51 protein-coding genes, 1 other RNA gene and 6 pseudogenes (1 of these 58 running past the window's edge) are annotated in these 54,825 nt (G+C 71.2%); 20 read left to right on the forward strand and 38 right to left on the reverse strand.

Translation table 11 applies throughout. The features are described from left to right. A protein-coding gene (locus RUMESO_RS18640; RefSeq protein ID WP_037282263.1) for an AI-2E family transporter crosses the window boundary here: on the reverse strand, positions 1-1,217 show its 5' portion. Its footprint begins 16 nt before the window's first position; 1,217 of the gene's 1,233 nt are visible here — the first part of the coding sequence; the start codon lies at positions 1,215-1,217; the stop codon falls past the left edge of the window. A 60-nt stretch (positions 1,218-1,277) separates the two neighbouring features. Continuing rightward, positions 1,278-1,904, reverse strand: coding sequence for a ribonuclease T2 family protein (locus RUMESO_RS18645; protein WP_037282265.1), 627 nt, complete (start codon positions 1,902-1,904; stop codon positions 1,278-1,280). Positions 1,905-2,033: 129 nt separating this feature from the next. On the opposite strand from RUMESO_RS18645, the gene RUMESO_RS18650 reads away from it, so the two are divergent. Beyond that, a complete protein-coding gene (locus tag RUMESO_RS18650) occupies positions 2,034-2,810 on the forward strand; it encodes a DUF1013 domain-containing protein (RefSeq protein WP_037282267.1) in 777 nt (258 codons plus the stop codon). Positions 2,811-2,864: 54 nt separating this feature from the next. Here the strand turns inward: RUMESO_RS18650 and recR are convergent. The 6 genes and pseudogenes from recR to ffs form a co-directional block, all read right to left on the reverse strand. Further along, positions 2,865-3,457 (reverse strand): annotated as a pseudogene (gene recR, locus RUMESO_RS24505) (recombination mediator RecR). Continuing rightward, positions 3,457-3,801: a YbaB/EbfC family nucleoid-associated protein gene (locus RUMESO_RS18655; protein WP_037282269.1), complete on the reverse strand. Its 345-nt coding sequence runs from the start codon at positions 3,799-3,801 to the stop codon at positions 3,457-3,459. The pseudogene recR and the gene RUMESO_RS18655 overlap by 1 nt, the downstream one beginning before the upstream one ends. A 61-nt stretch (positions 3,802-3,862) precedes the next feature. After that, on the reverse strand, positions 3,863-5,611 hold the full coding sequence (locus RUMESO_RS18660) for a DNA polymerase III subunit gamma/tau (protein ID WP_245639337.1): 1,749 nt from the start codon (positions 5,609-5,611) through the stop codon (positions 3,863-3,865). Positions 5,612-5,670: 59 nt separating this feature from the next. Continuing rightward, positions 5,671-6,747, reverse strand: a complete 1,077-nt coding sequence (locus tag RUMESO_RS18665; RefSeq protein WP_037282272.1) for a flavodoxin family protein — start codon at positions 6,745-6,747, stop codon at positions 5,671-5,673. Positions 6,748-6,804: 57 nt separating this feature from the next. Continuing rightward, the gene (rsgA, locus tag RUMESO_RS18670) at positions 6,805-7,833 is read right to left on the reverse strand and encodes a ribosome small subunit-dependent GTPase A (RefSeq protein WP_037282274.1); all 1,029 of its coding nucleotides are present in this window, start codon (positions 7,831-7,833) and stop codon (positions 6,805-6,807) included. Positions 7,834-7,975: 142 nt separating this feature from the next. Further along, positions 7,976-8,073: signal recognition particle sRNA small type (gene ffs, locus RUMESO_RS24510), an RNA gene on the reverse strand. Positions 8,074-8,171: 98 nt separating this feature from the next. On the opposite strand from ffs, the gene RUMESO_RS18675 reads away from it, so the two are divergent. After that, positions 8,172-9,545: a M24 family metallopeptidase gene (locus RUMESO_RS18675; RefSeq protein WP_037282276.1), complete on the forward strand. Its 1,374-nt coding sequence runs from the start codon at positions 8,172-8,174 to the stop codon at positions 9,543-9,545. Between the two features lie 169 nt (positions 9,546-9,714). On the opposite strand, the gene RUMESO_RS18680 is transcribed toward RUMESO_RS18675, so the two are convergent. Both RUMESO_RS18680 and RUMESO_RS18685 read right to left on the reverse strand, forming a co-directional pair. Continuing rightward, a complete protein-coding gene (locus tag RUMESO_RS18680; protein ID WP_037282277.1) occupies positions 9,715-9,972 on the reverse strand; it encodes a hypothetical protein in 258 nt (85 codons plus the stop codon). 198 nt (positions 9,973-10,170) lie between these two features. Next, the gene (locus RUMESO_RS18685) at positions 10,171-10,647 is read right to left on the reverse strand and encodes an Lrp/AsnC family transcriptional regulator (RefSeq protein ID WP_037282279.1); all 477 of its coding nucleotides are present in this window, start codon (positions 10,645-10,647) and stop codon (positions 10,171-10,173) included. A gap of 124 nt (positions 10,648-10,771) precedes the next feature. On the opposite strand from RUMESO_RS18685, the gene ald reads away from it, so the two are divergent. Then, on the forward strand, positions 10,772-11,890 hold the full coding sequence (ald, locus tag RUMESO_RS18690; RefSeq protein ID WP_037282281.1) for an alanine dehydrogenase: 1,119 nt from the start codon (positions 10,772-10,774) through the stop codon (positions 11,888-11,890). A 195-nt stretch (positions 11,891-12,085) separates the two neighbouring features. On the opposite strand, the gene mscL is transcribed toward ald, so the two are convergent. Next, complete coding sequence (gene mscL, locus RUMESO_RS18695; protein WP_037282283.1) at positions 12,086-12,568, reverse strand: large conductance mechanosensitive channel protein MscL; 483 nt, start codon at positions 12,566-12,568, stop codon at positions 12,086-12,088. Between the two features lie 129 nt (positions 12,569-12,697). On the opposite strand from mscL, the gene RUMESO_RS18700 reads away from it, so the two are divergent. After that, positions 12,698-13,393 (forward strand): glutathione S-transferase family protein, encoded by a 696-nt coding sequence (locus RUMESO_RS18700; protein WP_037282286.1) that lies wholly within the window; start codon positions 12,698-12,700, stop codon positions 13,391-13,393. A 119-nt stretch (positions 13,394-13,512) separates the two neighbouring features. Here the strand turns inward: RUMESO_RS18700 and pheT are convergent, their stop codons facing one another. From pheT to pheS, 6 genes and pseudogenes are all read right to left on the reverse strand, one after another. Continuing rightward, positions 13,513-15,909 carry a phenylalanine--tRNA ligase subunit beta gene (gene pheT, locus RUMESO_RS18705; RefSeq protein WP_037282289.1) on the reverse strand — a complete coding sequence of 799 codons (2,397 nt, stop codon included), beginning with the start codon at positions 15,907-15,909 and terminating at the stop codon, positions 13,513-13,515. 88 nt (positions 15,910-15,997) lie between these two features. Further along, positions 15,998-16,519: an anthrone oxygenase family protein gene (locus RUMESO_RS18710; protein ID WP_051521489.1), complete on the reverse strand. Its 522-nt coding sequence runs from the start codon at positions 16,517-16,519 to the stop codon at positions 15,998-16,000. A 66-nt stretch (positions 16,520-16,585) separates the two neighbouring features. Then, a complete protein-coding gene (locus RUMESO_RS25355; RefSeq protein WP_037282291.1) occupies positions 16,586-17,050 on the reverse strand; it encodes a hemerythrin domain-containing protein in 465 nt (154 codons plus the stop codon). A 109-nt stretch (positions 17,051-17,159) separates the two neighbouring features. Then, positions 17,160-17,491: pseudogene (locus tag RUMESO_RS18720) on the reverse strand (DUF167 family protein). 157 nt (positions 17,492-17,648) lie between these two features. Next, on the reverse strand, positions 17,649-17,885 hold the full coding sequence (locus RUMESO_RS18725) for a DUF6582 domain-containing protein (RefSeq protein WP_037282293.1): 237 nt from the start codon (positions 17,883-17,885) through the stop codon (positions 17,649-17,651). Positions 17,886-18,487: 602 nt separating this feature from the next. Continuing rightward, positions 18,488-19,578, reverse strand: a pseudogene (pheS, locus tag RUMESO_RS18730) (phenylalanine--tRNA ligase subunit alpha). 183 nt (positions 19,579-19,761) lie between these two features. Between pheS and RUMESO_RS18735 the strand changes: the two are divergent. Beyond that, positions 19,762-20,001, forward strand: a complete 240-nt coding sequence (locus RUMESO_RS18735) for a hypothetical protein (protein WP_156363022.1) — start codon at positions 19,762-19,764, stop codon at positions 19,999-20,001. Between the two features lie 57 nt (positions 20,002-20,058). On the opposite strand, the gene rplT is transcribed toward RUMESO_RS18735, so the two are convergent. The 3 genes from rplT to pyk form a co-directional block, all read right to left on the reverse strand. Next, on the reverse strand, positions 20,059-20,427 hold the full coding sequence (gene rplT / locus RUMESO_RS18740; RefSeq protein ID WP_037282297.1) for a 50S ribosomal protein L20: 369 nt from the start codon (positions 20,425-20,427) through the stop codon (positions 20,059-20,061). Between the two features lie 14 nt (positions 20,428-20,441). After that, on the reverse strand, positions 20,442-20,642 hold the full coding sequence (rpmI, locus tag RUMESO_RS18745) for a 50S ribosomal protein L35 (protein ID WP_037282300.1): 201 nt from the start codon (positions 20,640-20,642) through the stop codon (positions 20,442-20,444). Positions 20,643-20,749: 107 nt separating this feature from the next. Continuing rightward, on the reverse strand, positions 20,750-22,198 hold the full coding sequence (gene pyk / locus RUMESO_RS18750) for a pyruvate kinase (RefSeq protein WP_037282301.1): 1,449 nt from the start codon (positions 22,196-22,198) through the stop codon (positions 20,750-20,752). Between the two features lie 107 nt (positions 22,199-22,305). On the opposite strand from pyk, the pseudogene RUMESO_RS18755 reads away from it, so the two are divergent. Together RUMESO_RS18755 and RUMESO_RS18760 are read left to right on the forward strand one after the other, a co-directional pair. After that, a pseudogene (locus RUMESO_RS18755) lies at positions 22,306-23,083 on the forward strand (N-formylglutamate amidohydrolase). After that, entirely contained in the window at positions 23,076-23,393 is a 318-nt protein-coding gene (locus RUMESO_RS18760) for a DUF1244 domain-containing protein (protein WP_037282304.1), read from the forward strand. The pseudogene RUMESO_RS18755 and the gene RUMESO_RS18760 overlap by 8 nt, the downstream one beginning before the upstream one ends. A gap of 122 nt (positions 23,394-23,515) precedes the next feature. Here the strand turns inward: RUMESO_RS18760 and RUMESO_RS18765 are convergent, their stop codons facing one another. From RUMESO_RS18765 to arsC, 3 genes and pseudogenes are all read right to left on the reverse strand, one after another. Beyond that, on the reverse strand, positions 23,516-24,367 hold the full coding sequence (locus RUMESO_RS18765; RefSeq protein ID WP_037282307.1) for a D-amino-acid transaminase: 852 nt from the start codon (positions 24,365-24,367) through the stop codon (positions 23,516-23,518). A gap of 2 nt (positions 24,368-24,369) precedes the next feature. Continuing rightward, a pseudogene (gene dgcA / locus RUMESO_RS18770) lies at positions 24,370-25,336 on the reverse strand (N-acetyl-D-Glu racemase DgcA). A gap of 58 nt (positions 25,337-25,394) precedes the next feature. Next, the gene (gene arsC, locus RUMESO_RS18775; protein WP_037282309.1) at positions 25,395-25,799 is read right to left on the reverse strand and encodes an arsenate reductase (glutaredoxin); all 405 of its coding nucleotides are present in this window, start codon (positions 25,797-25,799) and stop codon (positions 25,395-25,397) included. A 99-nt stretch (positions 25,800-25,898) separates the two neighbouring features. On the opposite strand from arsC, the gene RUMESO_RS18780 reads away from it, so the two are divergent. Continuing rightward, positions 25,899-26,672: a uracil-DNA glycosylase gene (locus tag RUMESO_RS18780; protein WP_037282312.1), complete on the forward strand. Its 774-nt coding sequence runs from the start codon at positions 25,899-25,901 to the stop codon at positions 26,670-26,672. Positions 26,673-26,681: 9 nt separating this feature from the next. Further along, entirely contained in the window at positions 26,682-27,221 is a 540-nt protein-coding gene (gene moaB / locus RUMESO_RS18785; protein ID WP_037282315.1) for a molybdenum cofactor biosynthesis protein B, read from the forward strand. A gap of 239 nt (positions 27,222-27,460) precedes the next feature. On the opposite strand, the gene RUMESO_RS18790 is transcribed toward moaB, so the two are convergent. Continuing rightward, entirely contained in the window at positions 27,461-28,258 is a 798-nt protein-coding gene (locus RUMESO_RS18790; RefSeq protein WP_037282317.1) for a protein-disulfide reductase DsbD domain-containing protein, read from the reverse strand. Between the two features lie 144 nt (positions 28,259-28,402). Here RUMESO_RS18790 and RUMESO_RS18795 point away from each other — a divergent pair, with 144 nt between their 5' ends. Further along, positions 28,403-28,975, forward strand: a complete 573-nt coding sequence (locus RUMESO_RS18795) for a YqgE/AlgH family protein (protein ID WP_037282319.1) — start codon at positions 28,403-28,405, stop codon at positions 28,973-28,975. Positions 28,976-29,237: 262 nt separating this feature from the next. Here RUMESO_RS18795 and RUMESO_RS18800 read toward each other — a convergent pair whose 3' ends face one another. Continuing rightward, complete coding sequence (locus tag RUMESO_RS18800; RefSeq protein WP_037282321.1) at positions 29,238-29,795, reverse strand: TlpA disulfide reductase family protein; 558 nt, start codon at positions 29,793-29,795, stop codon at positions 29,238-29,240. Between the two features lie 20 nt (positions 29,796-29,815). Between RUMESO_RS18800 and argH the strand changes: the two are divergent. Both argH and RUMESO_RS25880 read left to right on the forward strand, forming a co-directional pair. After that, positions 29,816-31,206, forward strand: a pseudogene (gene argH / locus RUMESO_RS18805) (argininosuccinate lyase). Beyond that, positions 31,203-31,373 carry a hypothetical protein gene (locus RUMESO_RS25880; RefSeq protein WP_169791203.1) on the forward strand — a complete coding sequence of 57 codons (171 nt, stop codon included), beginning with the start codon at positions 31,203-31,205 and terminating at the stop codon, positions 31,371-31,373. The pseudogene argH and the gene RUMESO_RS25880 overlap by 4 nt, the downstream one beginning before the upstream one ends. A gap of 1 nt (position 31,374) precedes the next feature. Here RUMESO_RS25880 and RUMESO_RS18810 read toward each other — a convergent pair whose 3' ends face one another. Then, positions 31,375-32,034: a DUF6064 family protein gene (locus RUMESO_RS18810; protein WP_051521490.1), complete on the reverse strand. Its 660-nt coding sequence runs from the start codon at positions 32,032-32,034 to the stop codon at positions 31,375-31,377. A 143-nt stretch (positions 32,035-32,177) separates the two neighbouring features. Here RUMESO_RS18810 and lysA point away from each other — a divergent pair, with 143 nt between their 5' ends. Further along, on the forward strand, positions 32,178-33,446 hold the full coding sequence (gene lysA / locus RUMESO_RS18815) for a diaminopimelate decarboxylase (RefSeq protein ID WP_037282325.1): 1,269 nt from the start codon (positions 32,178-32,180) through the stop codon (positions 33,444-33,446). Next, a complete protein-coding gene (locus RUMESO_RS18820; RefSeq protein WP_082484300.1) occupies positions 33,437-36,133 on the forward strand; it encodes a DUF4175 domain-containing protein in 2,697 nt (898 codons plus the stop codon). The genes lysA and RUMESO_RS18820 overlap by 10 nt, the downstream gene beginning before the upstream one ends. 4 nt (positions 36,134-36,137) lie before the next feature. Here the strand turns inward: RUMESO_RS18820 and RUMESO_RS18825 are convergent, their stop codons facing one another. Next, positions 36,138-36,902 (reverse strand): zinc-ribbon domain-containing protein, encoded by a 765-nt coding sequence (locus tag RUMESO_RS18825; protein ID WP_037282327.1) that lies wholly within the window; start codon positions 36,900-36,902, stop codon positions 36,138-36,140. 133 nt (positions 36,903-37,035) lie between these two features. On the opposite strand from RUMESO_RS18825, the gene RUMESO_RS18830 reads away from it, so the two are divergent. From RUMESO_RS18830 to RUMESO_RS18840, 3 genes are read left to right on the forward strand one after another with little or no spacing between them, the layout of a single operon-like run. Continuing rightward, entirely contained in the window at positions 37,036-37,710 is a 675-nt protein-coding gene (locus RUMESO_RS18830) for a cell division ATP-binding protein FtsE (protein WP_037282330.1), read from the forward strand. Between the two features lie 47 nt (positions 37,711-37,757). Next, a complete protein-coding gene (locus RUMESO_RS18835) occupies positions 37,758-38,678 on the forward strand; it encodes a cell division protein FtsX (protein WP_037282493.1) in 921 nt (306 codons plus the stop codon). Continuing rightward, positions 38,675-39,400 (forward strand): lysophospholipid acyltransferase family protein, encoded by a 726-nt coding sequence (locus tag RUMESO_RS18840; protein ID WP_037282333.1) that lies wholly within the window; start codon positions 38,675-38,677, stop codon positions 39,398-39,400. The genes RUMESO_RS18835 and RUMESO_RS18840 overlap by 4 nt, the downstream gene beginning before the upstream one ends. Here RUMESO_RS18840 and RUMESO_RS18845 read toward each other — a convergent pair. The 3 genes from RUMESO_RS18845 to RUMESO_RS18855 all read right to left on the reverse strand — a co-directional run bounded on the left by RUMESO_RS18845 (position 39,397) and on the right by RUMESO_RS18855 (position 42,779). After that, positions 39,397-40,356: an acetyl-CoA carboxylase carboxyltransferase subunit alpha gene (locus RUMESO_RS18845; protein ID WP_037282335.1), complete on the reverse strand. Its 960-nt coding sequence runs from the start codon at positions 40,354-40,356 to the stop codon at positions 39,397-39,399. The two genes, RUMESO_RS18840 and RUMESO_RS18845, sit on opposite strands and share 4 nt — an antisense overlap. Before the next feature lie 151 nt (positions 40,357-40,507). Continuing rightward, positions 40,508-41,713, reverse strand: coding sequence for a GGDEF domain-containing protein (locus RUMESO_RS18850; protein WP_051521491.1), 1,206 nt, complete (start codon positions 41,711-41,713; stop codon positions 40,508-40,510). A 79-nt stretch (positions 41,714-41,792) separates the two neighbouring features. Continuing rightward, a complete protein-coding gene (locus tag RUMESO_RS18855) occupies positions 41,793-42,779 on the reverse strand; it encodes an asparaginase (protein WP_037282338.1) in 987 nt (328 codons plus the stop codon). Positions 42,780-42,965: 186 nt separating this feature from the next. Here RUMESO_RS18855 and RUMESO_RS18860 point away from each other — a divergent pair, with 186 nt between their 5' ends. The 3 genes from RUMESO_RS18860 to RUMESO_RS18870 all read left to right on the forward strand — a co-directional run bounded on the left by RUMESO_RS18860 (position 42,966) and on the right by RUMESO_RS18870 (position 45,585). Beyond that, positions 42,966-43,496, forward strand: coding sequence for an invasion associated locus B family protein (locus RUMESO_RS18860; protein ID WP_211262929.1), 531 nt, complete (start codon positions 42,966-42,968; stop codon positions 43,494-43,496). Positions 43,497-43,588: 92 nt separating this feature from the next. Continuing rightward, entirely contained in the window at positions 43,589-44,773 is a 1,185-nt protein-coding gene (gene rlmN, locus RUMESO_RS18865; RefSeq protein WP_037282339.1) for a dual-specificity RNA methyltransferase RlmN, read from the forward strand. Positions 44,774-44,829: 56 nt separating this feature from the next. Beyond that, entirely contained in the window at positions 44,830-45,585 is a 756-nt protein-coding gene (locus RUMESO_RS18870) for a hypothetical protein (RefSeq protein WP_037282342.1), read from the forward strand. A 7-nt stretch (positions 45,586-45,592) separates the two neighbouring features. Here RUMESO_RS18870 and RUMESO_RS18875 read toward each other — a convergent pair whose 3' ends face one another. From RUMESO_RS18875 to RUMESO_RS18910, 8 genes are all read right to left on the reverse strand, one after another. Then, positions 45,593-46,072, reverse strand: a complete 480-nt coding sequence (locus RUMESO_RS18875; protein ID WP_037282345.1) for a GFA family protein — start codon at positions 46,070-46,072, stop codon at positions 45,593-45,595. Positions 46,073-46,124: 52 nt separating this feature from the next. Beyond that, on the reverse strand, positions 46,125-47,255 hold the full coding sequence (locus tag RUMESO_RS18880) for a Gfo/Idh/MocA family protein (RefSeq protein WP_037282348.1): 1,131 nt from the start codon (positions 47,253-47,255) through the stop codon (positions 46,125-46,127). Positions 47,256-47,272: 17 nt separating this feature from the next. After that, the gene (locus RUMESO_RS18885; protein WP_037282350.1) at positions 47,273-48,010 is read right to left on the reverse strand and encodes a sugar phosphate isomerase/epimerase family protein; all 738 of its coding nucleotides are present in this window, start codon (positions 48,008-48,010) and stop codon (positions 47,273-47,275) included. Continuing rightward, a complete protein-coding gene (locus RUMESO_RS18890) occupies positions 48,007-50,451 on the reverse strand; it encodes a beta-mannosidase (RefSeq protein WP_037282352.1) in 2,445 nt (814 codons plus the stop codon). The genes RUMESO_RS18885 and RUMESO_RS18890 overlap by 4 nt, the downstream gene beginning before the upstream one ends. Then, positions 50,448-51,536 carry an ABC transporter ATP-binding protein gene (locus tag RUMESO_RS18895; RefSeq protein WP_037282354.1) on the reverse strand — a complete coding sequence of 363 codons (1,089 nt, stop codon included), beginning with the start codon at positions 51,534-51,536 and terminating at the stop codon, positions 50,448-50,450. Before RUMESO_RS18895 ends, RUMESO_RS18890 begins: the two co-directional genes overlap by 4 nt. 6 nt (positions 51,537-51,542) lie before the next feature. After that, positions 51,543-52,454 (reverse strand): carbohydrate ABC transporter permease, encoded by a 912-nt coding sequence (locus RUMESO_RS18900; RefSeq protein WP_211262931.1) that lies wholly within the window; start codon positions 52,452-52,454, stop codon positions 51,543-51,545. 37 nt (positions 52,455-52,491) lie between these two features. Next, a complete protein-coding gene (locus RUMESO_RS18905) occupies positions 52,492-53,424 on the reverse strand; it encodes a carbohydrate ABC transporter permease (protein WP_051521492.1) in 933 nt (310 codons plus the stop codon). Between the two features lie 69 nt (positions 53,425-53,493). Continuing rightward, positions 53,494-54,726, reverse strand: a complete 1,233-nt coding sequence (locus tag RUMESO_RS18910; protein ID WP_037282358.1) for an ABC transporter substrate-binding protein — start codon at positions 54,724-54,726, stop codon at positions 53,494-53,496. Between the last annotated feature and the right edge of the window lie 99 nt (positions 54,727-54,825).

The following is a 54,825-nucleotide window of genomic DNA, read 5'->3' on the forward strand; positions in this document are numbered from 1 at the left end:
ACCTCGTCGAGCCCGCGCATGGTGGTCCTGTCGGTGAGCAGCAGCGCCCAGGGCCGCAGCGCCGGGACATGGGCCCCGAAGACCACCAGGGCCGTGGTCACCGGCACGGCGAGCAGCGCCCCGGGGATGCCCCAGATCCAGCCCCAGACCGCCAGCGACACCAGCACCATGAGCGGCGAGAGCGCGACCGTGCGGCTCTGGAGCCGCGGCGTGACGAGGTTGCCCATGACCTGCTCGATCACCAGGATGCCCGCGCCCACGCCGACGGCGGGGCCGACCCCCTGCGTCAGCAGCGTGAAGGCCACGGGCAGCGTCCCTCCCACGAGCGATCCCAGCGTCGGGATGAAGTTCAGCAGGAAGATCATCGGCACCCAGACGATCCTAAGGTCCACGCCCCAGAAGGTCAGCCAGCCGAAGTAGAGCGTCGCGCTGATCGCCCCCAGCATGGCCTGCGACAGGACGTAGGCGCGCACCTTGCCGGAGACGACCTCGGCCGACTCGTTGAACCGCCATTCGGTGCGCGGCCGGGTGATGCTGCGCAGCTTCTCGCGCCAGTCGTCGCTCTCCGCGAGGATCAGGAGCGTGAAGAAGAACACCAGCACGAGCCCCGCCACGAGGCCCATCGCCCCGTTCAGGATCGCCGTCGCCGCCCCCGCCGCGGCGCCGGTGGCGCGGCTCCCCAGGCTCCGCAGCAGCTCCTCGGGCGAATCCGGCAGCAGGGTGCCGAGCCCTCCCTCCGTGCCGCCGCCCTCCGCCGCGCCCTGCCCGGCCCCCGCGACCGCTCCGGCCTCGGCGCCCTCGGCGACGGCGCTCCCGGTCCCGTCGTCCCCCTGCGCCTCCTGGCCCTGGAGGGTGTCGAGGATCGGCCCGGCCTGGCTCGCGAACTCGCCCACGACGCGCTGCGCCGCGAACCAGATGCCGCCGAAGAAGATCACCAGCACCAGGAGGAGCACGCCCATGGCCGCCACGAGGCCCAGCCACTTGAGGGGCTTCGGCATCCGCGCCCGCACCCAGTCCCGCACCGGCATGATAGCGAGCGAGATGAGCACCGCCGCCACCAGCGGCACGGTGATGGAGCCCGTGGCGCGCAGGGCCCAGCCCAGCAGGATCACCGCCACGACGATGAGGAGCCCGGTCCTGAGGTCCGGCACCGTCCCCGGGGCGGGCGCCTCGACCGGCGCCTGTGTCGTGCGGCCCGCGATGTCCTCCGGCGCCATGCCCACCCCCGTCCGCTGAGCCGTCGCGGCTCAACCGGCGGGGGCCGGGACGGTTCCGCCTCAGGGGATCGGTTCGATCACCGCGTCGGGCCGGGTGCAGTCGCGGCCTGCGTCCTCGCCGCAGGCCCGGGGCGTCAGGCCGTCGCGGTCGAGGCAGATGCGCACCTCCTGGAGGCGGTCGCCCTGGCAGGTCACCGTGACCCCGTCGCGGGTCAGGCCCGGGTTGCTGCGCAGGAACGCCTCCTCCACCGCCCGGGCCGGGACCTCCTCGGTCTCCCTGATCCGCGCGAAGCCGGGCGGGATCGCGACGCTCCCGTAGGCCTCCCGCGCGAGGTCGAAGTAGTCCTCGGGCGAGAGTCCCGAGCAGGTGCCGTGCACGTTCCACTCGTGCCAGGCGAGGCCGCCGGAGCCCATGATGTCCGCCATGGCCGCCGTCTCGCGGCGCGAGGGGTCCCTGAACTCGCCCCGGCAGTCCTCGGGCCAGCCCACCTCGTACTGCGGCCAGAGTCCGTGCAGGATCCAGCCGTAGCCGGCCCCCGGCTCGCACTGCGCGTCGCCCGGATCGCCCTCGGTGGCGCACCAGGTGGGCGACCACGAGAGCGACAGGACATAGTAGTCGAAGTCCCCCGCCTCCTGCGCGAGGGCCGGCGTGGCAAGGGTCAGGGCCAGGGCCAGGGCGGCGTGCATCGTGGCTTTCCTTCCGTGTCGCATCCGACTATATACCGGCCCGAGTTCCCCGACAGCGCGAACCGGCCTTCCCCTGGAAGGCGCCCCCTGGCGGGGCCCCGGGGGAGATATGACCAACGAGGTGTCTCGATGACCGACAAACCGCTCATGGCCCGCGCCACCGCCGTCTGGCTCGTGGACAACACGACGCTGAACTTCAAGCAGATCGGCGACTTCTGCGGCCTGCACGAGCTCGAGGTCCAGGGCATCGCCGACGGCGAGGTGGCGCAGGGCGTGAAGGGCTTCGACCCCATCGCCAACAACCAGCTCACCCAGGAGGAGATCCGCAAGGGCGAGGCCGACGCGGGCTACCGCCTGCGGCTCAAGTTCAACCCCGCCTCGGTGGGCGAGGAGAAGCGCCGCGGCCCCCGCTACACGCCTCTCTCCAAGCGCCAGGACCGCCCCGCCGCGATCTACTGGCTGGTCAAGTTCCACCCGGAGCTGTCGGACGGCCAGATCGCCAAGCTCGTCGGCACCACCAAGCCCACGATCCAGACCATCCGCGAGCGGACCCACTGGAACATCGGCAACATCGACCCGGTGGACCCGGTGGCGCTCGGCCTCTGCAAGCAGACCGAGCTGGACTCGGCGATCCAGAAGGCCAACGAGAAGAAGGCCCGCGAGGGCGGCGTCATGTCCGACGACGAGCGGCGCAAGCTCGTCTCGACGCAGGTCTCGCTTTCGATGGCGCCCGAGCCCCGGATGCCGGCGGCAATCTCGGGCCTCGAGACCTTCTCGCTCAACGACACCCGTGACCCGCGCGGCGAGGAGGAGGAGCACGACGAGGCGCTTCCGGACATCCGCGACGCGGACAGCTTCTTCAACCTGCCGGGCGATGACGACGAGGACGACGACTCCCGCCGCTGAGGAGCCTCCTCAGGTGCGCATCCCGACACGTGCGAAGCGGTTTCGGGATGCGCCTCAAAGCGCGCGGCGCGCCCGCAGCGCCGCTCCGATCGTCCCCTCGTCGAGGTAGTCGAGCTCGCCCCCACAGGCACGCCCTGGGCGAGCGTCGTCACCGTCACCCCCTTGAGGTGGTCGGCGATGTAATGGGCCGTCGTCTGGCCATCCACGGTGGCGCCGAGCGCGAGGATCACTTCCGAGACGCCCTCGTCCTTGACCCGATCGGCAAGCTTGGGGATGCGCAGCTCCTCCGGCCCGATGGAGTCGAGCGCCGACAGCGTCCCGCCGAGGACATGGTAGCGGCCCTTGAAGGCGCCGGTGCGCTCCATGGCCCAGAGGTCCTCGACGTCCTCGACCACGCAGATCTGGCCGTTCCGCCGCCGCTCGTCCTCGCAGATGGGGCAAAGGTCGTGCTGGCCGATGTTGCCGCAGTTCACGCATTCGCGGACCGTGGTCCCGACCTCGCGCATGGCATCGGCGAGCGGCAGGAGCAGCGTCCCGCGCTTCTTCACCAGATGGAGCACGGCACGGCGCGCGGAGCGGGGGCCGAGGCCCGGCAAGCGGGCCATCAGCGCGATCAGGCCCTCGATGTCGGCGGGGGCGTCGGCCATCAGAGACCGGGCATCATGCCCGGGGGCAGGCCCAGCCCCTCGGTGACCTTGCGCATCTCGTCGTTCATGCGCTCCGCCCCTTTCCCCTGCGCGTCCTTGACGGCAGCGAGGATCAGGTCCTCGACCATCTCGCGGTCCTCCTCGCGGAAGATCGAGGGGTCGATGGAGAGGGCCTTGAGGTCGCCCTTGGCGGTGGCCGTCACCTTGACGAGGCCGCCCCCGGCCTGGCCCTCGACGGTGATGGTGTCGAGGCTGGCCTGCATCTCGGCCACCTTGCCCTGCATCTCCTGGGCGGCCTTCATCATCCGGGCCATGTCGCCCAGGTTCCCGAGCCCCTTCAGCATCGCGCGTCCTTTCGGTTGATCCCTGGGGAGATATTCATGCGGCGCGAGGGGGGCAAGGGCGTCAGCCCTCCTCGAAGGGGTCCCACTCGTCCGGCACCTCGGGGAGCGCCTCGGCTTGCGCCGCCTGGGCCTTCTCCTCGCGGGACTGGACCTTGAGCTTCGCTCCGGGGAAGGCGCCGAGGGCGGCCTGCACGAGGGGATGAGAGAGGGCCTCGGCCTCCAGAGCGGAGGCTTGGGCGGCCTCGGCCTCGCGGATCGTGGGGGCACCGCCCTCGGCCACCACGGAGACGGCCCAGCGGGTGCCGGTCCAGGCCTGCAGGCGCTGGCCGAGGCGCTGGGGGAGGTCGGGCGCGGCCATGGGGGCCAGCTCGAACTCGATGCGGCCGGGCTGGTAGCGGGCGAGGCGGATGCCAGTCTCGACCGCCATCAGGAGGCCGATGTCGCGCTGGTCGCGGATGAGCTGCACCACGTCCTCGAAGCGCGCGAAGCGGTCGAGGGGGTGGGGCTGCGAGGCCGGCAGGGTGGCCGGGCCGCCCATCGGGAGACCGGAGACGGCGCGCGAGGCCTGCGGGACTGGTGCGCGAGGCGCGGCGGCCGGGGCCGAGGGGGCCATCGCGGCGCCGTTCGCACGACCGTTCTGCAGGGTTCGGACCAGTTCCTCCGGGCTCGGCAGGTCGGCCACATGGGTCAGCCGGATCACCGCCATCTCGGCGGCCATCATGGCGTTGGGGGCGACGGCCACCTCCTCCAGCGCCTTGAGGAGCATCTGCCAGAACCGCGCCAGGACCCGCATCGGGATCGCCTGCCCCATGGCTTGGCCACGTGCGCGTTCGTCGGGAGAGAGCGTCGGATCGTCGGCCGCACCGGGCGAGACCTTGAGGACCGAGACCCAGTGGGCGATCTCGGCGAGGTCGCGGAGCACCATCACCGGGTCGGCACCGTCGGCGTACTGGGCACCCAGCTCCTCCAAGGCCCCGGCGGCGTCGCCCTTCAGGATCAGGTCGAAGAGGTCGAGCACCCGCCCCCGGTCGGCGAGGCCCAGCATGGACCGGACCTGCTCGGCGGTGGCGACGCCTCCTCCGGCGATGGCCTGGTCGAGGAGCGAGGTCGCGTCGCGGGCCGACCCCTCGGCGGCGCGGGCGATCAGGGCCAGCGCGCCGTCCTCGATCTCCGCACCCTCGGCACTCGCGATCTTGCGGAGGAGGTTCATCATCACCTCCGGCTCGATGCGGCGGAGGTCGAAGCGCTGGCAGCGCGACAGAACCGTGACCGGGACCTTGCGGATCTCGGTGGTGGCGAAGATGAACTTCACGTGCTCGGGCGGCTCCTCCAGCGTCTTCAACAGGGCGTTGAAGGCGTTGGTGGAGAGCATGTGCACTTCGTCGATGATGTAGACCTTGTAGCGCGCCTCGGCGGCCCGGTAGCGGACCGAGTCGATGATCTCGCGGATGTCGCCCACGCCGGTGCGGGAGGCGGCGTCCATCTCCAGCACGTCGACGTGGCGGCCCTCGCTGATCGCGCGGCAATGCACGCAGACGCCGCAGGGATCGGTCGTCGGCCCGCCGGTGCCGTCCGGGCCGATGCAGTTGAGGCCCTTGGCGATGATGCGCGCGGTCGTGGTCTTCCCGGTGCCCCGGATGCCGGTCAGGATGAAGGCCTGCGCGATCCGTCCCGCCGCGAAGGCGTTCCGCAACGTGCGAACCATCGCCTCCTGCCCGACGAGGTCGGCGAAGGTCTCGGGCCGGTACTTGCGGGCGAGGACGCGGTAGGAGGTCTCGGGCGCGGGGTCGGGGATCAGGTCGGCGGGCAAGGACAGGCTCCGGGGAGGGAACGTCCCAACCTAGGCACTCCCCCCCGAAGGGGCAACGCTCACTTCTGCCGGGGCGGGGTCAGGCTCGCATCCGTGGGAGCGAGGTGCCCGGAGCGCCACGCCGCGACCGCCGAAAGGAGCGTACGGGCGGCGTTCCTCACCTCCTCCTGGATGGCGGTGTCGCGGTCCAGCGCGTCGTGGCTGGTGGCGTAGGGCTCCCAGTAGCCGATGTAGCGGTCCATCTCGGCCATGCCCCCGGCGGGGCGCAGCTCCATGAAGCGGAGCCAGTCCGAAAGCGCGCGGCGGACGCCGGTGGCGCCCTCCACGTCGCCATGGACCACGACCGAGAAGAGCCGGTCCTTCAGGTGCCGCGGATACGGCCAGCCGTCCAGCTCCAGCTTCTTCGCCTTGGCGGCGTCCTTGCCGTGGGTGGCGGAGGGGTCCGGGTTGCCGCCGTCGGCGCAGACCATCCGGTCGATCATCAGCTTGAGGGGCGAGCTCGCCTGATACCAGTGGACCGGCGAGACGATCAGGATGCCGTGGGCCGCGACCCACATGGGGAAGATCTCGTTCATCCAGTCCTGCGCCTGGCCGAGGCTGTAGTTCGGGTAGCAGGAGCAGGGCCAGTGGCAGAGCGCGGCGGCGGTGGAGAAGCACCCCTTGCAGGGGTGGATGTGCCGCCCGTATTCCGAGGCGAGGCGCGAGAGGTCGAGAACCTCGACCTCGGCCTTCGCCTCCACCAGCACCTCGCGGGCGACCTCCACGAGGCGCCAGCTCTTGGACATCTCGCCGGGGCAGGTGTGCTCGGAGCGGGTGGAGCCGTTGACGATCAGTATGCGCGACGGAAGCGACGCGTCCTCGTGCCGGGCCCGCGCCGCCTCGATGGCCTCCTTGGCGGCGATCCAGTCCACGGCGAGGTCGTAGTCGGGATCGGCGTAGCCGGGGCCTGCCTTGCGGGTGCGGGGGCTCTTGTTGCCGGCGTCGTATTCCTGCCACGCGGCCTCGGCGAGGCGGTCGAGCTCGGCCCCGAGGCCGTCGAAGGAGGGGCCCGGGAACTGGGCGCGGAACCGCGCGACGAAGGCCGCGCGGTCGATATGGGCGTCGGGCATCCCCTTGCGGGGCTTGGGCGCGAACATGAGGACCTCCGCTTCCGGGCCTGCGGGCACAAGCCGGAAGCGGAGCGGAGGGTTCCCTCAGGTGCCGGGGCCCCGCCGCTTCCATTGGGATCGCTCCATGCCCGCCCGGGTCGCCTTGGCCCAGGCGCGGGTGCGGGCGTGGCGCTCGTGCAGCGACTCGGTATGGAAGCGGTCCTCGCGCTCGAGCTTCTGGTAGCGGTGGAGCCGATCGGCCTCCAGGTCCCCCGCCGCGATGGCGGCCTGGACGGCGCAGCCGGGCTCGCCCTCATGCGCGCAGTCGCGGAAGCGGCAGCCTCGGGCCAGATCCTCGATGTCGGCGAAGACGGCCGAGATGCCCTCCGCCGCCTCCAGCATCCCCAGCTCGCGCATCCCGGGCGTGTCGATGAGGCAGCCGCCCGCCACGGTGGGCCGAAGGCTCCGGGCGGTGGTCGTGTGCCGCCCCTTGGCGTCGTCCTCGCGGATGCCCTGGGTGAGGGCCTCCGTCCCGGTGAGCCCGTTCTGGAGCGTGGTCTTGCCGACGCCGGAGGAGCCGACGAGGGCGAGGGTCTGCCCCGCCGCGACCCATGGGTGGAGGCGCGCCACCTCCTCCGGATCGAGCGCGTTCAGGGCCAGCGCCGTGACGAGCGGCGAGAGGCGGCGTGCCTCGCGCAGGTAGCGCTCGGGGTCCCCCGCCTGGTCGGCCTTGGTCAGGATCACGAGGGGGAGGCATCCGGCGCTCAGGGCCACCGCGAGGTAGCGCTCGAGCCGCGCCGCCGAGAAGTCGGCGTTGCAGGAGGTGACGATGCCCAGAGTGTCCACGTTCGCGGCGAGGAGCTGCCTCTCGGAGCTGTCGCCCGCGACCTTGCGGGAGAGCTCGGTCAATGGGTCGAGCCGCCGGACGGCGCGGGTGCCGTCGTGGAGCAGCCAGTCGCCCACCGCGAAGCGTCCCGTCCCCTCGGGGGCGAGAAGGCGGAGCCCGCCGGGCAGGACGGTCAGGTGGCTCCTCTGCACCTCGGCCACGCGGGCGGGCGAAAGGGGTTCGCCAGGGGTGACCTGGCGGGCGAAATGGGGGGTCCAGCCCAGGCTGGACAGATCGGTGTCGATCAAGATGAGGGTCCCGGAACGAAGGAAGGTTCACGCGGGAGGACCCGCGCGCGGCTTCGCATCGGGCAGCGGAGGCCTTTAGCGGCGTCCGGCCCGGAGGGTGACGGCAATCTCCATCTTCGCCCTCCCTGTTCCAGGGGTCCTACGGTGAGAGGCTGGACACGACCCAGACGGGTCTCGTTGCGGCTGCTTCCTTCCGGACCTGACCGGGTTGGCGAGGCGCCTGCCCGCGCCAACCTCTCGGGCCCGCATATAGGCCCGCCCGGCCCTTCACGCAAGGACGTTGCCAGGGACACCCCTGACAGGGCAGCATCGCAGCGAGCCATGGCCCGAGGAGCCCCATGCCCCGTCTCATCGAGATCGACTGGCCCGACCACGGGATGCCGGACCTGCCCCCTGCCCTTTCCCTCGCCGAGCTCGACGCGCGGCTCGACCTCGTGCGGGCCGGCATGGAGGCGCGGGGCTTCGGGACGCTCGTCGTCTATGGCGACCGGGAGCACGCGGCGAACCTCCACTGGCTCACCGGCTTCGACCCGCGCTTCGAGGAGGCGCTGCTGGTCGTCACGCCCGGCGCGGCGCAGCTCCTCGTGGGCAACGAGTGCCTGCCCTATGCCGATATCTCGCCCCTGGTGGCCGCAGGGCGGATCGCCGCGCATCTGGTGCCGTCGCTGTCGCTGATCTCGCAGCCGCGCCGGGGGATGCGGCTGCGCGAGGCCATCGAGCGGTTCGTCCCGATGGGCGGCCGGATCGGCGCGGCGGGGTGGAAGTACTGGGGGCCGGAGGAGGTGGACAACCCGGCCACCGCGCTCGACCTCCCCTCCGTGCTGGCGGACCTCCTGCGGACCCGGGGGCGCGTGGAGAACGCGGGCGAGATGTTCATGCACCCCGGCCACGGGCTGCGCTGCACCGTGGATGCCGCCGAGATCGCGCGGCTCGAGTTCGCGAACGCGGTGGCGGCTCGGGCCGTGCGGCGGATGGCCTTCGCGCTGCGCGAGGGAATGACCGACTTCGAGGCGGTGGAGGAGGCGCGCCTCCCCGGGCTGCCGCTCTCCTGCCACGTCACCTTCGCCACCGGCGCCCGCGCCCATCAGGGGATGTCGAGCCCGACGGGGGAGGTGCTGCGGCGGGGGTCGCCGGCCAGCTTCAACGTCGCGCCGCAGGGCGCCAACATCTGCCGGGCGGGCTGGGTCGCCACGAGCGAGGCCGACCTGCCGGAGGGGGCGCGGGACACGCTGGGCGCCTTCGTGGGACCCTACTTCGAGGCCATGTCGGACTGGTGCGGCCTCATGCGGCCGGGCGTCGGCGGCGGGCAGGTCTGGGAGCACATGATGAACCGCCTGCCCCCGGACCTCTTCGGCGTGACGCTGAACCCGGGGCACCTGATCGGGATGGACGAGTGGATATCCTCCCCCGTCTTCCGCGACTCCGACCTTCCGCTGAGGTCGGGTATGGCGATGCAGATGGACGTGATCCCGGGGCATCCCGTTCACGCCACCACCCGGCTCGAGGACGGCTACGTGATCGCCGACGAGGCGCTGCGCGCCGACCTCGCCGCGCGGTTCCCGGAGGTCGCCGGTCGCTGCGAGGCGCGGGCGGGGTTCATGCGCGGGACGCTCGGCATGGACGTGCCGGAGACCCTGCTGCCGCTCGCCGACACCTGCGGGATCCTGGCGCCGTTCCTGCTGGCGCCCCGCCGGGTGCTGACGCTCGGCTGAGAGGCGAGGCGCCCCACGCGCCAGGCACGTGTTTCGCCTCCCTGATCGGGCTTCGTCTCGCGCCGGCCGGGACGGGGTGTCGAGGACCATGACCAGAGCGCCAGGGAGCGCGGGTGCGGGATCGCAGGCTACGGGGGCGACCTCGTGCCGTCGAGCGGAGCTCCTCCCCTCAGGGCCCCTGAGCCCCGCCCTGGTCGCCGCCAGTGGCGACGGCCTGCTCGGACGGGTGCAGCAGGAAGGTGATGTCGGAGATGTGCGAGTTGCCCAGCTCGGCCCCGACCCCGGCCGAGACGTCCTTGGCGCCTTCCGCGACGTGGAGGACGACCAGAACCGCCAGCCCGATCATGGCGCCGGCCAGGGCGACCCAATCTATGGCCACGCCGCCGTCCTCGTCCCTCAGGAGCCGCGCAAGACACGCGCCGAACATGATCCGCCCTTTTGGCCGCCGAACCGTTTTGAGGCAGCCTCTCGGGCACGAATGTGTCAGCACATGGGCATTCGGGGCCGGAGCCGGCGGATCGGCAAGGACCCGCCGCCGCTCGCAGCGGCTCTGGGCCCCGAGGCGGCCGTCCCGTTCGCTTGCCGTAGGGTCCGCTTGGGCCTGGCCGGCGACGGGCCTCCGACGTCATACCGGCAGGGCCGTCGTCTGGCGCACGGTGCGGAGCGCGAAGCTCGACTGGATCTGCGCAACGCCGGGGATGGTGGCGAGGCTCCGGCGGTGGATTCGGGCGAAATCCTCGGTGTCGAGCGCCGCCACCTTGAGGAGGTAGTCGGCCGAGCCCGACATGAGGTGGCATTCCAGCACCTCCGGGATGCGGGCGACCGCCTTCTCGAACGAGTCGAGCACCTCGTCCGCCTGGCCCTGGAGCGTGACCTCCACGAAGACCGTCGTCGTCCGGCCGAGTTTGCGGGGGTCGAGCAGCGCCACGTAGCCTGCGATGTAGCCGTCCTCCTCCAGCCGCTGGACGCGCCTGTGGCTGGCAGAGGGCGAGAGGCCCACCCGCTCCGAGAGGTCCTGGTTCGAGAGTCGACCCTGCTTCTGGAGGGTCTCGAGGATGCGGCGGTCTATGGCGTCGAGCTTGGCGGCAGAGGAAGAGGACACAAGAATCTCCGGAAAACGGGCCCTTGAAGCGGATTTTCTGTATCGTGGGGCTACTTAGCAAGGCGATCTTGCCACCCGCTTGCATCAAAACGGCGCGAGGATCGCGGCAAAGGGAGGATACATCATGCGCATCGGCTGCCCCAAGGAGATCAAGCCCCAGGAGTTCCGGGTGGGCCTCACGCCCCATGCGGCGCGTGAGGCCATGTCGCGCGGCCACGAGGTCGTCGTCGAGGCGGGCGCCGGGCTGGGCGCGGGCTTCTCGGACGCGGACTACGTGGCACATGGGGCGCGCATCGCGGACACCGCCGAGGAGGTCTTCGCGACTGCCGACCTGATCGTGAAGGTCAAGGAGCCGCAGGCCGCCGAGCGCAAGCGCCTGCGCGAGGGTCAGGTGCTGTTCACCTACCTCCACCTCGCGCCCGACCCGGAGCAGGCCAAGGACCTCATGGAATCGGGGGCAACCTGCGTCGCCTACGAGACTGTTACGGACGCGCGGGGCGGGCTGCCGCTGCTCGCGCCCATGTCCGAGGTTGCCGGCCGGCTCGCGCCGCAGGTGGGCGCCTGGACGCTGCAGAAGGCCAATGGCGGGCGCGGGGTGCTGCTGGGCGGCGTGCCCGGCGTGCGGCCGGCGCGGGTCGTCATCATCGGCGGTGGCGTGGTCGGCACGGCCGCGGCCCGCGTCGCGGTCGGCATGGGGGCCAACGTCACCGTGCTCGACCGCTCGCTGCCGCGGCTCAGCTATCTCGACGACATCTTCATGGGCAAGCTCACCACCCAGTTCTCCAGCGAGGGGGCCATCGCCGAGCTGCTGCCGACGGCGGACCTCGTGATCGGCGCGGTGCTGATCCCCGGGGCGGCGGCGCCCAAGCTCGTGAGCCGCGCGCAACTCGGCCAGATGCTCCCCGGCGCGGCGCTGGTGGACGTGGCCATCGACCAGGGCGGCTGCTTCGAGACCTCGCGGGCGACCACCCACCAGGACCCGATCTACGAGGTGGACGGGATCATGCACTACTGCGTGGCCAACATGCCGGGCGCGGTGGCGCGGACCTCCACCCAGGCGCTGGGCAACGCCACCCTGCCCTTCCTCCTCGCGCTCGCGGACAAGGGCTGGAAGCGGGCGCTGGCCGAGGACGCGCACCTGAAGAACGGGCTCAACGTCCATGCCGGGCGCATCGCCCATCCGGCGGTGGCCGAGGCGCTGGGGCTGCCGCTCCTCCAGCCCGAGACGGCGCTGGCCGCCTGAGGACGCCCAGGCGGCCCCTCCCCGTCGCAGGGGAGGACGGCGTGGGGCGCAATGACGGGCAAGGTCGGCAAGGCAGGCAGGCTCCGGGTTGATTCGCCCCGAGTCTGCCAGTCGCCGGTTAACGGTTTCCTACACGAACGCGCGGTGCGAATTCTCCCGCGCAACGCCCTGCGCGCCACAGGGCGGGTGATTCGCTCATTCGGCCGGCATCGTGGGCGAGGCCGCGTTCGCGGGCGGCACGTTGGAGTTGCCGGAGGCGAGGATGTTGCGGATGTCGGTCAGCAGCTCCTCCTGCGTCGGGCCCTTGGGCGCCGAGGGGACCTCCTCGCCCTTGCGCATCGCGCGGTCCTTGATGCTGTTCACGGCCTTGACCAGCAGGAACACCACGAAGGCGATGATGAGGAAGTTGATGATCGCCGTGATGAAGGAGCCGTAGGCGAAGACCGCTGCGCCCGAGTCCTTGGCCGTCTGCAGGCCCGCCCCTTCGGGCACGGTGCCGGACATGACGTAGTAGAGGTTGGAGAAGTCCACCCCGCCGATGATGAGCCCGATGATCGGGTTGATGATGTCGGCCACGAGGCTGTTGACGATGGCGGTGAAGGCCGCGCCGATGATGATCCCCACGGCGAGGTCCATCACGTTGCCCTTGGCGATGAAGTCGCGGAACTCTTTGATCATGTGCCTCTCCTCTTGACGCTCACGTCAAGCGGACAGTGCAAGGCTGCTGTTCGATTTTCCACAGTTTTCTACCGGCACGGGTAGGATTAGCTCCGCTCCGACGACGATGACGCATGAAGGAGCGCCGCGATGGCCGACCTGTCCGCCTTCCCGATCACGGCCAAGTGGCCGGTGGAGGACCCCACCAAGATCCAGCTCTTCTCCTATCCCACGCCGAACGGGCAGAAGGTCTCGTGCCTCCTGGAGGAGACGGGCCTGCCCTACGAGGCGCACCGGGTGACGCTGGAGGACGCGAACGTCCGCTCGCCCGAGTTCCTGTCGCTCAACCCCAACAACAAGATCCCCGCGATCATCGACCCCGACGGGCCGGGGGGCGAGCCCATCGGCCTCTTCGAGAGCGGGGCGATCCTGATCTACCTCGCCGAGAAATCCGGGAAGTTCCTCGGGCGGACGCCGGCCGAGCGTTACAAGGTCATCCAGTGGGTGATGTTCCAGATGGGCGGCGTGGGGCCGATGTTCGGGCAGATGGGCTTCTTCGTGCGCTACGCGGGCCGCGCGATCGAGGATCCCCGCCCCCGCGACCGCTACGTGAACGAGGCGAAGCGGCTGCTGAACGTGCTGGAGGGGCAGCTCGAGGGGAAGGAGTGGATCGCGGGCGACTACTCCATCGCCGACATGGCGATCTGCCCCTGGCTGAACGGGATCGACGGCTATGGGGCGAAGGGGCTGGTCGACTGGGACGGGCTGAGGAACGTGCCGGCCTACCTGGACCGGTTCAACGCCCGGCCGGCGGCGCAGGCGGCGAGGAACATCCCGCCGAGGTGAGGCACCGTAGGGCGGGCTTCGGCCCGCCACGCGACCTCGGCCATGGCGCGCACATGGATGGCGGAGCGTGGCGGGCCGAAGCCCGCCCTACGCCCTTTCCATCCCGATGCGATAGCGCCCTATGTCCGCAGAGTCGCCCCCGTGGCCTTCGACACCTTGTCGATGACCTTGGCGCTGATGGCCTCGATCTCCTTCTCGGTCAGCGTCGCCTCGCGGGGCTGGAGGCGGACTGTGAGGGCGAGGGACTTCTTGCCCTCGGGCAGGCTGCCGCCCTGGAAGGCGTCGAAGACGCGGACCTCGGAGATCAGCGCCTTGTCGGCCCCCTGCGCGGCCTGGACGAGGGCCTGCGCCTCGACGCCGGCGTCCACCACGAAGGCGAAGTCGCGCTCGACCGCCTGGAGGTCGCTGGCCTCGAGCCTCGGGCGGGTGCGCCCGGTCGCGCGCGGCAGCGGCACCGCGTCGGGCCAGAGGGTGAAGGCCACGGCAGGGCCCTTCACGTCCATCGCCTTGAGGACGCGGGGGTGCAGCTCGCCGAACTCGGCCAGCACCGTCTTGGGGCCGAGCGTGACGACGCCGTGCCGCCCGGGATGCCACCACGGGGCGCCGTCGCGGCGCATCTGGAGCTTCTGGGGCGCGCCGAGGGTGGAAAGCAGCGCCTCGAGGTCGGCCTTGGCGTCGAAGACGTCGTAGGGCCGGGCGGGGCCATGGACGCCCTTGGACTGCGCGCGGCCGACGAGGAGGCCCGCGACCTCGGTCCGCTGCTCGCCGGGCTCGCCGCCCGAGAAGGTCTCGCTGGCCTCGAAGAGGGCGAGGTCGGCGAAGCCGCGCGCCTGGTTCCTCGCGGCGGCCTTGAGGAGGCCGGGGAGGAGCGAGGGACGCAGGTCGCTCAGGTCCGAGGCGATGGGGTTGCCGATCCGGCGCGCCTCGTCCCCGCCGCCGAAGAGCCGGGCCGAGGCCCCGTCGATGAAGGCGTAGGTGACGAGCTCGTTGTAGCCGAGCGCCGCCGCCATGCGGCGCGCGGCGCCGAGGCGGACCTGGGCGGGGGTGAGGACGGCCTGCGGGACGGCCGGACCCTTGGAGGGGAGCGGCTGGCCCTGGAGCCGGGTCAGCGAGGCGACGCGGGCGACCTCCTCGACGATGTCGGCGTCGCCGCGCACGTCGGGGCGCCAGGAGGGGACCCAGGCCTCGTTGCCCTCCACCCGGAAGCTAAGGGCTTCGAGAATGCGGCGCTGCTCCTCCTCGGGAAGGTCCATGCCGACGAGGGTCCTCAGGCGCGTGGGGTCGAAGCGGTAGGCGCGGGCCGTGTCGGGGACCGCGCCCGCCACGTTGCGATGGCTGGCCTCGCCCCCGGCCTCGCGCAGGATCATCGCCACGGCGCGGTCGAGGCCCTCCTCGGCAAAGGCGGGGTCCACGCCGCGCTCGAAGCGGTAGCGGGCGTCGGAGGTGATCTTCTGGGCGCGGCCCGTGGCGGCGACGCGGATCGGGTCCCAGAGGGCGGATTCGACGAGGACGTTGACCGTCTCCTCGGTCACGCCGGTCTCCTCGCCGCCCATGATGCCGGCGAGGCTCTGCGGGCCGTGGCCGTCGGCGATGACTATCTGGCCAGCGGAAAGCGCGTAGGTCTTGCCGTCGAGCGCAACCAGCGTCTCGCCGTCCTTCGCGGGGCGCACGGTCAGGCCGCCCGCCAGCTTGTCCGCGTCGAAGACGTGGAGCGGGCGGTTCAGGTCGAAGGTGAAGAAGTTGGTGACGTCCACGAGGAAGCTGATCGGACGCAGGCCGATGGCGCGGAGCCTCGCCTGCAGCCACTCGGGCGAGGGGCCGTTCCGGACGCCCCGGATCAGGCGCGTCGCGAAGAGCGGGCAGCCGCCGTCGAGCGCGGGGTCGAGGGTCACGGTCACCGGGCTGTCAAAGGTCCCCTGGACCGAGACCTCGGGCAGCGGCTTCAGCGTCCCGAGCCCCCGCGCGGCGAGGTCGCGCGCAATGCCGCGAAGCCCCAGCGCGTCGGGGCGGTTGGGGGTGATCTTGATCTCGATCACCGGGTCCACGCGGGCGGGGTCGTTCGCGCCCAGCCAGTCCGCGAAGCTCTCGCCCACCTCGCCCGAGGGAAGCTCGATGATGCCGTCGTGCTCCTCGGAGAGCTGGAGCTCGCGCTCGGAGGCCATCATGCCGAAGCTCTCGACGCCCCGGATCTTGCCCACGCCGATGGTCGTGTCGATGCCGGGGACGTAGACGCCGGGCTTGGCGAGGACGACCATGATCCCGGTCCGGGCGTTGGGCGCGCCGCAGACGATCTGCTTCTCGCCGTCGTCGGTCAGGACCCGGCAGACGCGGAGCTTGTCGGCGTTGGGGTGCTGCTGGGCGTCCAGCACCTTGGCGATGGTGAAGGGGCGCAGGGCGGCGGCGGGGTCGTGCAGGTCCTCCACCTCGAGGCCGAGGTCGGTCAGGGCCTCGGCGATCTCCGGCACGGAGGCCGTGGTGTCGAGGTGGTCGCGGAGCCAGGACAGGGTGAGCTTCATGGAGAGGACTTTCGAACGGTCGAAGTCCTTTATGCGCCGCAAGGGTCGAGGACAAGTTCGTGGTCCGTCGGGCGAGGCGACGCCCCGGTCAGACGGACGGCGGACGGCGCGTGGACGGCATCAGGCAGCCCAGCAGGAGCGCGAGGTAGCCCAGGCAGGTCACTGCGGTGCGGATCAGGTGGAGCGTCCACCAGCGGTCGCGCAGGGCCTCCCATCCCGGCGGGGGCGCGTCGGGGCTCCAGCCCATGACGACCGCGTTGATCGGCTGGTTGCCGAAGCGCGTGACCAGGGCCGCGACGACGAAGAGGCCGACCGCCGCGAGGAGCCAGGCCCTGCGGCCACCTCTCTCCATCAGCGCGAGGATGAGCGTCGCCAGGATGGCGACGGCCCCCACGACCGGGAAGAGCACGTTCATGCCCCGGATCGCGTCCTGCTGCATCTCCACGAAGGTGCCGGGGCTCAGGCCCTGGGGCGGGTAGCCGCGCCAGACGGCGAAGGTTCCGCCCGCGACGATGCCGGCCGCCGAGAGGGCGACGACCTTGACGACGAGCGCGAGGGCTTCGTTGCGGCCCGACACCGATGAGGGGATGGGATCGAGGACGTGGGCCATGGCGGGCACCTCCCGATGGACGGAAGGATACCACATCGGGGGCCCTGGAACAACGCGGAGGGACGGTCAGTCCGCCTGCGGATCGCCCTGCGCCAGCTTGAGATAGCGGCCGAGCAGGATCGTCGCCGGGTAGAGCACCTCCTCCTCGGTCCGGGCGTGGAGCACCAGCGCCTCGGCGAAGGCGACGGTGTCGTCGTGGCCCTCGTCACGCGCGGCCGTGGTGAGGTCGCGCAGGGCTGCGACGATCTCCCGGTGCTCGGCCAGCATCCTGGGCAGCTCGGCCTCGAGCCGGTCCGCCATGCCGATGGCCTTGGCGGTGTCCTCGGGCGGGACGTCGCCCCGAAGCAGGGCGGACAGGAGGCCCAGCGGCGGGAGGGCATAGTCCTCCTCGCTGTGGAAATGGGCGTGGAGGCGCTGCGCCACGACGCGCGCGGCCTCTCCCGTGCGGCCACCCTGGGTGATGGCCCGGGAGAGGTCCTGGTGCAGGTGGTCGTGCTCGACCTTCAGGGGTTGCGGGATGGTGAAGCTCATGGGGTCCTCCATGTCGCGGGGGCCGGCCACGCGGGCCGCCCTGCGGGGAAGGATGGGGGAGAAGCGCGGGGGCGACGTTGATCCGCGTCAAACGGGGGCCGCGCGGGGGTCACCTACCCCATAGCCTCTCGACCCGCGCCGCGAGGTCCTCGGGGTCGCCGTCGAGGTGGAGGGTCTTGAGGCGCGCCGTATCGCCGGCGACGAGGGCGACGGCGGACTTCGGCAGGCCGAGGGCCTTCGCGACAAGGACGATCACGGCGGCATTGGCCTTGCCGTTCTCGGGCACGGCGCGGACGCGGAGACGGAGGACGGCGGTGCCATCGGCCAGCGTCTCGGGCCCCTCGATGGCGGTGCGAGGCTCGCGTTCGGGGTGATGCGGAGGCGGAGGCGCAGGCCGGTGGGGTGGAGGTGAAGGGGGCATGACGTCGGGTGGGGTTTCAGCCCACCAATGCCACTGTTGCGTGGTGGGGTGGAAGCCCACCCCACGACGTTGCGGATGTAGGGTGGGTGAAACCCACCCGGCCACGGTTCGTCCGGCGACCGGCCCCGGAGGCGCGCAAGGGCGGGTGGAAACGCGTGGGTCTCACCCACCCTGCGGCTATTTCAGCTCGCGCCAGCTTTGCTCGTGGAGCTCCACGTCGAACTTTCGGGCGGCGGCCTGGATGCGCTTCCAGGCCTCGTCGCGCTCGGCGTCGGTGACGCCCTCGACCTGATTGAAGCGCTGGACGGCGGCGCGGACGTGGTTCGCGTCCTCGATCGGCTCCTTGCGCTGCTTGGGGAAGGCGAACTCGCGGGCGGGGAGAGCGTCGCGTTCCTCGGCGGAGAGATGGGCCATGGGGGGTCCTCCGGGGGTGTGGGGGAGGAACGCGGTGAGGTGGGGGGTGGTTCGGAGGCGTGTAGGGTAGTAGTTCGCCGCGCGACACAAAGGTCTGACGACCATCGGCTCTAGCCGACAGATGAACTCACCCGCGAGTGGGCGGGATAACTCGTCTTATAGCTTACTAGAAATATCGTCGACAGGAGGCGCGCCCGCCTTCCTCGACAACTTTCGCGGCATTCGAAATGCGGACATTGCAAGGATGTCGCGACGCATTTCCATGACCATGTCATTATATGAGCGAGTTGCATCTTGGTAGGCGGGGTGCAAAGGAGGGCTATCAGGTGTAAGCACAGCCGATGCGTTAGTGAGCGCGTCAAAGTACCTGGCGCAAGCTGCGAGAACCTTGGGGTCTGCGTAGAGGCTCAACATACCCCCGGCGCGCGCCAAAGTATTATTCAGCACTCGGTTATCAGAGGCCGAATGAGGATCGTAGGCCAAAGTAGCGGTCGGGCAAATTTCTAGAAACTTCTCGTATGCCGCCTTCTTCTGCTCAATGACCTTCTCAGTTTGGGAATAGACTTTTCCCAATAGAAAGGAGACTGCAGAAATGAAGATACCTAACGCCCAGAACATAACCGCGACTCACACCCCCCCGCCAGCGTCGGCACCTCCAGCGCCCCGAAGCCGTAGTGTCTCAACCACCGCAGGTCGCTCTCGAAGAACGCCCGCAAATCCGGAATCCCGTATTTCAGCATCGCCAGCCGGTCGATGCCCATGCCGAAGGCGAAGCCCTGCCATTCCGCCGGGTCGATGCCGCCGGACTCGAGGACCTTGGGATGGACCATGCCGCTCCCCAGGATCTCCAGCCAGGAGTCGCCCTCACCGAGCTTGAGCGTGCCGCACTGCCAGGAGCAGCGGACGTCCACCTCGGCGGAGGGCTCCGTGAAGGGGAAGTGCGAGGCGCGGAAGCGGAGGTCGACGGAGGGCACCTCGAAGAAGGCCTTGAGGAACTCCTCAAGGGTCCACTTGAGGTTCGCCATGGTGATGTCGCGGTCGATGGCCAGCCCCTCGACCTGGTGGAACATCGGCGAATGCGTCTGGTCGTAGTCGGCGCGGAAGACGCGGCCCGGCGCGATGACCCGGAGCGGCGCACCCTTGGACAGCATCGACCGGATCTGCACGGGCGAGGTGTGGGTGCGCAGGACGTGGGGCGCGCGGTTGTCGCCCTCGGCACGGGCCATGTAGAAGGTGTCGTGCTCCTGCCGCGCAGGATGCTCGGGCGCGATGTTGAGCGCGTCGAAGTTGTGCCAGTCGTCCTCGACCTGCGGCCCTTCGGCCACCGCGTAGCCCAGGACGGCGAAGATCTGGGTGATCTCCTCGGTCACCTGCGAGATGGGGTGGATCGTGCCCATGCGGCGCGGGCGACGGGGAGCGTGACGTCCAGCCACTCGGCCCGGAGGCGCTCATCGAGCGCGGCGTCCTGGAGCGCGGCCTTGCGCGCGGCGACGGCGGCGGCGACCTCGTCGCGGATGGCGTTAAGGGTCGGGGCGACCGTCATGCGCTCCTCCGGCGACATTCCGCCGAGTTCCCGCATCCGTAGCGCGATCTCGCCCTTCTTCCCCAAGGCGGCGAGGCGCACCTCCTCGAGCTGGGCCTCGGAGGCCGCAGAGCCCACGGCATTCAAGTACTTGTCGCGCAGATCGTCCATCGTTCGTCACCCCCAAGGCATCGCGCCCGGTTAGCGCCGGCGGCCGCGTCACGCAAGCGGGATGGGCGCGGACGGAACAGCCGCGACAGCTTGGGGTTGAATTGTTGAAGTGCAACGTTAATGTCGATTGGGTAAGTCGTGATTTAGAGCCGCCCTGGGGCCATGAAGGGCGAGGAGATCGAGATGCCGATGGGACATCTTATGCTGGGCCTTCTGGGCGGGATCGTCGCCTTCGCGCTCGCGCTGGTCGCGGGGCTGTCGCTCGGGATGGCGCTTCTGCTCTATGTCGGGGCGGGCAACCTGGGGTTGATGCTCAGCGTCGCCCTGCAGTTCCTGGCCGATGGGGCCCGGCGGCCGCCTCGGCGTCCGGCGCCGGCCGTCCAGCCGACGCGACGGCTGCGGCCCATCCCCGTGTCCCACTGAAACGACGACGGGCGCCGGAGGTCCGGCGCCCGCGTCGGGTTCGTCATCCGGGTCCGATCAGGCGGCCGGCAGCGCGGCGCGGGCCTTGTCGGCGATGGCGTTGAAGGCCTCGGGCTCATGGACGGCGAGGTCGGCGAGAACCTTCCGGTCGACCTCGATGCCGGCCAGCGACAGGCCGTTGATGAAGCGCGAATAGGTCAGCGCGGGGTCGAAGGCGCGGACAGCGGCGTTGATCCGCTGGATCCACAGCGCGCGGAAGTCGCGCTTGCGGGCGCGGCGGTCGCGGGTCGCATACTGATTGGCCTTGTCGACGGCCTGCTTGGCGACCTTGAAGGTCCGGCTGCGATGGTCGTAGTAGCCCTTCGCGGCGTCGAGGATCTTTTTGTGACGACGGTGCGTGACGACACCACCCTTGGTGCGGGACATCTCTCAGGCTCCTCTCAGCGGGCGTAGGGCATGTACTTGCGGACGATGTTCGCATCGGCGTCCGAGAGGATCGTCGTCCCCCGGGCCTGACGGATGAACTTGGTCGTCCGCTTGATCATGCCGTGACGCTTGCCGGTCTGGCCGGCGACGATGAGGCCGGAGGCCGTCACCTTGAAGCGCTTCTTGGCGCTCGACTTGGTCTTCATCTTGGGCATTCTTCGCTCCTTGGGCGTTCAAGCGCGGGCGAGGCGATGCCACTCGGCCAGCCCGCGCGGGGATAGAGCGCGCCCCTTAGCCGGGCGCGGCGGGAAGGGCAAGCCCCTTACTCGGGCTCGCCTTCGTAGACCAGCCGCTCCTGGCAGGGGGCGACGCGCAGGATGTTGGTGGAGCCGGGCGTGTTGAAGGGCACGCCGGCGGTGACGACGATGCGGTCGGTCTCGGCGGCGAAGCCCTGCTCCACGGCGACGTGGATGGCGGCGAGCACCGCCTTCTTGAAGCGGTCCACCGGGGCCACGATGGCGCAGTTGGTGCCCCAGGTCAGGCAGAGCCGCCGCGCCGTCGATTCGAGCGAGGTCAGCGCGATGATCGGGACGCGGGGCCGCTCGCGCGCGACGAGGAGCGCGGTGGTCCCGGATTCGGAGAAGCAGGCGATGGCCTTGACGTCGGTGGCCTCGGCGATCTCGCGGGCGGCGGCGACGATGCCGTCGGCCACGGTCTTACGCGAGACGGTGCGCGAGGCCTCGATGATCTGGACATAGGTCGGGTCGGTCTCGACCGAGCCGGCGACCGCCTCCATCGTGCGGACGGCCTCGATCGGGTACCTGCCGCTGGCCGATTCGGCCGAGAGCATGATCGCGTCCGAGCCCTCGTAGATGGCGTGGGCCACGTCCGAGACCTCGGCGCGGGTCGGCACCGGGCTCTCGACCATCGATTCGAGCATCTGCGTCGCCACGATCACCGGCTTGGCCGCGGCGCGGCATTTACGGATCAGGCGCTTCTGGATCGGCGGCACGGCCTGCACCGGCAGCTCCACCCCCAGGTCGCCGCGCGCGACCATGATGCCGTCCGAGACCGCGAGGATGCCGTCGAAGGCGTCCACGGCGGCGGGCTTCTCGATCTTGGAGAGGATCGCGGCGCGGCCCTTGGCGAGCTTGCGGGCCTCCTCCACGTCCGCCGCGCGCTGCACGAAGGAGAGCGCCAGCCAGTCCACGCCGAGTTCGCAGACGAATTCGAGGTCCTTGCGGTCCTTCTCCGACAGGGCAGCGAGGGGGAGCACCACGTCGGGCACGTTCACGCCCTTGCGGTTCGAGATGGTGCCGCCGACCGTGACGGTGCAGTTGGCGTGGTCGGGGCCGCAGTCCTGGACCTTGAGGCGGATCTTGCCGTCGTTGACGAGGAGGCTCGCCCCCGGGCGGAGCGCGTCGAAGATCTCCTTGTGGGGAAGCTGGACGCGCTTGGCGTCGCCCGGCGCGGGGTCGAGGTCGAGCCGGAAGGGCTGCCCCTCCTCGAGGTCGAAGGCCCCCTCGCCGCCGAAGACGCCGACGCGGAGCTTGGGGCCCTGGAGGTCGGCCAGGATGCCGATGGGCGAGCCCAGCTCGGCCTCGACCTCGCGGATGAAGCGGTGGCGGGCGGCCACGTCCTCGTGGGAGCCGTGGCTCATGTTGAGGCGGAACACGTCGGCCCCGGCCTCGTGGAGCGCGCGGATCATCTCCTTGCTGGAGGAGGCCGGGCCCAGCGTGGCCACGATCTTGACGTTGCGGTGCCGTCTCATGCGGATCTCCTTCGGGCTCGGCCGCGTTAGCGCTAACGGGGCGCCTCCGTTCGCGGCGGCTTATGGCCCCGTTTTCTTCGGGCGGCAACTGGCCTATGGGCGGAGCCATGACGCCGAGACCCGACTCCTTCGTGACCCACCCGGCCTACGAGGTCGCGGACCCCGACGCGCCGGGACCCTGGGTGGTGACCTGCGACCATGCCTCCAACGCCGTGCCGGACTGGCTGGGCGGGGACCTGGGCCTGCCGCCGGAGGACATGGCGCGGCACATCGCCTACGACGTGGGCGCGGCGGGGCTGGCGCGCGGGCTCGCACGCAGGCTGGGGAGCCCGGCGATCCTCGCGCGGTTCTCGCGGCTCGTGATCGACCCGAACCGGGGGAGGGACGACCCCGACGCTGGTGATGCGGCTCTACGACGGCTCGATCATCCCGGCGAACCGGCGCGTGGGCCCGGCCGAGGTCGGGGAGCGGGTGGAGCGGCTCTATCGGCCCTATCATGAGGCGATGGCGGGGCTGCTGGCCGGGCGGGACCATCCGGCGATGCTCGCCATCCACAGCTTCACGCGCCAGTTGCGCGGGCGCCCGCCTCGGCCCTGGCACGTCGCGGTGCTCCATTCGCATCTCGACAACCGGCTGGCGCTGGCTCTGCTCCGGCGGCTGCGCGCCGAGGGGGACCTATGCGTGGGGGACAACGAGCCCTACAACGGGCACCTGCCAGGCGACTCCATCGACCGGCACGCGCTGCGCCCCCAGAGGCCCAACGTGCTGGTGGAGGTCCGCAACGACCTCCTCGCCACGCCCGAGGCGCAGGAGCGCTGGGCCGAGCGGCTCGCGCCGCTCTTGCACGACTCGCTGGACGAGGTCAGGAGGACCGCCCATGGATGACCGGACCCGCACCGAGATCGAGGCCGCCGCCTTCCGCGCGCTCCGCGAGCACCTGCTGGAGGCGCGGCCCGAGGTGCAGAACATCGACCTGATGAACCTCGCGGGGTTCTGCCGCAACTGCCTGTCGCGCTGGATGCAGGAGGCGGCGGAGGAGCGGGGCGTCCCGCTCTCCAAGGACGAGGCGCGGGAGATGTTCTACGGGATGCCCTATCCGGAGTGGGTGGCGAGGAACCAGACCGAGGCCACGGCGGAGCAGAAAGCGGCCTTCGAGGTGGCCTATGCGCAGAACGTGGGGCCGCGCGAGGGCTGAGGTCACGGGTCGGGAAAGCTCCGTAGGGCGGGGTTCACCCCGCCACGCGGCCTCGGCAACCGGCGCGCCCGTGGACGGCTGTGGATGGCGGGGTGAACCCCGCCCTACGACCGAAGCCCACCCTAGATCGCGGCCTTGCGGCCTTCCTCGATGTAGAGCTCGCGCAGGCGCTGAGTGATCGGGCCGGGGCGGCCGGCGCCGATCCCCTGCCCGTCGATCTTGACCACCGGCGTCACGAAGGTCGTGGCCGAGGTGATGAAGGCCTCGTCGGCAGACTGGGCCTCCTCGATGGTGAATGGCCGCTCCTCGACCCGAAGCTGCGCCTCCTGCGCCAGCCGCAGGACGGCCGTGCGGGTGATGCCGGACAGGATCTCGGGCCCGAGCTGGCGGGTGACGAGGGTGTTGCCCGTGACGATGTAGGCGTTGTTCGAGGTGCCCTCGGTCACGACGCCCTCCTCCACCATCCAGGCGTCGTCGGCGCCCGCCGCCTTGGCCATCATCTTGCCCATCGACGGGTAGAGGAGCTGCGTGGTCTTGATATCCCGCCGCTTCCACCGCTGGTCGGGGATCGAGATGACGCTCATGCCGCGCGCCGCGAGGGGGCTGTCCACGAGCTGCGGCTTCTCCTGCGTGAAGAGGACCAGCGTCGGGGGCACGTCCGGATAGGCGAAGTCCCGGTCGGCCGCCCCGCGCGAGACCTGGAGGTAGACGAGCCCGTCGTGGATGCCGTTGCGCGCCACAAGCTCGCGGTGGATCGCCAGAAGCTCCTCGTCAGTGGCGGGCGAGGGCATCTCCAGTTCGGAGAGCGAGCGGCGGAGGCGGGCCGTGTGGCCCTCGAAGTCGATGAGCTTGCCGTCGAGGACGGAGGTCACCTCGTAGACGGCGTCGGCCATCAGGAAGCCGCGATCGAAGACGGAGACCTTGGCCTCCTCCTCCGGGACATAGGCGCCGTTGACGTAGACGATGCGGCTCATGCTCACCCCCACAGCTCCGCCTCGGGCGGATGGACCCCTGACCCGTCGTAAAGGAGCGGGCGGGCGCGGTCTTCGGCCAGAAGCAGGGGGCCGTCAAGGTCCGCGACCTCGGCCCCCTGGGCCACGAGCACCGCCGGCGCCATCGCGAGCGAGGTGCCGACCATGCAGCCGACCATGACCTGAAAGCCCATCCGCCGGGCCTCGTCGCGCAAGGCGAGGGCCTCGGTCAGGCCGCCGGTCTTGTCGAGCTTGACGTTCACCACGTCGTAGCGGCCCTTGAGCCGCGCGAGCGAGGCGCGGTCGTGGCAGCTCTCGTCGGCGCAGACGGGGGACGGGGCGGGGCATCCCGGCCAGCGCCTCGTCCTGCCCGGCGGGAAGAGGCTGCTCGACCAGATCGACGCCGAGGCGGAGGAGATGGGGCGCGAGGTCGGCGTAGACCTCGGGCGACCAGCCCTCGTTGGCGTCCACGATCAGGCGGGAGCGGGGGGCGCCGCGCCTGACGGCTTCGAGTCGCGGCATATCCGAGGGGGTGCCGAGCTTGATCTTGAGCAGCGGCCGGTGGGCGTGGAGGCGGGCCTGCGCCTCCATGGCCTCGGGCGTGTCGAGGGACAGGGTGAAGGCGGTGATGACCGGCCCCGGCGCGGGGAGGCCTGCGAGGTCCCAGACGCGCCGCCCCGCCCGCTTCGCCTCCCAATCCCAAAGCGCGCAGTCGGCGGCGTTACGGGCCGCGCCGGGCGGGAGAAGGCGCTGCAGGGCCTCGCGAGTCACGTCCCCGGGCAGCGCGGCGACGGCCTCGGCGACGCCCTCGACCGTCTCGCCGTAGCGGGCGTAGGGGACGCATTCGCCGCGCCCCGTCACGCCGTCGCGGGTCACGGTCGCCGTGACCACCCGCGCCTCGGTCTTGGAGCCCCGGCTGATGGTGAAGGCCTGAGCGAGGCGGAAGCTCTCGATCTGGGCGGAGAAGGTCATGCGATCCCCCGGTTGGCTGGCCGCCTCTTAGCGGGAGCCAGCGCGGCGGGCCAGAGCGTCAGGGCGTGCGGCGCACCACCCCGCCGTCCTCCTTGGTGAACTCGGCCATGGGGTGGTCGAGGAGGTCCAGCACCACCTCGGAGGGGCGGCAGAGGCGGGTGCCCTTGGGCGTTTCCACGATGGGCCTCTCGATAAGGATTGGATGGGCGAGCATGGCGTCGATCAGGATGTCGTCGCCCAGCCCCGACTCGTCGAGGCCGAGGTCGTCGTAGGGCGTGCCCTTCCGCCGCAGGAGGTCGCGCGGCGCGATCCCCATGGCGGCGATCAGCGCCACCAGCCGCTCGCGGCTCGGCGGATGATCGAGATACTCGACCACGACCGGCTCCTCCCCGCTCGCCCGGATCATGGCGAGCGTGTTGCGCGAGGTCCCGCAGGCAGGGTTGTGGTAGATCGTGACGGTCATGGCATGGCCCTCCGGCCCTGTGGCTATCACGGCCTTGCGCGGCCGGCGAGCGGGCGGGCCCCCTGCCCTTCCCCTCCGGCCTTCGCTAGACTGCGGCCCATGGACCTCGACCTCCTCCACGCGCGCGCGGCGCTCGACTGGCTGCTGGAGCTCGGCGCCGACGAGGCGATCGGGGAGGAGCCCGTGGACCGCTACGCGCTGGGCGAGGCGGCGCGGGCGCCGAAGGCCCCGGTCCCGCCGCCCATGGCCGCGCCCGTGGTCGCGCCACCCTCGGACCCGGTCGCCACTGCCCGGGCGCTCGCCGACGGCGCGCGGACGCTGCCCGAGCTCGCCGCCGCCATGGAGGGCTTCGACTGCGACCTGAAGCCTGGCGCGCGCCGCTTCGTCTTCGCGGACGGGACGCCGGGCGCGCCGCTCATGGTCGTGGGCGAGGCGCCGGGCCGGGACGAGGACATCGAGGGGCGGCCCTTCGTGGGCGTGGCGGGGCAGCTCCTCGACCGGATGCTCGCGGCCATCGGGCGCGACCGCAGGGACCCGGACCCCGCGCGCTCGGTCTACATCGCCAACGTCCTGCCCTGGCGCCCGCCCGGCAACCGCCGTCCGGAGCAGGCCGAGATCGACCGTTGGCGGCCGTTCCTGCGACGCCACATCGAGCTCGCCGCCCCGAAGGTCCTGCTCATCACCGGCAACTCGCCGGCCTTGGCGCTGCTCGGGCGCGGGGGCATCACGCAGATCCGGGGGACGTGGATGGAGGCCGTGGGCCGCCCCGCCCTGCCCTCCTTCCACCCGGGCTACCTCCTCCGCAACCCGCCCGCCAAGCGCGAGGCCTGGGCGGACCTCCTCGCGCTCAAGGCACGCCTCGCGGCATCCTGAAAGGCCCTCATGTCCCGCATCGACGAATCACGCCCCTTCCATCCGGTGCGCATCGCGCTCCTCACCGTGTCGGACACCCGGACGCCCGGCACCGACCGCTCGGGCGACACGCTGGCCGAGCGCATCGCCGAGGCGGGGCACGACCTCGCGGCGCGGGCGATCCTGCCGGACGAGCGGGCGCAGATCGCGGCGCAACTGCGGGACTGGATCGCGGACCCCGGCATCGACGTGGTCATCTCCACCGGCGGCACGGGCCTGACGGGCCGCGACGTGACGGTGGAGGCGCACCGGGACGTCTACGAGAAGGAGATCGAGGCCTTCGGGACGATCTTCGCCCTCGTCTCCTACGAGACCATCGGCACCAGCGCCGTGCAGAGCCGCGCGACCGGGGGCGTCGCGAACGGCACCTACCTCTTCGCGCTGCCAGGAAGCCCCGGCGCCTGCCGGGACGCCTGGGACCGCATCCTCAAGCTCCAGCTCGATTCGCGGCACAAGCCCTGCAACTTCGTGGAGATCATGCCGAGGCTGGGCGAAGGGCGGCCAAGCTAGGGCGGCCTCCGATCAGGCCATGGCCCGGGCGCTGCGGCCCGGACGTCGGACGCAGCTCCCCCTACCCCGCCGGGCGGCGACCCAGGGACGGGATCACCATGGCAGGGAAAGCCTAAGGAACCGTTAACGTCGCGAAGAGATCGCGACGGGAGCGACATCCGATCCGGTCGCGCCGATGCGTCCTGACGGGATTTCGCCCCGATCGGACGGCGCACGCCGCTGCCTCTCGCAGGCGCGCCTCAGCCCGCCTGGCACCCGTGGATGTCGACAGCCTTACCTTCGCCGAGAACGGTGATCCTGAGGTCCGAGCGGTCGAGCGCCAGGGGTCCGCCGTCGCGGGACTGGGCCTTGGCGGTGGCGACCAGGGTGTCGCCGGTCCGCTTCGAGGCGGGCTCGGAGACCCAGAGGTCGGGGTCGCCGGACTCGATGACCACGGCCTCGTCGGGGCCGAGCGGCGGCATGGCGAGGTGCACGGTCAGCGCCACGCCGTCCGAATCGGGCGCGACGGCGCAGGTGGCATGGGCGTCCGCCTCCTGCCCGGTCATCGGCTGGTCCACCAGCGCGGCCGCGATGGCGGGGTCGCGGCGGCCCTCCTCGGGCAGGTCGGCCGAGAAGCTCAGGCGCACCGGCATGCAGATCTCGTTGCAGACGCCGATCTCGACCTCCCCCGCGAGCCGCGCCGGCCCGCCGGTCAGCGCGAGGTCGATCGGGATCGTCACCGCGTCCTCGTAGCCGATGGACCGCAGCCCGTTGAACTCGAACACCGAGGGCACCGGCCAGCGCGGCTCGGCCGAGGCGACGCCCGTGGAGCCCGAGAAGTCGAGGATGGGGACGAGCCCCGCCGCGCCGGGGGCGCGCCAGTAGGTCTTCCAGCCGGGCGCCAGGGTCAGGCGGATGGCGGCCATGTGGTGCCCCGCCTCCGTGCGCCAGCCCGGCAGCACCTCGATCCTCGCCACCTCGGGGGGAGGCGCCTCCGCCGCGACGGGAAGGGCCGAGCCGAGCAGGAGGAGGGCGGGGAGGGGCAGGAGGTGGCGCATGGCCCAGTCATTCCAGACGCGCGGGCATCGGCAAAGTCACCTTCGCGAGAACCGGCCCTCGCGGCACGGATTCGTGCCTGGGACGTGACGGCCCGCGCGGCCCGCGCCCTTGATCCGGGTCCCCCCGGGGCCCATCATCAGGACATGGACCATGACCCGAACTTCCTGGCCGGAAAGCTCCTGATCGCCATGCCGGCCATGGGCGACCCCCGCTTCGAGCGGAGCGTCGTCTATGTCTGCGCCCACAGCGACGACGGCGCCATGGGCATCATCGTCAACAAGCCGGTGCCGGAGCTGCGCTTCGCCGACCTCCTCGAGCAGCTCGGCATCCCCCGGCCCGAGAAGGGCGCGCGCGACATCCGCGTGCATTTCGGTGGGCCTGTCGAGGGCGGGCGGGGCTTCGTGCTCCACAGCGCGGACTACGAATCCGAGGGCGGGACCATGAGGATCGACGAGGAGGTCTCGATGACCGCCACGCTCGACATCCTGCGGCAGATCGCGGCGGGGGACGGGCCGAAGGCGTCGATGCTCGCGCTGGGCTACGCCGGCTGGGGGCCGGGGCAGCTCGAATCGGAGATCGCGCAGAACGCCTGGCTCACCGGCCCCGCCAAGAGCGAGATCCTGTTCGGCCGCGCCAACGAGCACAAGTGGAACGCCGCGCTCAAGGCCATCGGCGTAGACCCGCAGACGCTCTCGTCCAGCGCCGGCCACGCCTGAGCGTCGTTCACCGAATCTTAACCCTTGCCTGCCATAACGATCCCGTCCCCGGGTCGCCGCCCGGCGGGGTAGGGGAAGCTGCGTCCTCTGTGTCGCGCCGTGATCGGGCACCGTCTTGGCTCGGCTTCCGATCAGGTCCCGGCGTCGCGGCCGGCAGCGCCATGCAGGGTGCGCTTCAGCGCGCCATAGCGAGGCGGCGGGTCGCAGGACGTGGTGCGCTGAAGCGCACCCTACCGCCGAAGCTAGGTGATCGGGTCCTGTCCTAGCCCTCGGCCCCCTCCGCCGCGATGGCCCGCAGGATCGCCAGGGCGCTCTCGCTCAACCAGTCGGCGTCGCCCTGGAGGCGGGCGACCTCCTGCCCCTCGCGGTTCAGGATCACGGTGATCGGCAGGCCCAGCACGCCCATGTCGCGGGCGAGCGCCTGGCTCGGGTCGCGCCAGTGCGGCAGCGCCTCGGCGCCGACCTCCTGCAGGAAGCTGTCCAGCTCCATGGGGTCGTTGCGGCCCGTGGCGATGGGGACCACGCGCACGCCCTCGTCGCCCAGCTCCTGCTGTAGCTTGGCCAGCGTCGGCATCTCCTTCCGGCAGGGGGCGCACCAGGTGGCCCAGAAGTTGACCACCGCCACCTCGCCCTTGAGGTCCTGCAGCACCGTCTCGGCGCCGTCGTCGCCCTCGAAGGCCGTCGTGGAGACGTCCACGGGCGCGTCGTGGATCTGGAGCTTCCTCATGTCGCCGTCCTGCAGGGCGGCGAGGTCCTGAGCAGCCACGCCGCTGGCGGCGAGGAGCGCCCCCGTGTAGAGAGCCGCGAACAGCAGACGCATGAATGACCTCCAGAGGACCAATGGCCGAGAAATCCGCGAACGCGATGTGGGGCGGGCGCTTCGCCTCCGGACCCGACGCCATCATGGAGGCGATCAACGCCTCCATCGGCTTCGACCAGAGGCTCGCGCGCGAGGACATCGCGGGCTCGCGGGCCCATGCGGCGATGCTGGCCGCCGTGGGCATCCTCTCTGATAGTGACGCCCAGGCGGTTCGGGAAGGGCTCCTCACGGTGTTGTCGGAGATCGAGGCGGGGACGTTCCGCTTCTCCACGGCGCTGGAGGACATCCACATGAACGTGGAGTCGCGCCTCGCCGAGCTGATCGGCGAGCCCGCCAAGCGCCTCCACACGGCGCGGAGCCGCAACGACCAGGTGGCGGTGGACTTCCGGCTCTGGGTGCGCGGCCAGTGCGACGCCGCCGAGGAGGCCTTGAGGGCGCTCCAGCGCGCGCTTGTGACGCAGGCCGAGGCCGGCGCGGATTGGGTGATGCCCGGCTTCACGCATCTGCAGTCGGCGCAGCCCGTGACCTGGGGCCACCACATGATGGCCTATGTCGAGATGCTCGGGCGCGACCGGGGACGGCTCATGGACGCGCGCCGCCGTATGAACGAATCGCCCCTTGGCGCAGCGGCGCTGGCTGGGACCTCCTTTCCCATCGACCGTCACCGGACGGCCGAGGAGCTGGGCTTCGACCGGCCGATGGCGAACAGCCTCGACGCCGTGTCGGACCGCGACTTCGCGCTGGAGTTCCTGGGGCCGCAAGCATCAGCGCGATGCACCTGAGCCGCCTCGCGGAGGAGCTGGTGATCTGGTCCACCGCGCAGTTCCGCTTCGTGCGGCTGTCGGATCGCTTCTCGACCGGCTCCTCGATCATGCCGCAGAAGCGGAACCCCGACGCGGCCGAGCTGGTGCGCGCCAAGACGGGCCGGGTCTTCGGCGCCTCGGTGGCGCTGCTGACGGTAATGAAGGGCCTGCCGCTCGCCTATTCCAAGGACATGCAGGAGGACAAGGAGCAGGTCTTCGACGCCGCCGACTCCCTGATGCTCGCGCTCGCCGCGACGACCGGGATGATGGAGGACCTGACGGCCAGCCCCGAGAGGATGCGCGCCGCCGCTGGGGCCGGGTTCGCGACCGCTACCGACCTCGCGGACTGGCTGGTGCGGGCCAAGGGAATGCCCTTCCGCGAGGCGCACCACGTCACCGGGGCCTTGGTGGCGAAGGCCGAGGCGAAGGGCGTGGATCTGCCGGAACTCTCGCTGGAGGAGATGCGGGAGGTTCACGGCGGCATCACCGAGGACGTCTTCGGCGTCCTGGGCGTGGACAACTCGGTCCGCAGCCGCACCTCCTATGGCGGCACCTCGCCCGAGAGGGTGCGGGAGCAGATCGCGCGGTGGAAGGAGGCGCTGGCATGAGGATCGCGGCTCTTCTGGGCCTCCTGGCCCTGGCCGCCTGCGGCGCGGACGGCCCGCCGATGCGGCCCGGCGCGAGCGTCGGCGTGGGCGTCAGCGACAGCGGCGTCGCGTTCGGCGGCGGCTTCGAGGCCTCGAACGGGACCGTATCGGTGGGGGTCGGCCTCTAGGTCAGGCGGGCTCCCCGTGGCGGGCGAAGCCGGCGCGGAACCGATGGCCCAGCGCCACGGCCAAGGCGACGAGCCCCGCGACGATGAGCCCGTAGTCCTGCGGCACCCCGAGGAGCGTCGCCGCCGACCCGCCCACGGCCGACCACAGCACCGGCACGACGAGGAGCCAGCGCGCCGCCCTCCAGGGCGCGAGGAGGAGCATCCCGATGGTGAAGATCACCGTCGGGCAGGGCGCGACGCCGAACACCGGCACTTCCGGCCAGGAATGGCCTGCCAGCGCGCCGAGCGCCGGGTAGAGGACCAGCGCATAGGCGATCAGCGCGAGGCCCAGCCAGGACCGCGCATCCGCCCGCACCGAGAAGCGCAGTTCCCGGAAGAGCACGGGCGCGAGGGCGAGCAGGACCGCCTCGGCCACGAAGGCGGCGGCGAAGAGCCGCGCGACCGGGTTGATCGGGGCGAACCAGGTCCAGTGATAGCCGAGCCCGTTCATGGCCCAGAACAGCGCCAGCACGGTGGCGATGCCCTGCCCCGCACCTCGCGACGGGCGCAGCAGGAAGGCGACGGCCAGGAGCCCGGCGAGGCAGGCGACGATCTGGAGCGGCCAGATCGCCTGGTTGTAGGCGGCGAAGACGGCGAAGAACTGCTCGGCCGTGAACGGCATGGCGAGGGCCCTCCGGAGACGATGCGGCCCCATCCTCGGCCGGGCGGAGCGGGCTCGCCTTGACCTGGGTCAACCGGGGCGGGCTCCCCCGCCTTTCGCCCGGTTGCCGTCCGGGCTAAGAGGCCCCGGACGGGAGGCGCGACATGGACCATTTTCTCAGCCGCGACGGGGAGCTTTGGGCCGAGGACGTGCCCCTCTCGGAGATCGCGGCCGCCGTGGGGACGCCGGTCTACGTCTACTCCTCGGCCACGCTGCTGCGGCACCTGAGCCTCTTCGACGAGGCCCTCCACGGGATGCCGCACCTCGTCTGCTTCGCCGTGAAGGCGCTGTCCAACGTCGCGGTCCTCAGGCTCCTGGGCGAGGCCGGGGCGGGCATGGACGTGGTGTCGGAGGGCGAATACCGCCGCGCGGTGGCCGCTGGCGTCCCGGGCGAGCGGATCGTCTTCTCCGGCGTCGGCAAGACCCGGGCCGAGATGCGGGCGGCGCTGACCGGCGGCGTGCGGCAGTTCAACCTCGAGTCGGAGCCCGAGATGCGAGCGCTGAGCGAGGTCGCCTCCTCGCTGGGCGTCACGGCGCCCGTGGCGATCCGGGTGAACCCCGACGTGGACGCCAGGACCCACGCCAAGATCGCCACCGGCAAGAGCGAGAACAAGTTCGGCATCCCCATCGCCAAGGCGCGCGAGGCCTACCGCGAGGCGGCCTCCCTCCCCGGCCTGCGGGTTGTGGGGATCGACGTCCATATCGGCTCGCAGCTCACCGACCTCGCGCCCTTCGAGGCGGCCTACCGCAAGGTGGCGGAGCTGGCGGGGGCGCTGCGGGCGGATGGCCACGCCATCGAGAGGCTCGACCTCGGGGGCGGCCTCGGCATCCCCTACACCCGGTCCAACGAGGTGCCGCCCCTGCCCTCGGACTACGGCGAGATCATCCGGAGGACCGTGGGCCCCCTCGGCTGCGAGGTCGTGATCGAGCCCGGGCGGCTCATCGCCGGGAACGCGGGTGTCCTGCTGAGCCGGGTGGTCTACATGAAGGAGGGCGAGGGTCGCGACTTCCTGATCCTCGACGCCGCCATGAACGACCTGGTCCGCCCCGCCATGTACGACGCCCACCACGACATCGTCCCCGTGCGGGAGCCCGAGCCGGGCGACCTCGACCGCCTTTATGACGTCGTGGGCCCCCGTCTGCGAGACGGGGGGACACCTTCGCCCGCGGCCGCGGGCTGCCGCCGCTGCGCGAGGGGGGACCTCGTCGCCTTCCGCTCGGCGGGGGCCTATGGGGCGGTGATGTCCAGCGAATACAACTCGCGCCCCCTGGTGCCCGAGGTGCTGGTCCAGAAGGATCAATTCGCGGTTATCCGGCCGCGACCGAGCTATGAAGAGATGATCGCCAAGGATAGCATCCCCGCATGGCTGTGACGCCCTCGGGCCCTTCTTCGCGACCTGACCGGGGCGTTTCCCCGGACCTCCCTGCTCATCTGGCGCGCGCCCTCCGGCTGACGCGCCTGGGCCTGACGGCCGAGCGGATCGCCCGCGCCTTCTGGCCGCTCTGGACGGTGCTGGCGCTGACGGTGGCGGCGCTCACCACCGGCTGGCAGGACGAGCTGCCGCTGGAGGCGGTCTGGGCGGCGTCCGTGGTGCTGGCGCTCGGCGCGGGCGCGACGCTGGCCTGGGGGCTCTGGCGGTTCCGGGTGCCGACGCGGGCAGAGGCGGTCGAGAGGCTCGACGCCACCATGCCGAACCGGCCGCTCGCCGCGCTGCGCGATGCGCAGGCGGTGGGGAGCGACGACCCTGCCTCGCGCGCGGTCTGGGAGGCGCACCTCGCCCGCATGGCCCGCCGCGCCGAGGGCGCGAAGGCCCCCTCGCCCGACCTGCGGCTCGCCGCGCGCGACCCCTACGGGCTGCGCTACGTGGCGCTGATCCTGCTGGCGGCGGGGCTCCTCTTCGGCTCGGCCTGGCGCGCGACCGAGATGCCGGGGCTGGGCGGCACGGGGCCGGGGCAGGACCTCGCGCAGGGACCGGTCTGGGAGGGGTGGATCGCGCCCCCGGCCTACACCGGCAAGCCGCAGCTCTACCTCGCCGATTTGCCCGCCGGCCCCATCGAGGTGCCGAAGGGCAGCAAGGTCACGATCCGCCTCTACGGCGAGGTGGGCGCGCTCTCGCTCAACGAGACCGTCTCGGGCCGCACGGGCGAGCTGGACCCGGCCACCGCCGCGCAGCAGGAGTTCGAAGTCGTCCAGCCGGGGGTCCTCCAGATCGAGGGGCACGGCGGGGCCGAATGGGAGGTGCGTCTCCTCCCCGACGCGGCGCCGACGGTGGACCTCGCCGGGCCCGTGGAGGCCGACGCCAACGGCCAGATGGCCCAGCCCTTCCGCGCCACGGACGACTACGGCGTGGTCGCGGGGACGGCGACGATCGCGCTCGACGTGGCCTCGGTGGAGCGCCGGCACGGCCTCGCCGCCGAGCCCGACCCGCGCGAGCCCCTCGTGCTCGACCTGCCCATGCCCTTCTCGGGCGACCGGGCGGAGTTCGAGGAGAAGCTCGTCGAGAACCTCTCGGAGCATCCCTTCGCCAACCTTCCCGTGACGATCACGCTGACCGTCACCGACGCAGCGGGGCAGCAGGCCTCGACCGAGGCGGTCCCGATGACCCTGCCGGGGCGGCGCTTCTTCCAGCCGGTCGCCCGCGCCGTCATCGAGCAGCGGCGCGACCTCCTGTGGTCGCAGGACAACGCCCGCCGGACGGTGCAGCTCCTCCGCGCCATCGCCAACCACCCCGAGGAGCTGTTCCCCGACCGCGCGCTCTACCTGCGCCTGAGCTACACGATCCGCCGGCTCGACCAGCTCGCCGATGCGGGGAGCATGACCGTCGAGGAGCAGGACGAGATCGCCAAGGCGCTCTGGGACCTCGCGGTGCAGCTCGAGGACGGGACGCTGCGCGACGCGCGCGAGCGGCTGGAGCGGGCGCAGGAGCGGCTCGCTGAGGCGATGCGCAACGGCGCAAGCCCCGAGGAGATCCAGGACCTCATGCAGGAACTGCGCGAGGCGACGCAGGATTACCTCAACATGCTGGCGCAGAACGCCCAGCCGCAGGAGAACGGCGCCGACCAGCCGCAGACCGGCGAGAACCAGAACCAGCAGGTCACGCAGGACCAGATCCAGGCGCTGATGGACCGCATCCAGGAGCTGATGGAGCAGGGCCGCATGGCCGAGGCCCAAGAGCTCATGGAGCAGCTCAACGAGCTGATGCAGAACCTCCAGGTCACGCAGGGCGAGGGCCAGGGCAACGGGCCGCGCACGCCGGGGCAGCAGTCGATGCAGGACCTGCAGGAGAGCTTGCGCGACCAGCAGGACCTGTCGGATGACGCGTTCCGCGACCTGCAGGACCAGTTCAACCAGGGCCAGCAGGGGCAACAGGGTCAGGAAGGCCAGCAAGGTCAGCAGGGGCAACAGGGCCAGCAGCCGGGCCAACAGGGGCAGCAGGGCCAGCAACCCGGCCAGGGACAGCAGGGTCAGCAGCCCGGGCAGCAGGATGGCCAGGGGATGAGCGGCCAGGGGCAGCAGGGCCAGGACCAGCAGGGCGACGGCCAGGGTGCCGAGGGAAGCCTCGCCGACCGCCAGCAGGCGCTTCGGGACGAGATCGCCCGCCAGCGCGGCAACCTCCCCGGCCTGACCGGCGACGCCGCCGAGGCCGCGCGCCGGGCGCTCGAGGACGCCGAGGGGGCCATGGACCAGGCCGAGGACGCCCTGCGCCAGGGCGACCTGCCGGAGGCCATCGACCGTCAGGCCGAGGCGATGGATGCGCTGCGCGAAGGCGCGCGCAACCTCGGGCAGGCGCTCGCGGAGAACGGCCGCGCCGAGCGCGACCCGAACGAGCTCGCCGGGCAGGGCGAGGCCGAGGGCCGCCCCGTGCCGGGCCGCCGCGACCCGCTGGGCCGCCAGATGGGCCAGGGTGGCGACATCGGCACCAACGAGCGCATGACCGACGGCGAGGACGTCTACCGCCGCGCCGAGGAGCTCCTGGCCGAGATCCGCCGCCGCGCCGCCGAGCAGGAGCGCCCGAAGATCGAGCTCGACTACCTCAAGCGGCTGCTGGAGCGGTTCTGATCGGTCAGCCGGCCGGGGCGTCGTTGCCGAGGACGGCGCCGACCTGCCGATCGAGCCAGAGCCGTGCCTCGTCCACGGCGGCGACGTAGGGCCCGAGCACGACGCGCGACTGCGGCATGGCCTCCATGATGGCGGGCGCGGTCACGTAGAGACCGGCGAGCACCGCCAGGACCAGGAGCGCCCCCCAGAAGCCACGCGCGAAGCCACTGCTCCGCCGCACCGGTCGGACCTGCGGGGCCCGGCCGCCGAACCGGTCGTTGGCGCTCCGCAGCGAGGAGTTGATCCGGTCGATGTCGAGCTCGCGCTCAGGCGCGCGCGCGGGACGCGCCGGCTGACGCAGCGGCTCGGGCAAGGGCGGCGGCTCCGGTGTGGGCATGGGGGCGGGCCGCTCGGTCACGGGGACGGGAGCGGGCCGCTCGATGACGGTGGCGCGCGTGGCAGCCTCCTCCGCGCGGGCCTGGGCCTCGCGCTCGGCCTCGGCCCGCAGGATGTCGGCGACGGAGGATGTCACCGTGGACCGGGGGGTCGCGGTCGGCGTCACGGGGGCCGGCGCGGCCACGGATTCGGCAAGGTCGTCGGCCTCCTCCTCGTCGTCCGAGACGCGGGGGACCAAGTCCCAGGGCTCGGCCTCGGGCAGCGGCTCGGGCTGGGGCGCGCGCTGGAACCACGTGGTCCCGCAGGCGGAGCACTGCACGTCGCGCCCGGCGGGTGGGATCGCCTCGGGCGGGACCTCGTACTGCGCGCCGCAATTCGGGCAGATCAGCCGCATTCCCGGGTCCCCTTCCCTCGCCTTGGCCCGCAACTTAGCGACCGGGCCGACGAAGGCCAAGGACGCGCGGCGGCGTGCATTGAAACCCCCTGCCTCCTGCGGCAGAAGGAGCGCGCGAGCGCGAGGGGGTCCGGTGATCGAGTTCCAGGGGGTCGGCTACGGCTATGGCGGGCGGAGGCTCTTCTCCGGCCTGTCGATGTCGCTCGCGCCCGGGTCCTTCCATTTCCTGACCGGCCCGTCCGGGGCCGGCAAGACGACGCTCCTCAAGCTCTGCTACGCCGAGCTGCGGGCGCCCGAGGGGCGGGTGACGCTCTGGGGCCAGGACGCGCGGGCCATGGATCGCGACGCGGTGGCGATGGCCCGGCGGCGGATCGGCGTGGTCCATCAGGAGACGCAGTTCCTCGACCACCTTCCCGTGGCCGAGAACATCCTCCTTCCGCTCACCGTCGCCGGGCGACTGGCCGAGGGGCACGGCAACCTGCGTGAGCTGCTGGCCTGGGTGGGACTCGCGTCGCAGGCGGGGCAGCTCCCGCCCGAGCTGTCGGGCGGCGAGCGGCAGAGGGCGGCGCTCGCGCGGGCCGTCATCACCTCGCCCGAGGTGATCCTCGCCGACGAGCCCACGGGCAACCTCGACTGGGAGATGTCGCAGCGGCTCCTCACGCTGCTGGTGGAGCTGAACCGGATGGGCAAGGCGGTGCTGATCGCGACGCACGACCTCAACCTCATCCGCGCGGCCAAGCAGCAGGTCGGAGCACGGATCCTGCGGCTGCGGGACGGGCGCCTCCAGGCGGCGGGGGCAGACCTGTGAGGCCGCTGCCCGCCCCTCTCGCCGCCGCGCTGGCGGCCCTCGCGGGTGTGCCCGCGCTCCTCGCGCGACAGGCGCCGCGCGTCCTGGGGTTCCTGCGCGGCGATCCGCTCGCGGATCGGGCGGTGCCGCCCTCCGGCTTCACCGCGTCGCTCACGCTCTTCACCGCTGGCGCCATGGGGTTCCTCGCCGTCTTCGCGCTGGCCCTCTCGCTCGCCACCGACCGGCTCGCGGCCCGCTGGGGCGAGGAGCTGGCGCAGACCGCGACCCTGCGCCTGCCCGCCTTGGACGGCGATCAGGCGACGCAGACCGGGACCGCGCTGCGCATCCTGCAGCAGACGCCCGGAGTCGCCGAGGCCCGCGCCCTCACGCCCGACGAGAACCGTGCCCTGCTCGAACCCTGGCTGGGTCCCGACATCCCGGTCGAATCGCTCCCCGTCCCGCAGCTCGTGGCGGTCACGCTGACGGACGACGGGACCTTCGATGCCGCAGGCCTGACCGCGAGGCTCGAGGCCGAGCTGCCGGGCGCGGTGCTCGACGACCATACGCGCTGGCGGGAGCCGCTGGTGCAGGCCGCAGGACGGCTCCGGACCATGGGGATGGTGGCGATGCTGCTGATCGCGGGCTCCACGGCGACGATGATAACCCTCGCCGCGCAGGCGGCGCTGGCGGCGAACGCGCAGGTGATCCGGGTGCTGCGGCTGATCGGCGCCCGGGACATCTACATCGCCCGCGCCTTCGTGCGGCGCTTCACCCTCCGGGCGGCCTGGGGCGCGGCGGCGGGGACGCTCGCGGGGCTCCTCGCCGTGATGCTCCTGCCAACATCGGAGACGGCGGGCGGGTTCCTGACGGGGCTGGGCTTCCAGGGCTGGGGCTGGCTGCTGCCGCTCCTCATCCCTCCGTTCGCGGCGCTCACCGCCTACGTCTCGACGCGTTCGGCGGCGCTCCGCACCCTGAGGGCACAGCCATGAGACCCGCACGCCCCCTTCGGGCCGCCCTGTTCAAGACCCTGATCTACGGCGCCATGCCGGTCTATGCCCTGGCCTACCTGCCTTGGGCGCTCCTGGACCGGAACGGCGCGGTCGCGGCCTGCCACGCCTGGTGCCGCTTCGTCCGCTGGGCCGCCCGCGCCGTGGTGGGGATCGAGAGCGAGGTGCGCGGCACGCCTCCCACGGGCGAGGTGCTGATCGCCGCCAAGCACCAGAGCTTCCTCGACATCATCCTGATCTACGGCGCGGTGCCACGCGGGCGCTTCATCATGAAGAAGGAGCTGCTCTGGACGCCGATCCTGGGCCAATACGCGCTCCGCATCGGCTGCGTGCCGGTGGATCGGGGCAAGCGCGGGCAGGCGATCCGGAAGATGGTGGCGGACGTGGCGGCGGGGCGGGCCGACCCGGGGCAGCTCATCATCTATCCGCAGGGCACGCGCGTGGCCCCTGGAGTCAGGGCGTCCTACAAGGCCGGGGCCGCCGCGCTCTACGGCGAGCTCGGGCAGCCCTGCGTTCCGGTGGCCTGCAACGTGGGGCTCTTCTGGCCCAGGTCGGGGAACGCGCTTCGGCCCGGCCGCGCGGTGGTGGAGTTCCTGCCGCCGATTCCGCCAGGCCTGTCGTCCTCCGAGTTCCTGAAGAGGCTGGAGGCCGAGGTGGAGCCCGCCTCGGACCGGCTCATGGCCGAGGCGGGGTTCGGCGCTTAGGCCGCGAGGCCCTTGGAGCCCATGCCGAGGAACTTGCGCCGACGCGAGTCGCGCAGTTCTCGCCCGGGACGGCCGGTCAGCTCGGCGAGGGCACCCAGCACGGCCTCGCCCACGGCCTGGATCGTGGCATGGGGATCGCGGTGCGCGCCGCCCATGGGCTCGCGGATGATGCGGTCGATGACGCCCAGCCGGTCGAGGTCCTGCGCGGTGAGCCGCAGGGCGTCGGCCGCCTCGCGCATCTTCTCGGCGTCCTTCCAGAGGATCGAGGCGCAGCCCTCGGGCGAGATCACCGAGTAGATCGAATGCTCGAGCATCAGGACGCGGTTGGCGGTGGCGAAGGCCACGGCGCCCCCCGAGCCGCCCTCGCCGATGACGACGCTGACGAGCGGCACCTCCACCTCGAGGCAGGTCTCGGTGGAGCGGGCGATGGCCTCGGCTTGGCCGCGCTCCTCGGCGCCCTTGCCGGGATAGGCACCGGGCGTGTCCACGAGCGTCAGGATGGGGAGCTGGAAGCGGTTGGCGAGCTCCATGAGGCGGATCGCCTTGCGGTAGCCCTCGGGCCGGGCCATGCCGAAGTTGTGATGGATGCGGGATCGGGTGTCGTTGCCCTTCTCGTGGCCGATCACCACGATGGGCTGGGCGCCGAGCCGGGCGAGGCCGCCCATCACCGCATGGTCGTCCGCGAAGTTGCGGTCGCCCGCGAGCGGCGTGTAGTCGGTCAGCAGCCCGTCGATGTAGTCCTTGCAATGCGGCCGGTCGGGATGGCGGGCGACCAGCGCCTTCTGCCAGGCATTGAGGTTGCCGTAGAGCTGGCCCAGCATGTCCTGGGCCTTGCGGTCGAGGCCCTGGGCCTCCTTCTCCACGTCCATGCCGGGGTTGGCGCGGGCCAGCGCGCGCAGTTCCTCGGCCTTGCCCTCGATCTCGGCCAGGGGTTTCTCGAACTCGAGGTAGTTCATGGGCGCTCTCTCCCGCAGGGTCGATGGCTCGATATGGCGAAGGGCGGGGCCGGATGCAACTCGGCAAGCTCGGCCGCGCGAGGCGTTCCGGGGCCAGCCCGTCGCAGGAACGGGGCAACAGGCCCGGGATCCCCGTCCTGTGGGGCACCGATCAGGCCGCCGGCCGCTCCAATGGCCAGCAGGGAGCCCCCGGCGGACGATCCGACCCGCCGCAGCAGGCGTCGCGCAGCGAGCAATCCGCGCAGGTGGGGACGAAGGCGGGGCCATCGGTCAGGTCGAGCGGACCGGTCGCAAAGCGGCAGCGGTCGCGGCCGGCCCGCTTGGCGGCGTAAAGCGCCGCATCGGCTTGCGTGATCAGGAGGTCGAGCGAGGCGGGGCGGCCCAAGGTGCCGCCCACGCTCGTGGTGACCCTAACGTGGCCGCCGCCCGGCAAGGCGAAGGGGACGGCGCGAACGGCCATGAGGAGGCGCCGGGCCATGTCCTGCGCCTCCGCTGCGGTGCGGTCGGGCAGGAAGACGGCGAACTCCTCTCCGCCGAGCCGGGCGAGGAGATCTGCCCGCCCCAGCACAGCACGGAGGCGCCGGCCGGTCGCGCGCAGCACCGCGTCGCCCGCCGGGTGGCCATGAAGGTCGTTGATGCGCTTGAAGTGGTCGAGGTCGAGGAGAAGGAGAGCCCCCGCCCCGTGCAGGGGAAGGCGGGCGATCGCCCGCTCGAAGCCCCGGCGGTTGAGGAGCCCCGTCAGGGCGTCCTGGTCGGCGTCGCGCCGAAGGAGCTGCTCCCTCGCGTGAAGGGCACGCTCCCTCTCGATCAGGGAACCCACGACGAGGACGCCCAGGACATGCAGGGGCAGCATCAGGGGCAGGGTGACGGCCAGGAGGTCGCGGACGATCGGAGCGGGCAGGAGCACCCAAGCGGCGGGATAGGTCGAGCTCAGCAGCGCGAGGCCCAGCATCGCGAGGGGGCCGCGCCGGGGCGCCCCGCGCGTCCGATGGTGCCAGAGGAGCCCCGCGAACCCGGAGATCAGGATGCTGGCCGCGCCCGCCGGCATCCCTGCCCCGCCCGTTCCGATGCGCACGGCGAAGGGCAGGGCCGTGGCCACGGCGGCCCCCTGCCAGCCCAGGAACCCCCCGGCCAGGGCCACGGGGAGTTGGCGCAGATCGACGAAGATCCCCTCCTCGATCGGAATCCGGTCCAGCATCGCCAGGATGGCCGCGCCCCCGAACAGGAAGCCCAGGAGGACCCGCACCCGCACCAGGGAGTGCCCCGCCCTCACGACGGCCCCGTAGGCCACCGCGAGGAGGGCCATGAGGGCGATGGAGCCGGCCAGCTCCCGCACCGCGCCGGTGGCTGGGATCATCTGTCGTGTCTCGGGTCTGCTTTCGTCCAATCTGCCCCAGAGACATTAACATCGGGTTAATCCCGGCGCGGATCCGCCGTCACAGCCTCGTGACGATGCGTCCGGTCGGGATCCCCCGCCAGTTGCGCTGCTCGCCCGAGGACAGGCGCTGCGCGACGGGATGGCCGGCCTCCAGCACGCCGAGCCGCACGAGGAGCGCCGCGATCACCGCCTCGGAGGCCCTGGTCGCCCCGTCGGCGATCTTGAGCGCGACGCCGAGGCCGAGGTCGGGGAGGATGCCGACATAGACGCCCTCGGCCCCTGTCTTGACGGCGGCACGGCCGCCGCAGGCCCGCATCAGCGCGGCGCAGGCCGCGCCCTCACCCGAGACGAGCTCGGGATGCGCGACCATGGCCGCGACGAGGCGTCGCTGGGCCTCGGCCCGGGCGCCGCCGCGCGAGCCGGCGGTCGCAAAGGAGGCCATGGCGCGGGCGATCCCCGTGAGGGAGGCCGCGAAGTTCGGGGCCGAGCAGCCGTCCACCCCCCAGCCGGCGCTGGTCTCGCCCGACGTCTCCTCGAAGGCGGCGCGCGCGGCCCGCTGCACGGGATGGTCGATCTCCACGTATTCGGGGCCGGCGCCGAGGTGCCGGGTCAGGGTCAGGAAGCCCGCGTGCTTGCCCGAGCAGTTGTTGTGGATCTGGCAGGGCCTCTCGGCCGCGCGGACCAGCGACTCGGCCGCCTCGCGGTCCGAGGGCATATGGGAGCCGCAGCGGAGGTCGCCCTCGCCCAGGCCAAGGCCCTGGAGCCAGGCCGCGACCCGGGTCGTGTGCATGGCCGCCCCGCGGTGCGAGGCGCAGGCGAGGGCGAGCTGCTCCTCCCCTAGGCGGACCATGTCGGCCGCGCCCGATTCGACCAGCGGGAGTGCCTGGATCATCTTGGCCGAGGAGCGGGGATAGGTGATCAGGTCGGGGTCGCCCCAGGCCATCACGGCCTCGCCTGCCCCGTTGCAGACGACAGCGTGGCCGAAATGCACCGACTCCAGAATATCTCCACGCCAAAGCTCGACAAACTCGACGGCCGTGCCCATGTTATTTCCCCTTCGGCGGATTCGCGCGCGAGGTGCACGGATGGGGTTGTCCATCCGGCGACCTTTCTGCTATGCGCGTAGCGCTTCAAGGACGCCCCTGCCAGCCGCAAAGATGCCCCGAGCGCATCCGGCTGGCCCCGAGCAGGGGGTGGAGAAACCAGACCTACGGACCGTGGAGGCCAACCCATGACCATGACCCTGCCGCGGCTGGCGCTTTGCGCCTGCGTCGCGCTGTTCGCCCAAGGCGCGATCGCCCAGGAGCAGTCGACGAACCGCGTCGCGGCCGACACCGACTGGAGCGTGTTCCAGGAGACCGACCCGACCGAATGCTTCGCGGTCTCCGCGCCGAAGTCGTCGGAGAACACCCGGGACGGCCAGCCGGTGGACGTGACGCGCGGCGAGACGCTCCTCTTCGTCTTCTTCCGTCCCTCCGAGGGCGTGAACGGCCAGGTGACCTTCACTGGCGGTTACCCCTTCGCCGACAACTCGACCGTGACGCTGGACGTGGGTGGCACCCAGTTCACGATGTTCACCGAAGGCGAATGGGCCTGGCCTGCCTCGCCCGAGGAGGACGCCCGCATCGCCGCGGCGCTCCAGAGCGGCTCCGAGGCGGTCCTCACGGGGCAGTCCGGGCGCGGCACCGTCACGCGCGACACCTTCTCGCTCCTGGGCTTCACCTCGGCGGTCGATCAGGCCAAGACGCGCTGCACGAGCTGACGCGCCCCTGGGTCGCAGGCGTTTCGGGCCGGTTTCCCTTGGAAGCCGGCCTTTTCGTTGCTATGTGCGGGACCTCCCCTTCCGAGGCTGCCATGACGATCACCGCTCCGATCACGCAGGACGTCCATACCATTCCGCGCAAGGTGCCGGAGGGGCCGGTGAACCTCGTCGGCCTGACGCGGGACCAGATGCGCGAGGCCTTCGTCGCCGCCGGCACGCCCGAGAGGCAGGCGAAGATGCGGGTCAACCAGGTCTGGCAGTGGGTCTACCACTGGGGCGTTCGCGACTTCGCGGGGATGACCAACCTCGCCAAGGACTACCGGGCGCTGCTGGCGCGGCACTTCGTCATCGAGCTGCCCGAGATCGTCTCGAAGCAGGTGTCGTCGGACGGCACCCGCAAGTACCTCGTCCGCATCGCCGGCGGGCACGAGGTCGAGATCGTCTACATCCCCGAGGAGGACCGGGGCACGCTCTGCGTCTCCTCGCAGGTGGGCTGCACGCTGACCTGCTCCTTCTGCCACACGGGGACGCAGAAGCTGGTCCGCAACCTCACCGCCGGGGAGATCGTCGGGCAGGTGCTGCTCGCCCGCGACGACCTGGGGGAATGGCCGGTGCCGGGCGCGCCCAAGGACGAGACGCGGCTCCTGTCCAACATCGTGCTGATGGGAATGGGCGAGCCGCTCTACAACTTCGACTCCGTGCGCGATGCGATGAAGATCGCCATGGACGCCGAGGGGCTCCAGATCTCCCGCCGGCGGATCACGCTGTCCACCTCGGGCGTCGTGCCCGAGATCGCGCGCACGGCCATGGAGATCGGCTGCCAACTCGCCGTGTCGTTCCACGCGACGACAGACGAGGTGCGGGACGTGCTCGTGCCGATCAACAAGAAGTGGAACATCGCGGCGCTGCTCGATGCGCTGCGGGAGTATCCGAACCTCTCGAACTCCGAGCGGATCACCTTCGAATACGTGATGCTCGACGGCGTCAACGACTCGGACGAGGACGCGCGGCGGCTGGTCAGGCTCATCGAGGGCATCCCGGCCAAGATCAACCTGATCCCCTTCAACGAATGGCCAGGCGCGCCCTACAAGCGCAGCTCGAACAACCGCATCCGGGCCTTCGCGGACATCATCTACAAGGCGGGCTACGCCTCGCCGATCCGGACGCCGAGGGGCGAGGACATCATGGCGGCCTGTGGCCAGCTCAAGTCCGCGACCGAGCGGGCGCGGAGGTCGCGGGCGCAGGTCGCGGCGGAAGCGGGGCTGCCCCCGGCCTGAGGGGGTAGCAGGGCGCCCTCCCCTCCGCTAGAAGCGGCGCGACCAGGGAGGATGCCATGCAGATCACGCTCAACAAGATCGCCTTCGACGTGAAGCCGGTGGACGGAGCGCTGCGGACGGCGCTGCTGGCCGACCCCGTGGTCGCGCGCGGCGTGCTTCGTCCCGTCTGGTCCTGGAGCAAGGACGAGGGCAAGGGCCGCTATCTGGCGCAGACCGCCGCCAACAATGCGATCCCCCTGCCGACGGGCATCCTCATCCACGTCCAGAAGCCGGGGACGAACGGCGCCGGGCCGGTCAAGGCCGAGGGCCCGACCGCCAAGATGGCGGAGCGGTTCCTTCATGCCGTGGGCGCCAAGGACTTCGGGCCGGTGGTCCAGGCGCTCGGCCGCGTCGTGGGCGTGCCGGTCGGCCGACTGCCGCTCGACAAGTTCGCCGTGCTGAACGCGCAGGGCTCCTACACGATCCTGATGGCGACCGAGCTGCAGATCGTGGAACTGGCGAACGCCGCCCGGAACCTGTCGGCCTACGTCTTCCTGCCCGGCGTCGTGAGCTTCGCCGCGACCGCCGAGGCCACTGGGGGCGCGATCCTGCCGGATTCGCCGCGCCTGACCGCCGTGATCCCGCCGGGAACGCAGGCGGGCCAGGCGATGCGCCGCCTTGCGCTCGCGCAGCGGCTAGGAGAGATGCAGGCGGAGCTGGGCGAGACCAAGCCCGCCGACCTGCCCGAGGGCGACCCGCGCCGCGCGGTGCTGGCCCGGCTCGGGGCGGAGTGGAAGGCGCTGCAGGCCAAGGTGGCGACCAAGGCCGCCTGACGGGGCTTCAGCGCGGCGGCCAAGCGGTCGTGTCGTGGTCCGGGTGCTGGTGGTTGCTGGCCCGGACCCGCTGGATGACGCCGTCGGGGTCGTTCTCGTCGATGGGCTGGCCCGGCAGGTCGGGCAGGCGGTCGAACCAGGGAACGCGGGTCTCGGTCCCGTACTGGATCACCGGTGGCGCGAGGTCGGGGCGGTCGAGCGTCCCGGCCAGGACGCCGATGCCGGGGTCATGCGGGTAGTCGAAGATCAGCGGCGTCCCGCAATCGCGGCAGAAGCCGCGCCGTGCCACGTCGGAACTGGCGAACCACGCGATCTCGCCCCGCGTGACGCGGAAGGCGGATTTCGGGACCGGGCAGATCGCCGCGAAGGGGCCGCCCACGGCCTTCTGGCACATCCGGCAATGGCAGAGATGGACGTTCTCGGGCGCGCCCTCGAAGGCGTAGCGCACGGCGCCGCACTGGCAGCCTCCGGTCCGGGTGTCGCTCATCGGAGCCTCCGAGGGTGATGGGCCGGGGACGATGCCCCCGGCCCGGTGGGGCTCAGGCCAGGAGCGCGCGGGCGTCCTCGGCCGAGAGGGCGGCGGGACGCTCGCAGGTGGTGGTCATGTCCACGAAGCGCCGTTCCTGCCCCGAGCGGAGGATGCCGGTCATCACGTCCACCACGTGCACGGCAAGGTCGATGTCGCAGCGGTGCTTGCGCCCCTGCTCGACCGCCTGCGCCATGTCGGCGAGGCCCGCGCCCCGGTAGTTGGCGAGGTGGCGGCCGTCGCCGGTGGTGAAGTTGGCCTGCCCGAAGGGATGCTCGCTGCCCAGCAGGGCCTCGATGTCGCCCTCGCCCCCGACCTCGACGGTGCCGCCGAAGAAGTTCGGGTCCGGCACGAAGAGCGAGGCCTCCTCGCCGTAGAGCTCCATGTTCGCGTGGCGGTTCTTCCACACGTCCCAGGAGGCACCCAGCGTCACCGTGGCCCCGTTCACGAACTCCAGGATCGCGTGGATGTCGGTCGGCGTGGTGACCTGCAGCACCTCGCCGTTCCGGGGGCCGTTCTGGATGGTCCGGGTCGGGAGGCCCGCCTTGGCCATGGCCGCCACCGACTTCACCGGCCCGATGAGCTGGACGAGGTTGGTGATGTAGTAGGGGCCCATGTCGAGGACCGGCCCGCCGCCCGGGGCGAAGAAGAAGTCCGGGTTGGGGTGCCACTTCTCCATGCCGTGGCCCATGACGTGCGCCGTGCCGCCGAGGACCTTGCCCACGCGCCCCTCGTCGATGGCTGCCCGCGCCTGCTGGTGGCTGCCTCCGAGGAAGGTGTCGGGCGCGGAGCCCACGCGGAGGTTCTTCCGCGCCGCCAGTTCCTGCAGCCGCTCGCCTTCCTCGAGGGACAGGACGAGGGGCTTTTCGGAGTAGGCGTGCTTGCCCGCCTCAAGGATGCGGCGGGACACGTCATAGTGGGCGGCCGGGACCGTGAGGTTCACGATCACGTCCACCTCGGGGTCTGCCAGGATCTCGTCCACCGTCTCGGCGCGGACGTTGAACTCGGAGGCGCGCAGGCGCGCGTTGTCCATGTTCATGTCCGCGACCGCCCGGACCTCGAGGTTCCGGAAGGACGGCGCGATCTTGAGATAGGCCGAGGAGATGTTGCCGCATCCGATGATGCCGACGCCGAGCTTTGCCATGTTGGGTCTGCCTTCCTTCACCAGGCCTGGACGGCTTCGAGCGAGCGGCGCGCGAAGCGGGCGTGGTCCGAGGGGTTGTCGTGCTCGATCACGAAGTGGTCGATGCCCTGGGCGTCGAGCTCCTTCTTGATCGCCGCCCAGTCCTGGATGCCGGTGCCCACGTCGGCCCAGCCGTCCTCCTGAGCGTTCTGGCCCTGGGGCGCGATGTCCTTGACGTGGACGGCCACGACCTTGCCCTTGAAGCGGCGGAGCGTGTCGACGGGGTCGAGGCCCGCGCGCTTGACCCAGCCCAGGTCGAGCTCGAGGTTCAGGCCGGCCTCCACGATCAGGTCCATGGGCGTGGTGCCGCCCAGGTCCGCGAAGTCCCAGTCGTGGTTGTGCCAACCGACGGCGTGGCCCGCGTCGCGGATGGGCTTCAGCGCCGACGCGAGCCGCTGCGCGAAGGCGCGCCAGGATTCGAGATCGGTGCCGCGCAGCTCGGGCGCGACCCAGGGGACGATGACCTTCTGGACGCCGAGGGTGCGCGCCACCTCCAGCGTGCGGCTCGGGTCGCCCTCGACCATGTCGAGGCCGAAGTGGCCCGAGGGCATGGTGAGGCCGTTCTTGTCGAGGCCGGCCTTGAGGCCGTCGAGGTCTCCGTAGAGGCCGCCGTAGCCCTCCACCGCCTTGTAGCCCGCCTGGGCCAGCATGGAGAGCGTGTCCTCGACCGGCGGGAAGTTCCGCGAGCAGTAGAGCTGGTAGGCGATGATGGTCATGCTGTCCTCTGGTCTTGTCGGCCGGTGGTGGCCGAGTGGAGGTCGCGGAGCGCGAAGCGCGGCTCGCGGCCCGGGGATTGGGGCGTGAAGGTCAGGCGCGCGGTGCGGCCGGGCCCGAGATGGATCGCGTTGCGGTCCCAGCGACCGGGCAGGTCGGCCTCGGCGGTGACGAAGAAGGCCATGGCGCGGGCGTTGACGGAGAGGACCCAGCGGTCGCCGTCGCGCGTGACCTGATGGGCGAGCTGCGGGTCCGGAAGGTCGTAGGCCTTCCAGGGCCTGGGCGCGAAGACGTCGCCGGCCCGCGAGCCGTCCGATGCCTCCCAGCCGAAGGTCAGGACCTCCTGCTCGCCCAGCGCGTCGGGGGCAACGAGGAGGAGGCGCTCGGCCCCCTCGCCCACGGTTCCCTGCCCGCGCCCGATCTCGCGCGCGGCGCCGTTCAGGGCGGTGGCGTAGGCGGTGACGGTGATCTCGACGGGGGCAAGGGTGTCGTTGACGCCGACGAGGGCGATCCCCTCGGGACCGGGCACGGCGGTCACCAGCACCGGGCGGAAGAAGTCCCGCGCCATGTGGTGCAGCACCTTCCAGCCGCCGCCGTAGTCGAGCGAGGACCACGAGCAGACCGGCCAGGTGTCGTTGAGCTGCCAGTAGAGCGTGCCCTGGCAATGCGGCTTGAGCGAGCGCCAGTGGGTCACGGCGGTCTTGATCGCCATGCCCTGCTGGACCTGGGACAGCCAGACGAAGTCCTCGAACCTCTCCGGCCAGCGGAAATAGCGGAACATCGTCGCCGCGATCCGGGCGTTGCCGTCCGGCCCGCCGTCCTGCGAGGCGTTGCGCTGGTGCGATTCGAGGACCGGCGAGGCGATGTTCCAGTCCTCGGGGCCCGCGAAGGTGCGGATCACGTCCATGGATGGATAGGACTGGAACCCGAACTCGGAGCAGAAGCGCGGGGACACGTCGCGATAGTGGTCGAAGGGCTTGCCCTCGTGCCAGACGGACCAGAAGTGCATGTCGCCGGTGCCGTCGACGTGCCAGGCGTCGCGGAAGTCCAGCGGACCTGCCGAGGGCGAGGAAGGCCACCAGTTGGCGGCGGGGTCGGTCTCGCGCAGCGCCGTCTCGATGGTGCGGTTCAGGCGGTCGTAGCTGGCGAGGTAGCGGTCGCGGTCGTTGCGCGACTCCGGGAACCAGGTCAGCGCGCCGATGAGCTCGTTGTCGCCGCACCAGAGCGCGAGGCAGGCGTGATGGTGCATCCGGGCGACGTTCTCGCGCACCTCGGCGTCCACCTCGGCCAGGAACCCGGGCGTCGAGGAGTAGAGGTTGCAGGAGAACATGAAGTCCTGCCAGACCATCAGGCCCAGCTCGTCGCAGGCGTCGTAGAACGAATCCGGCTCGTAGCGGCCGCCACCCCAGACGCGGATCATGTTCATGTGGGCTCCCGCGGCGGACTGCAGGAGGTCGCGCGTGGCCTCCTCGGTGATCCGGCCGGACAGGGCGTCCGTGGGAATCCAGTTGGCGCCGCGCGCGAAGACGGGGCGGCCATTCACCCGGATTCCGAAGGACCGGCCGGCGGCGTCGGGCTCGCTCACCAGCTCCATCTTCCTCAGTCCGATGCGGCGGCGGGCCACGTCGTCGCCGATGCGGACCTCGAGGTCGTAGAGGGTCTGCGGCCCGAGGCCCGCCGGCCACCAGAGCTGCGGGTTCTCCACGTCGAAGATGACGGAGACGCCGCCGTCCTCGAGCACCCCCTCGGCCGCCTGCCCGGCGAAGGTGATGCGGAAGGGCGCGCCCTCGGCGTTCTCGGCCCAGGCCGTGACGGTCAGGGCGACGCGGCCGTCCTCATGCTCCTGCGCGACGGCCAGCCTCTCGATCCGGGGGGCGTCCGCCTCCTCCAGCCAGATGCCGCCGGTGATCCCGAAGGGACAGAGGGCGATGTTCCAGTCCCAGCCCCAGTCGCAGGCCACCTTGCGGAGCATGTTGCCATGTGGGATCGGGTTGTTCTGGTGGATGTAGGGGACCGGGAAGGGCTGCTCGGCGGCGAGGCGCGCGGCCTCCTTCGGCGCGGAATGGAAGGCGATCTCCACGGTGTTGGCGCCGCGCCGCGCCACCCCGGACAGGTCCACCCGCCAGGTGCGGAAGGCGTTGGCGGCGCGCAGCACCTCGGTGCCGTTGACCCGGACGGTCGCCACCGTGTCGAGACCGTCGATGACCAGGACGACCTCCGGGTCCGCCAGGTCGAACTGCCGGCGGATCGTCCAGTCCCGCTCCGCGATCCAGCGGAGGCGGACTTCGTTGCGGCCCCAGTAGGGCTCGGGGATCTGGTGCGCCTCGTGCAGGGCGGTGATGCCGTCGCCGGGCACGCGCATGAGGCAGGAGTGCTCTCCTGTCGCGTCGGTGAGCGACCAGGGCCCGGCAAGGTCCTGGATCGCCGATATCGGGGTATTCACAAACGTTCTTCCGTCTTGGCGTCGAATAGCGAAGCCTTAGCAGGATCGATGCCGATGGGGAGTCGGTCGCCGGGGCTGACGCGCGCCTGCCCGTCCATGCGGATGCGGAAGGGCTTGCCGGCGAGCTGCGCCCAGACCAGCGTGTCGGACCCCATGGGCTCCACCAGCTCGGCCGTCACCTCGCCTCGGATGGGCGCGGAGTCGACCAGCGGGCCCGTCGCCACGTGCTCGGGCCGGATGCCGATGATGGCGGGGCGGTCCGCCACCTGCGGCGCGCCGAAACGGTAGCCGTCGAGCGCGAGTTGCAGGTCGGCGCCGTGGAACGTGCCCCGCTCCAGGTGCCCCTCGACGAAGTTCATGGACGGGCTGCCGATGAAGTCGGCCACGTAGCGGTTCTGCGGCCGGTTGTAGATCTCGTCGGGCGTGCCGAGCTGCATGATCCTGCCGTTCCGCATGATGGCGATGCGGTCGGCCAGCGTCATGGCCTCCACCTGGTCGTGGGTGACGTAGATCATGGTGTTGTCGAGGCTGTGGTGGAGGCGCTTCAGCTCCACCCGCAGGTCGGCGCGCAGCTTGGCGTCGAGGTTCGACAAGGGCTCGTCGAAGAGGAACACGTCCACGTCGCGCACCAGCGCCCGGCCGATGGCGACGCGCTGCCGCTGCCCGCCCGAGAGGGCGGCGGGCTTGCGGTCGAGGAGCGGCTCGATCTGCAGGACCTTGGCGGCACGGGCGACGCGACTCTCGATCTCGGCCTTGGGCACGCGGGCGTTCCTGAGGCCGAAGCTCAGGTTCCCGCGCACGGTCATCTGCGGGTAGAGCGCGTAGGACTGGAACACCATGCCGATGCCGCGCTCGGAGGGCTCGAGCCAGGTGACGTTCCGGCCCTTGATGAAGATCTGGCCGTCCGTGGGCTCCAGGAGGCCGGCGATGCAGTTCAGCAGCGTGGACTTGCCGCAGCCGGAGGAGCCCAGGAGCACCAGGAACTCGCCGTCGCGGATGTCGAGGTTCAGGGTCTGGAGCACCTGCACGGCGCCGAACTGCAGGGTCAGGTCCCGGATCGAGACCGAGGTGTTGGGAGCGAGCATGGGGGATCAGCCTTTCACGGCGCCCGCGGCGATGCCGCGCACGAAGAGTTTTCCGCTGGCGAAGTAGACGGCGAGGGGGACGAGGCCGGTGAGCAGGGTCGCGGCCATGTTGACGTTGTATTCCTTGGTGCCCTGAACCGAGTTGACGATGTTGTTGAGCTGCACCGTCATCGGGTAGCGCTCGTTCGAGGTGTAGATCACGCCGAAGAGGAAGTCGTTCCAGATGCCGGTGATCTGGATGATCATGGAGACCACGAAGATCGGCAGCGACATGGGCAGCATGATGCGGAAGAAGATGCCCCAGAAGCCCGCGCCGTCGACCCGCGCCGCCTTGAACAGCTCCTCGGGCACCGAGGAGAAGTAGTTGCGGAACAGCAGAACGTTGAGCGGCATCCCGAAGATCGTGTGGACGACCACGAGGCCCCAGAGCGACCCGAAGAGGCCGACCTTCCCGAGCAGGATCGCGATCGGGTAGATCATCACCTGGTAGGGGATGAAGGCGCCGAGGATGAGGATCGTGAAGATCGCCTCGGAGCCCTTGAAGCGCCAGTTGGCCAGCGTGTAGCCCGAGACGCTGGCCACCGCGATCGACACCACCACCGAAGGGACGAGGATGTAGACCGAGTTCCAGAACCCGCGCGAGAGGCCGTCGCAGTTGATGCCGGTGCAGGCCTGCGCCCAGGCCTTGATCCAGGGGAAGATCGTGAATTCGGTCGGCGGGGCGAAGATGTTGCCCTGCCGGATCTCGTCCATGGTCTTGAACGAGGTCACGAGCATGACCCAGAGGGGCAGCAGGAAGTAGGCCGCGATGACCAGGAGCGTCCCGTAGAGGACGACGTTGTGGGCCGTCAGGACGCGGCGCGGCCGTCCTCCGCGCGGGCCTTCGAGGTAGCCCACGCCGCCGGTCCGCTCCTTGATGGCGTCGACCGCCGCGACGGTGCCGAGGGTCGCCGGTTCAGCCACGCTTCTTCCCTCCGAATTCGAGATAGGCCCAGGGGATCAGGATGATCACCACCGAGAGCAGCATCATGGTCGATGCGGCGAAGCCCTGGCCGAGGTTCTGGGCGCCGAACATCGAATCCATCACGTATTTCGCGGGCACCTCCGAGGCGCCGCCGGGGCCCCCGTCCGTCTGGGCCTTCACGAGGTCGTAGAGCTTGATGACGCCCGAGGCGACCAGCACCAGGGTGGTGACGAAGACCGGCCGCATCATCGGGATGACGACATGGGTGTAGGTCTTCCAGGTGGGGATGCCGTCCACGCGGGCGGCCTTCCAGATGTCCTCGTCGATGCCGCGCAGTCCCGCGAGCATGATGCACATCACGAGGCCCGTCCCCTGCCAGATGCCGGCGATCAGGATGCCATAGATGACGAGCTCGCGGCTGTGGAGCGGGTCGAAGGAGAAGCCCTCCCAGCCCAACGAGCGCACCACCGCCTGGATGCCGAACTCCGGGTTCAGGATCCACTGCCAGGCGAGGCCGGTGACGATGAAGGACAGGGCGAAGGGGTAGAGGAAGATCGTGCGGAACACGTCCTCGCCCCGGACCTTGCGGTCGAGAAGGGTGGCGAGGAAGAATCCCAGCGCCATCGTCAGGATCATCGACAGGACGCCGTAGATGGCGAGGTTCTCGATCGACGTCCACCACTTGGGGGTGGACCAGAGCCGGTCGTACTGGTCGAGGCCCACGAACTGGAGGCGGGGCAGCATCCCGGACTTGGTGAAGGAGTAGAAGACCGTCCAGGCGGTGCAGCCCACGAAGATCACGAGGGCGATCAGCACCATCGGGATCGACGCGATCTTGGCGGGGATGTTGCGCAGGAGCCGCGAGGGCCGGCGTACGCGGGCCGCGTCGGGCGCGGCGACCTCGGCGGGATGGGTGACGGCCATGGGCTCCTCCCTGGACCGTGGCGACGGACGGCCGGGGCGCGAAGGCCCCGGCCGGGCGGTGCGGACGGGTCAGTCCGCGCTGGCGATGATCTCGGCGTAGCGCGCCTGCGCGTCGGCCGGGGCCATGTCGGAGGCCCAGAACTCGGTCAGGAGGTCGTTGACCTGCTGGTTCGTGTCAGGGGACAGCAGGGTGGTTCCGGCCGGCATGACGTTGCCGGAGGCGAGGAGCTCGAGGCCCTTCTTGGTGCAGTCGTTGACGGTGCCCATGTCCACGTCGCCGCGGATGGGCAGCGAGCCCTTCGCGGCGTTGAAGGCGACCTGCGTCTCGGGCTGGAGGAGCAGCGCGGCGAGTTCCTTCTGGGCGGCGGTGGTCTCGGGATCGTCCTGCGCCGGGAAGTAGAAGGCGTCGCCCCCGGCGTCGAGGATCGCGTTCAGGCCCAGGCCGGGGAGGCAGGTGTAGTCCGTGCCCGCCGTCTTGCCGGCCAGCGCGAACTCGCCCTGCGCCCAGTCGCCCATGATCTGCGCGGCGGCATCGCCGGTGATGACCATGTTGGTGGCCTGGTTCCAGTCCTGCACGTTCGAGCCCTGCGACAGCTCGCGCGCCTGGGCGGCGGCCTCGAAGACCTTGGCGAACTCGGGGCCGCCGGCGACCGATTCGTCCTTGTCGCGGTTCACGGCGAGGTAGGCGTCCTGGCCGGCGATGGCGGTGGCCAGCACGTTGAAGGCGCCCGCCTGCTGCCAGGGCTGGCCGCCCATGGCGAGCGGGATCTTGCCGGCGGCGGCCACCTCGTCGGCGGTGTCCACGAACTCGTTCCAGTTGGTCGGGACGGGAAGGCCCAGGTCCTCGTAGACCTTGTTGTTCAGCCACATCCACTGCCAGGAGTGGATGTTGATGGGCGCGCAGTAGATCTTGCCCTCGTAGGTGCAGGCGTCGAGCAGCGAGGAGGGCTGCACGATGTCCTTCCAGTGGTTCGCCTCGGCGACGTCGGTGAGGTCGAGGAGGAGCCCGGCCTGGATCAGCTCCTCGGCCTGGCGGCCGTGGTTGAACTGGAAGGCGTCCATCGGGTCGCCGCCCAGGATGCGCGAGATCATGATCGGGCGGGCGGTGTCGCCGCCCCCGGCGATGGCGCCGTCGATCCACTTGTTGCCGGTGGCGTTCCAGGCGTCGGCGAGCTTGGAGACGGCGTTGGCCTCGCCGCCCGAGGTCCACCAGTGGGTGACCTCGAGATCGACGGCATGGGCCGCGGTCGCCGTCATGGCGCAGAGCGCGGTCGCCCCCAGCAGGCTGTGGGTCAGTTTCACGTTGCTTTCCTCCCTGTTCGGATGCCCTTTGGCTTCCTATAACGATTTAGAGCTAAGACGAATCACCGGCGCCGTGCAAGCGGCTTTCGCGGGCGCGGA

Origin of the sequence: Rubellimicrobium mesophilum DSM 19309 (assembly GCF_000600335.2) — a bacterium.
GTDB lineage: Bacteria > Pseudomonadota > Alphaproteobacteria > Rhodobacterales > Rhodobacteraceae > Rubellimicrobium > Rubellimicrobium mesophilum.

Excerpts from the sequence above, each read along its gene's own strand:
- ald (WP_037282281.1), top strand. The coding sequence starts at position 10,772 with ATGCGCATCGGCTGCCCCAAGGAGATCAAGCCCCAGGAGTTCCGGGTG.
- RUMESO_RS18895 (WP_037282354.1), bottom strand. The coding sequence starts at position 51,536 with ATGCTCGCTCCCAACACCTCGGTCTCGATCCGGGACCTGACCCTGCAG.
- RUMESO_RS18780 (WP_037282312.1), top strand. The coding sequence starts at position 25,899 with ATGGACCTCGACCTCCTCCACGCGCGCGCGGCGCTCGACTGGCTGCTG.
- RUMESO_RS18810 (WP_051521490.1), bottom strand. The coding sequence starts at position 32,034 with ATGCCGTTCACGGCCGAGCAGTTCTTCGCCGTCTTCGCCGCCTACAAC.
- rpmI (WP_037282300.1), bottom strand. The coding sequence starts at position 20,642 with ATGCCCAAGATGAAGACCAAGTCGAGCGCCAAGAAGCGCTTCAAGGTG.
- RUMESO_RS18885 (WP_037282350.1), bottom strand. The coding sequence starts at position 48,010 with ATGACCATCATCGCCTACCAGCTCTACTGCTCGCGGAACTTCCCGCCG.
- mscL (WP_037282283.1), bottom strand. The coding sequence starts at position 12,568 with ATGATCAAAGAGTTCCGCGACTTCATCGCCAAGGGCAACGTGATGGAC.
- pheT (WP_037282289.1), bottom strand. The coding sequence starts at position 15,909 with ATGAAGCTCACCCTGTCCTGGCTCCGCGACCACCTCGACACCACGGCC.
- RUMESO_RS18845 (WP_037282335.1), bottom strand. The coding sequence starts at position 40,356 with ATGAACTACCTCGAGTTCGAGAAACCCCTGGCCGAGATCGAGGGCAAG.
- RUMESO_RS18765 (WP_037282307.1), bottom strand. The coding sequence starts at position 24,367 with ATGAGCCGCATCGTCTACGTCAACGGCGCCTATGTCCCGGAGGAGGAG.
- RUMESO_RS18680 (WP_037282277.1), bottom strand. The coding sequence starts at position 9,972 with ATGTTCGGCGCGTGTCTTGCGCGGCTCCTGAGGGACGAGGACGGCGGC.
- RUMESO_RS18710 (WP_051521489.1), bottom strand. The coding sequence starts at position 16,519 with ATGGCCCACGTCCTCGATCCCATCCCCTCATCGGTGTCGGGCCGCAAC.
- RUMESO_RS18800 (WP_037282321.1), bottom strand. The coding sequence starts at position 29,795 with ATGCGTCTGCTGTTCGCGGCTCTCTACACGGGGGCGCTCCTCGCCGCC.
- RUMESO_RS18880 (WP_037282348.1), bottom strand. The coding sequence starts at position 47,255 with ATGGCAAAGCTCGGCGTCGGCATCATCGGATGCGGCAACATCTCCTCG.
- RUMESO_RS25880 (WP_169791203.1), top strand. The coding sequence starts at position 31,203 with ATGAGGATCGCGGCTCTTCTGGGCCTCCTGGCCCTGGCCGCCTGCGGC.
- rplT (WP_037282297.1), bottom strand. The coding sequence starts at position 20,427 with ATGTCCCGCACCAAGGGTGGTGTCGTCACGCACCGTCGTCACAAAAAG.
- RUMESO_RS18840 (WP_037282333.1), top strand. The coding sequence starts at position 38,675 with ATGAGACCCGCACGCCCCCTTCGGGCCGCCCTGTTCAAGACCCTGATC.
- RUMESO_RS18760 (WP_037282304.1), top strand. The coding sequence starts at position 23,076 with ATGGATGACCGGACCCGCACCGAGATCGAGGCCGCCGCCTTCCGCGCG.
- RUMESO_RS18790 (WP_037282317.1), bottom strand. The coding sequence starts at position 28,258 with ATGCGCCACCTCCTGCCCCTCCCCGCCCTCCTCCTGCTCGGCTCGGCC.
- RUMESO_RS18645 (WP_037282265.1), bottom strand. The coding sequence starts at position 1,904 with ATGCACGCCGCCCTGGCCCTGGCCCTGACCCTTGCCACGCCGGCCCTC.
- RUMESO_RS18675 (WP_037282276.1), top strand. The coding sequence starts at position 8,172 with ATGCCCCGTCTCATCGAGATCGACTGGCCCGACCACGGGATGCCGGAC.
- RUMESO_RS18820 (WP_082484300.1), top strand. The coding sequence starts at position 33,437 with ATGGCTGTGACGCCCTCGGGCCCTTCTTCGCGACCTGACCGGGGCGTT.
- RUMESO_RS18725 (WP_037282293.1), bottom strand. The coding sequence starts at position 17,885 with ATGGCCCATCTCTCCGCCGAGGAACGCGACGCTCTCCCCGCCCGCGAG.
- RUMESO_RS18875 (WP_037282345.1), bottom strand. The coding sequence starts at position 46,072 with ATGAGCGACACCCGGACCGGAGGCTGCCAGTGCGGCGCCGTGCGCTAC.
- RUMESO_RS18905 (WP_051521492.1), bottom strand. The coding sequence starts at position 53,424 with ATGGCCGTCACCCATCCCGCCGAGGTCGCCGCGCCCGACGCGGCCCGC.
- pyk (WP_037282301.1), bottom strand. The coding sequence starts at position 22,198 with ATGAGACGGCACCGCAACGTCAAGATCGTGGCCACGCTGGGCCCGGCC.
- RUMESO_RS18870 (WP_037282342.1), top strand. The coding sequence starts at position 44,830 with ATGCAGATCACGCTCAACAAGATCGCCTTCGACGTGAAGCCGGTGGAC.
- RUMESO_RS18700 (WP_037282286.1), top strand. The coding sequence starts at position 12,698 with ATGGCCGACCTGTCCGCCTTCCCGATCACGGCCAAGTGGCCGGTGGAG.
- rlmN (WP_037282339.1), top strand. The coding sequence starts at position 43,589 with ATGACGATCACCGCTCCGATCACGCAGGACGTCCATACCATTCCGCGC.
- RUMESO_RS18655 (WP_037282269.1), bottom strand. The coding sequence starts at position 3,801 with ATGCTGAAGGGGCTCGGGAACCTGGGCGACATGGCCCGGATGATGAAG.
- RUMESO_RS18855 (WP_037282338.1), bottom strand. The coding sequence starts at position 42,779 with ATGGGCACGGCCGTCGAGTTTGTCGAGCTTTGGCGTGGAGATATTCTG.
- RUMESO_RS18735 (WP_156363022.1), top strand. The coding sequence starts at position 19,762 with ATGCCGATGGGACATCTTATGCTGGGCCTTCTGGGCGGGATCGTCGCC.
- RUMESO_RS18795 (WP_037282319.1), top strand. The coding sequence starts at position 28,403 with ATGGACCATGACCCGAACTTCCTGGCCGGAAAGCTCCTGATCGCCATG.
- RUMESO_RS18825 (WP_037282327.1), bottom strand. The coding sequence starts at position 36,902 with ATGCGGCTGATCTGCCCGAATTGCGGCGCGCAGTACGAGGTCCCGCCC.
- moaB (WP_037282315.1), top strand. The coding sequence starts at position 26,682 with ATGTCCCGCATCGACGAATCACGCCCCTTCCATCCGGTGCGCATCGCG.
- arsC (WP_037282309.1), bottom strand. The coding sequence starts at position 25,799 with ATGACCGTCACGATCTACCACAACCCTGCCTGCGGGACCTCGCGCAAC.
- RUMESO_RS18665 (WP_037282272.1), bottom strand. The coding sequence starts at position 6,747 with ATGTTCGCGCCCAAGCCCCGCAAGGGGATGCCCGACGCCCATATCGAC.
- lysA (WP_037282325.1), top strand. The coding sequence starts at position 32,178 with ATGGACCATTTTCTCAGCCGCGACGGGGAGCTTTGGGCCGAGGACGTG.
- RUMESO_RS18850 (WP_051521491.1), bottom strand. The coding sequence starts at position 41,713 with ATGATCCCAGCCACCGGCGCGGTGCGGGAGCTGGCCGGCTCCATCGCC.
- RUMESO_RS18860 (WP_211262929.1), top strand. The coding sequence starts at position 42,966 with ATGACCATGACCCTGCCGCGGCTGGCGCTTTGCGCCTGCGTCGCGCTG.
- RUMESO_RS25355 (WP_037282291.1), bottom strand. The coding sequence starts at position 17,050 with ATGAGCTTCACCATCCCGCAACCCCTGAAGGTCGAGCACGACCACCTG.
- RUMESO_RS18650 (WP_037282267.1), top strand. The coding sequence starts at position 2,034 with ATGACCGACAAACCGCTCATGGCCCGCGCCACCGCCGTCTGGCTCGTG.